The following is a 57,671-nucleotide window of genomic DNA, read 5'->3' on the forward strand; positions in this document are numbered from 1 at the left end:
GTGCTCTTGGTGCGGGCCCTGAACCACCAGTCCATCCCCATGCCGCAACGCTTGTCCCCCGAACCCTGGCCAACGACCCCGCCATACCATCCCGAAAGAAACGAACGTCATGACGCTCCCTCGGCCCGTGAATAAAAAAACCTACCCCCAAAAGGGGGGGCACCCGGTCAACGGGTTACACCTGCCCTCGGCAAGGCTGCCTGATGCAGCCCCCTACCGCAGCGGGGCGGGCCACGCCGTGGTTGGCGCAGGATGGCCCATCCCTGGGTTCCCGCGTGCGCGGGAACGACATGGCGGGCCGTCCCCCCGGTCAGGCGCGTCATCCCCATGTCATGCCCGCGCACGTGGGCATCCAGCGGGCCATGGTGGTGCAACCCTTTGACGGGGGCACCCGCCAGGGGTGCCCGTACACCGAGTCCGGCCCCCGGCCCTGTAGGGGCACCCCTGGCGGGTGCCCTGGCGGGGGGCATACGGGGGCACCCGCCAGGGGTGCCCGTACACCGAGTCCGGCCCCCGGCCCTGTAGGGGCACCCCTTGCGGGTGCCCTGGCGGGGGGCATACGGGGGCACCCGCCAGGGGTGCCCGTACACCGAGTCCGGCCCCCGGCCCTGTAGGGGCACCCCTTGCGGGTGCCCTGGCGGGGGGCATACACGGAAGATGCAATCGCCCTGAAAGACGCGCAGATCCTTGTGGTATAGTATGCTCACTGCGCACTCCTAGGCCAACAACTCGACCACCACTACGGGCTTCCTAGCCCCAGCAATACCCTTAAGGAGCCACGTCTATGACCATCTTACGCTCGGCCATGGCCCTGGTGATCACGCTCACCCTCGCGCTCGTGGCCTGCGGCCAGCCGTCCAGTCCGTCCGCCCCAGCCACGCCAGCGGCATCTGCCGAGCCGACGACTGCCCCCGCCGCGCCAACCGACACCCCAGAGGCAGTGGGCGTGCTGCCGGCAGCCCTGCTGTTCATCAGCGACGAGAATGACATCGCTCGGCTCGAGGTGGACGGGACGACCAGCGTGACGGTGGCCGACGAACAGGCGCTGATCATCGACTTTGTCGTCGCTCCCACCAGCGATGTGCTGGCCTACCTCACCATCGCCGACGGAATCGACACGACCCTCATCCGCATGAGCGCCGACGGCAGCGGCCGCACAGAACTCGCACGCGGCGTGATCCGCGGGGTGAGCATTGCGGACGACGGTAGCGTGCAGGCCGGGATGTTGTTCGATACCACGGACGCTACTGGCGGTGCTCTTCGGCCCGGCGTGTGGAGCTTTCCCGCCGATGGCAGCGACCCGATGCTGCTGGTCGCCGCCAGCGACCCGCTGAGCGACACCACACCGGGCACCCATTACCAGCCGCTGGCCTGGTCACCGGATGCGAGCCAGTTGCTGCTGCGCAGTACGATGAACATGGGAGCCGACGGCCCCAGCGGTGACATTGGCGCGACCGGCCTGGCGCTGTACGATGCGGGCAGCGGGCAGACCCGCGACCTGCTGCCCCTGGGCGTAGAGCCGCTCTGCGTCGTGCCAGTCTGGGGCCGGGATGGCACCAGCGTCCTGTGCGCCAATGGTGCTGCAATCGGTCCGCCTACCCCGCCGCTCTGGCGGTTGGAGCTAGCACGTGGTGAGCAGCAGACACTCATCCCGACCGGCGAATCGGTCGATCAGGCCCTGAGCCCACGCGAACTGGCCGACGGTATCTACGTCCTCGTCGCCGAAAGTGCTGCTGAGATCGTGCCACAGTTCATGCCGCAGCGGTTGGCCCCGGACAGCACGGTGACCGCCCTACTGCCACGACCAATCGAGGGCAGCTACGATGGGGCGCTGTGGGCGCCCGACGGCAGCGGGATGATCATTGGGCAGCCAGCATCCGGGGCCAACCGAACGATCATCTGGCAGCCGCTCGGCATCAATGGGGAGGGCGAGTCAGTTGAGCTCCTAAGCGGCAGTATCGGGAAGTTTGCGTGGGCCAACCCGTAGCTGAGGCGCCCTCAGAACCTCAACTCCCTGCGCAAGGCCTTGCGCCCCAGCGCAGCCACCCCAGCACCGGCAAGGGCAACACAACCAAAGAGCAGCAGAGCAGATCCGCTGCTCGCCTCGGGCAGTTGCCCGACAAGCACCAGGTTCAGCGTAACCCCCATCGTTGGAGCACCACGGGTAATGACCGGCACGATCTGATTGGTGGTATAGCGTACCTGACCACCGACCGTAATATTTGACTGAACCGTATACTGTGCATTGGGGTCAATACGTGCCGGGTCATAGCCAATCGTGTAGCGGAAAGGCGGCTGGGCATTATTGCTGGTAAAACGCTGTTCCGCAATAACCTGGGGCATAACGCCAGGGCGCACTTCGGCAATCTGCACCGTCACCACCGCATTCGGCGGCAACGCACTGCGATCACGATAGGTAAGCGTGCCCGACACGACACCCTGCCCCTGCGCCTGCGCAAGGCCAGGCAGCAGCAGCAGGGCGACCATAGAGAAGAGCCCGAGCAGGGCAATAACAAATTTCATAACACTCTCCCAGCTAGGTTCCCATCAGGCGCGCCAGTTCATCCTCGACCACCTGTTCATCAAGCTTCTTGAAGAGCGGGGCTGGCTGACGTAGGGGCTGACCCACCGGCAACGACGACGGCTCCCAGCGCCCAATCCAGGACTCATAGTCACCGGTGAGCACCCGATGGGACGTGCCATGCTCTTCGGTGTACTCGCGGAACTCAAGCGGCCCCGCGATAAAGCCATCGTAGCCCAGGTACTCGTGGAGCCGCTGACTGCTAAAAGGCAGGAAAGGCGTAAAGAGCAACTTGAGTTGATCAACACAATGCAACGCAACATACCAGATCGTAGCGGCCCGCGCCCGATCTTGCTTGATCACCTTCCACGGTTCCTGTTCACTCAAATAGGTATTGACCAGGGACGCCAGACGCATCGCCTCACTGATCGCGCTCTTGAAACGAGCCTGTTCAATTGCCTCACCACAGGTAGCAAAGCCACCTTCGACCGTCGCGATCAGCGCGTGATCTCCTTCCGTCAGCGTCTCGGGGGCAGGGACGGAACCAAAATTCTTATAGACATTGGTCAACGTTCGGTTGACGAGATTGCCCCAGGTCGCGACGAGTTCATCGTTATTCCGGCGCACAAACTCGGACCAGGTAAAATCGGTATCTTGATTTTCGGGGCCAGCGATCGCCAGAAAATAGCGCAGCGCATCGGGATCATAGCGACTCAAGACATCATTGACATAGATAACGACACCGCGACTACTGCTAAACTTCTTGCCCTCCATCGTCAGAAATTCGCTACTGACAATATTGTGGGGCAACTGGAGTGGCACCTCGGCAAAGGCCCCGGCGGCACTGCCGGCATAAAACCCATCGCTAAAATAGCCCATCAATTGCGAGGGCCAGATCACCGAGTGAAAGACGATATTATCTTTGCCCATGAAATAGTAGTGACGGGCGCGGCGATTCTGCCACCAGTCACGCCATGCATCAGGCGTGCCACGGTTCTTCGCCCATTCGATACTTGCCGAGAGATAGCCAATCACCGCATCAAACCAGACATAGATCTTTTTGTCGTCGCGGCCAGCATACTCGGGCAACGGGATCGGCACCCCCCAATCGAGATCACGCGTGATTGGTCGTGGCTTCAGCTCTTTGATAAAATTGAGCGAAAAACTCCGTACATTGGGACGCCAGTGGGTCTGGCGGGTGATCCATTTTTGCAGACGATCGGCAAAGACCGGCAAATCGAGGAAAAACTGCTCAGTCTCTTTAAAAACCGGGGGTTGACCATCGATCTTCGAACGAGGGTTGATCAAATCAATGGGATCAAGCTGATGACCGCAGTTATCGCACTGATCGCCACGAGCCTCGTGATAACCACAGATCGGGCAGGTTCCCTCGATATAGCGATCAGGCAAGGTACGGCCGGTAGAGGCCGAAAAGGCCCCAAGCGTCTCTTGGCGGAGGATATAGCCCTTTTCATAGAGGGTCTTGAAGATATCCTGGGTCACCCGATAATGGTTGAGCGTTGTCGTCCGCGTAAAGGTGTCGTAACTCAAACCCAGATGATAGAGGTCATCGCCGATGATCTGGCTATAGCGATCAGCGATCGCCTGGGGCGTCACACCTTCTTTATCAGCAGCAAGCGTAATCGGGGTACCGTGTTCATCGGTACCAGAGACCATCAACACATAATTGCCCTTGAGCCGATGATAGCGGGCAAAAATATCGGACGGAACCCCAAACCCTGCAACGTGACCAATATGGCGTGGGCCATTGGCATAGGGCCAGGCCACAGCAACCAGAATATGCTCACCCATTCACTACCTCCAAACAACACATTGTGCACTTTTTTGAGCGAGAACTGCGCACAAATGCTCGTTCAATTATACCATGCTTGCAGAAGAGCGCCCATTGTCATATCATGGTACACAAGAGCCTAGGATAGGCGATTTGACGAAGGGACATTAGAACACTCATGCAAAACCTGCTCAGTGGATTACAGACACCAGTGGTCATTGGCGTGATCGTGGTGGTTGTGCTTGTACTTGTTGCAGTGCTAATCCTGATGCGACGCAGGCGTACAGCCGCAGCACCTGATGAACAGGTAGCCTCACCCGAGCTCGAGCCGCCGGTTGATTATACAGCCGTGCCACTTGATGAAGAACCAAAGGGTTGGCGTGATCGCTTTGCGCGTCTTTCGCCAGCCGGTAAAATCCTCTTGCTGCTCGTGCCCCTTCTCGTGATCCTTGGTCTGCTGGCCCTGATTTTGCTGCTCTTACCTGGCGGCTCCCAAACAGCGCTGCCGCCCACGCCGGTGCCAGTCACCCTGGTGGTGCGGAGTGCCTCAGTGGTACGCGCCGAACCCCTGACCGTCGTGGTTGTGGGCGAAACGACGGGCATTGAGGATGGCACGCTCGTTCAGGCCGAAATGCGTGAGGATGGCGCGGCGTTTGACTGGTTCAATCCTGAGCAGGCCAGCGGAGCCATCCGGCGCAATCGGGTCGAATTGACGATCCAGCGTGCGCCCGAGGCACCGCAACCCGTCGAGGGACGCAGCTATACCGTCGTTCTGCTCACCGCTGACAGCCTCGTCAGCGAACCAGGTGAGTTGCTGACCCCTGAGATTAGCGGGATTGCCGACAGTTTCTTTGGACGTACGGTTGCTACCCCACCAACACCAGTGCCCACCGCGACACCGGTACCAACGGCCACACCCGAGGCTGGCGCAACCCCTGAACCTGAACCTGAACCCGAACCAACGCCAGAGCCTGAACTACCAACAGGGGTTCCGGTGGGGGTCACCAATGGTGGCAATGTGCGGCGCTTGCCCGCGCTCGCCGATAATGTCATTGGGGGCGTCAATGCCGGCGAAGAGGTACAACTGCTCGAACGCACGCCCAACGGTGCGTGGTATCGCGTACGAACCGAACGCGATGAGGTTGGCTGGGTATCAGCTACACTGATCAATGTACCACCTGGCACCGATGTGCCGGTCGCCACGGTTGTCTCGGTCTTTGTTGATGGTGCGGTCTATGCCGAGGCGAATACGTCAAGCGCTGTGGTGGATCAGGTCAGTCGCAACGAGGTGGTGGCGCTCACGCGGAAGACAACCGACGGCGCTTGGTATGAGGTGACCACCCTACGTGATGTCTCGGGCTGGGTGGCGGCCAATCTGCTGGGCATTCCTGATGAGGTAGCAGCGGCGGTGCCAGTTGCTGAATAGGATGTACGACCCGAGCACACTGCTGCAAGAGGCGCCGCTGCTCTTCCTCGATCTCGAAACAACCGGCCTCAGCCTCGGGGCCGGTCATCGGGTCTGCGAAGTGGCCCTGTTGCGCGAGGTGGGCGGTCAAGAAGAGGCGCGTTTTGCGTGCCTGATTGATCCGGGCCGCCCGCTTGACCCTGGATCCGCAGCGGTGAATGGGCTGAATGATGCTGAATTAGCCGAGGCAGCCTCATTCGCCAGTGTGGTATCCCAAATCGAAGCTTTTGCCCAGGGCGCGATCCTGGTAGCGCATAACCTCGCCTTTGATCGCGCCTTCCTGAGCTTCGAGATGGCCCAACTCGGGCGGCCAGCCTTTGATGGGCCAGGGATCGACACCCTCCCCCTGGCGCGCCGCCTCTTGCGCCGCCCTTCGTATGGGCTCAAAGCCCTGACCACCGCCTTGCAGCTACCAATGCCGACCCATCGGGCCATGGACGATGTCATTGCCCTGCGTGCGCTCTTTCACCACCTCCGTGGCTTGATGGAGGCCGAGGGTATCACCACTTTGAGTGATACGTTCCGGCTCGAACGTGGCTTGCGGCCCGAAACCCCCGAGCCTGAAGTACCCCCAGTGATCGCGCAAGCCCTCGCCGAGCAACGCCCGCTCCGCATTGTCTACCGCTCGATGAGCACCCCCGAGCCAACGGCGCGCACGGTGCGTCCCATCTACCTGAGCCAGGAGACGAATGGGCTCTATTTGCGGGCTTTTTGTGAGTTGCGACAAAATGTGCGCACGTTTGCCATCACCAAAATTGAAGCCGCCGAGCTGCTTGATTGACAGCGCCCAAGGGGTAAGGTATACTTTCAGGCGAGTGACCCTGTAGCTCAATTGGATAGAGCGTCAGCCTCCGGAGCTGAAGGTTGTTGGTTCGAGCCCAATCAGGGTCGCCAATGTGTCGATGCAAAAAAGGCCAGCGTACGCTGGCCTTTTTTGCATCGACACATTCAATTCTAGCCGAAACGGCCCGAGATATACTGCTCGGTGCGTTCGTCTTTGGGGCTCTGGAAGATCTGCTCGGTGGGGCCATATTCGACGATCTGGCCGGCCCGGTCTTCTTTGTCCATCAAGAAAAAGACCGTATTATCTGAGGCACGAGCGGCCTGCTGCATGTTATGGGTCACAATGACAATCGAGTAGCGCTGGCGCAACTCGAACATCAATTCCTCGATCTTCAGGGTCGAGATTGGGTCAAGCGCCGAGCAGGGCTCGTCCATCAGGATCACCTCGGGCTCGACGGCGAGGGCGCGCGCAATGCAGAGGCGTTGCTGCTGCCCACCCGAAATCGCCAGGCCACTCTTCTTCAGATCATCCTTGACTTCATCCCAAAGGACAGCCCCACGCAGTGCCCGCTCGACCAGTTCGTCCATTTCCGCTTTCGAGCCCTTCCAGCCATTGACCCGCGGACCATAGGCGATATTATCGTAGATCGACTTGGGGAACGGATTAGCCTTCTGGAAGACCATGCCAATGCTGCGGCGCACCTGGACGGCGTCAATGTCGGGGTCATAGAGATTCTGCCCACGATAGAGCACCTCGCCCTCGGTGCGTGCCCCGGCGATCAGATCGTTCATCCGGTTGAGCGAGCGCAACACCGTGCTCTTCCCGCACCCTGACGGACCAATGAGCGCCGTAATTTTGTTGCGCTCCATGCCAAAGCTGCAATTTTTGACAGCGCGGAAGGCGCTGTAATAGATATCGACATTACGAACCTCAAGTGCATATTTGCTGTCAGCAGTGTACTGTGGGTCAATCGCCTTCATCGCCATAGTTATGACACCCTCCTGGAGCGCAGATAATTTCTGAGTAGAATTGCCGTGGCATTCAGCGAGAGCAGCAGAATCAGCAACGTAATAATCGCTGCCGCCGCAATCGCCCGAAACTCATCCTGGGGCCGCGAGGTCCAGTTATAGATCTGGATCGGCAACACGGTAAACTTCGAGAAGATACTGGTCGGATCGGTAACAATGAAGGTTGAGGCTCCCACGACAATCAAGGGGGCCGTTTCACCAATCGCCCGCGAAATCGCGAGGATCGTGCCGGTCAGAATACCGGGGAGAGCATTGGGCAACACAATCTTCCAGATCGTCTGCCACTTGGTCGCCCCGAGACCGAGGCTCGCCTGGCGCAGCGTGCTTGGCACAGCCTTGATCGCCTCTTGCGAACTGATGATCACAACCGGAAGCACCAGCAGCGACATCGTCAGGGCTGCCGAAATGATCGTGCGCCCGTTGGCCGTTGTCCCTTCATTGGCCCCAAAAAAACTACCGCTCGTAAAGGCCTCGAGCGCACGGACAAAGATCGCTAACCCGAGCATGCCATAGATAATCGATGGCACCCCAGAAAGATTATAGATATTGGTACTGATAATACTGGTACTACGCTCGATGACGCGGTTGAAGAAGCGACCAACAGGTTTGCGCTCATCAAAGATCTTATCGCTTTGATACTCCTCAAGGTAGATCGCCGCACCGAGACCAAGGGGAAACGAGATCAGAATAGTCAGCACCAGCAACCAGAGTGTCCCGAGTAGGGCGGTGCGCACCCCGGCAAAGATCGGGTTGCTCGACATCGGATTCACGATGAAATCCCAACGCAACCAACTCTTGAACTCCAACTCGGCGCGGGGGAAATCCTGGGCCAACTGTGCTTCAATCTCAGCCCGGTTGAAGAGGTAGTCATACAGACTAAACGTCGCTACAACCTCGGGCTTGATAATTTCGAACAGGATAACCTCGATCAGGTTTTCGGCATCGCGCTCAGCAAGCGGCTGTTCGCGATTGAGATTGCCAAGCACCCGCGAGCGCAGATTTTCCTCGAGAATAGCGACCAGTTCAGGTTGCGCCAACTCTTCCAATTCCCGTCCACCGGTCAATGCCTCAACCTCAACGGCCTCTTGCACCGCAATGCCGCCAAAGGCATCATTGACAATATTCCAGGCCAGCAGCAGCAGAACGAGCAGGCCCACAAAGACACTGAAGAGCAGGCTAGCCTGCCAGAGTTTGCCGCGTTGCTGACGCGAGGCAACATTTTGCTTGACCTCTTCACCTTGCGGCAGGCGTCCAGTTGACGCAGACAGCGGAGTCAATGGTTCAGCACTCATTATTCGTAAACCTCCCGGAAGCGCCGCACGATCATACGGCTGACAATGTTCAAGGTCAGCGTCATAAAGAAGAGCACCAGGCCAATGGCAAAGATGCTATTGTAGTCAATCGTCTGGTAGCTCAGGTCGCCACCTGAAATACGGGCAATATGGCCGGTCATTGTCTCAGCCGGGAGAAAGGGATTGAAGGTAAACTGGGGGCTTGCGCCAGCCGCAAGGGCGACGACCATCGTCTCGCCAATCGCCCGCGACATTGCCACAATGCTCGCTGCGACAATGCCTGAGAAAGCGGCGGGCACAACCACCCGAATGGCCGTCTCCCACTTGGTTGCCCCAAGACCAAGACTCGCCTGACGCAGGCCACTCGGCACGGCACTGAGCGCATCTTCACTCAGCGTTGCGATAATCGGCGTAATGAGAATGCCAACAACTAGACCGGCCGACATGACATTGTAAATCTGGACAACATCACGCCCAAAGATTTCGCGGAGCCAGGGGGTAACAAAGGTGAGCGCAAAGAAGCCATAGACCACGGTAGGAATACCAGCCAGCAACTCGATGACCGGCTTGAGGAAGGCCCGCACACGCTCAGAGGCATATTCGGCCATATAGATCGCCATCGCTAGGCCCAGCGGAATAGCGACAAGTAGCGCAATAATTGTAACCATCATGGTCGAATTGACGAGGGGTAAAATGCCAAATTCACCAATGACCGGCTGCCAGACCGTGTTGGTAAAAAATTCAACCAGACTCACTTCGTCGCTCGCAAAGAAGCGCAGCGACTCCTGGCCCAGGACATACACAATGCCAATGGTTGTAAAGATCGAGATAAAACCACATGCATAGAGTATCGTTTGAATAATTGTTTCACCAATGCGCGGGCGTTTACGCAGGTCGATCTGTTTCACCGACGCTCCGGCAAGTGCCGCTCGCGGATCCGAGTTGACGCGGATCTGATCCGCCATGCAATCCTCCTTGGTAAGCCGATTACTGCTGCTGAGAAGCTGTCTGAAATGCCTTCGTACGAACTGTATTATAAACCGGGTTGCCTATCTTTTGTTTTATATCAATTCAAACTGATGTATTCTTAAGCCCTGAAATTACATGGAGGGGCGAGTAGCCCCTCCATACCCGTTACGTTTGGTATCCTCGACAAAGGTCACATCTGGACAAACTACTAGTTCGCCTCAAGCCAGTTCGTCTTGGCAGCGTTGATTGCACGGACACTGGCGGGGAAGTAGCCAACATCAACGACCTCATCACCAACGAAGGTGAGGTAGTAGTTGATAAAGGCGGCCACCTGAGGCTTCTCGGCCATGATGTTGGCCGCCGAGAAGATGAAGAGCGGACGGGCCAGCGGATAGCTGCCATCCTCGGTGCTCTCGGCGGTCGGCTCCACCCCTTCAATATCAAGAATATTCAGCCGGCTGGCGTTCTCTTCGTAGTAGGCATAGCCAAAGAAGCCAATCGCATACGGGCTACCCAGGATGCCCTGCACCAGCACGTTATCATCCTCGCTCAACTGCGTATTGCTGGCACTCAACATCACTGCCGGGTCTTCATCAAAGACTTCTTCCACAAAGTAGTCAAAGGTGCCACTATCGGTACCCGGAATGAAGCGCTGGATGGGCTCGTTCGGCCAACTGGAGTTCACGTCTGACCAGTTGGTTGCCGTCCCGAAGATCTCGGCCAGTTCCTCGATCGTGGCATTGGTGATGAAATCGTTCTCGGTCGAGACGACCACGGCCAGCGCATCGGTACCAACGCGGAACTCGAGGGCCGGGCGGCCACTCGTCTCACAGGCAGCCAGTTCAGTGTCACGGATCGGCCGCGAGGCATTGGCAATATCGCTTTCGGCTGCGGTGCAGAAGCGCTCGTAGCCCGCACCCGACCCAATGCTATCAATCGTAATCTGGCCGGTGAAGCCATCTTCGATGAACAACTCGGCCATCCGCTCGGTTAGCGGGAAGACCGTCGACGAACCGGCGATGATGATGTCGCCACTGAAAGCTGACGGATCAACTTCGGGCAGCGCGATTGGCTCAACTTCGCCACCAGTTGCCTGAAGCCAACGGTTCTTGGCGGCATTAATGGCGTTCACGCTCGCGGGGAAGTAGCCAACATCAACGACCTCATCACCAACGAAGGTGAGGTAGTAGTTGATAAAGGCGGCCACCTGAGGCTTCTCGGCCATGATGTTGGCCGCCGAGAAGATGAAGAGCGGACGGGCCAGCGGATAGCTGCCATCCTCGGTGCTCTCGGCGGTCGGCTCCACCCCTTCAATATCAAGAATATTCAGCCGGCTGGCGTTCTCTTCGTAGTAGGCATAGCCAAAGAAGCCAATCGCATACGGGCTACCCAGGATGCCCTGCACCAGCACGTTATCATCCTCGCTCAACTGCGTATTGCTGGCACTCAACATCACTGCCGGGTCTTCATCAAAGACTTCTTCCACAAAGTAGTCAAAGGTGCCACTATCGGTACCCGGAATGAAGCGCTGGATGGGCTCGTTCGGCCAACTGGAGTTCACGTCTGACCAGTTGGTTGCCGTCCCGAAGATCTCGGCCAGTTCCTCGATCGTGGCATTGGTGATGAAATCGTTCTCGGTCGAGACGACCACGGCCAGCGCATCGGTACCAACGCGGAACTCGAGGGCCGGGCGGCCACTCGTCTCACAGGCAGCCAGTTCAGTGTCACGGATCGGCCGCGAGGCATTGGCAATATCGCTTTCGGCTGCGGTGCAGAAGCGCTCGTAGCCCGCACCCGACCCAATGCTATCAATCGTAATCTGGCCGGTGAAGCCATCTTCGATGAACAACTCGGCCATCCGCTCGGTTAGCGGGAAGACCGTCGACGAACCGGCGATGATAATGTCGCCACTGTAGTCGGCCGGATTCACTTCGGGCAACTGAACAACATCACCTGTTGCTGGTGGGGTCGTCGGCTCGGGGGCAACCGTTGGCTCGGGTTCGGCGGTTGCCTCGGGGGCAGCCGTTGGTTCGGGTACCGCTGTCGCGGCGGGGGCATCTGTCGCCTGCGCAACTGGGGCGTCGGTGGGGGTTGCCGCAGGGGCACCACCGCACGCAACCAGAATCGGTAGCAGCAGGGCCAGCAGCATAAAAAGCGGCATAAGGCGTCTGAAATTCGGGGCCATACTTCTCAATCCTCCTGATTGAACGAGACACACAAGTGGAGCACAGGTTGCACGTCACACCAAAAACCAGGATGAGCGAGCTTCATCCTAGTAAACACGTCCTGGTGGGTTCATATAGCTTGATCCTGCAAACCGTGACACCAGGGCTATTCTACGCTGCCTCTGTTAAGGCGCCAGAGAGATTTTATTAAGAGGATGTTAAGAATTTGGTAAGTGAAGCGTGCGGTTCAGTGGATGTCCTTTAACTCTTCGCCAGACAACAATTGTTGCAGGAACGGTTATAATGCAACCGCGTGCATGATCGCCACGCATCGGTTCTGGCTTTTGAGGAAAGCGTATGCACTCTTCTTCTGCGCGTTCGGCGATGATGGAGCCAATCGCGATTATCGGTTTGGCTTCGTTCTTCCCCCAGGCGCATGATGTGACCACCTATTGGGATAATATTCTGCGCGAACGTGATAGCATCACGGATGTGCCTCCCTCGCGTTGGAAGTTGGAGGATTATTACGATCCCGACCCGACAGTTCCCGATAAGACCTATTCGCGCCGGGGTGGTTTTTTACCTGACCTTGATTTTGACCCTCTCGAATTTGGCCTTCCACCCAACATTCTCGAAGTGACGGATGTCTCGCAATTGCTTGCCCTGGTTGCCGCACGTCAGGCGTTTGACGATGCGGGCTATGGTGAGGGCTGCGGCTACGATTTCGGGCGTACCGGGGTGGTGCTTGGCATTGGCGGTGGGCAAAAATTAATGACGCCGCTGATCTCGCGCCTGCAATACCCCGTCTGGGAACGAGCCTTGCGCAGTTGCGGGCTGGGCGATGAGATCATCAACGAGGCGGTTGAGAAGATCAAACTGGCCTATATCCGCTGGGAAGAGAATTCGTTCCCAGGGATGCTCGGTAATGTAATCGCCGGGCGGATCGCCAATCGTTTTGATCTGGGTGGCATCAATTGTGTCACCGATGCGGCCTGTGCGTCATCACTCAGTGCGTTGCAGATGGCGATCAGTGAACTGAGTTCGCATCGTTGCGATATGATGCTGACCGGTGGGGTGGATACCGATAATTCGCCTTTTATGTACCTCTGTTTTAGCAAAACACCGGCCTTCTCGCGTAGCAACATGGTTCGTCCCTTTGATGTTGCGTCAGACGGAATGATGGTTGGCGAGGGTATCGGTATGCTGGTGCTCAAACGCCTCTCAGATGCCGAGCGCGACGGCGACCGCATCTATGCGCTGATCCGTGGCATTGGGTCGTCAAGCGATGGCCGGTACCGCAGCATTTATGCACCCAGGGCTGAAGGTCAGGTACGGGCGTTGCGCCGTGCGTACGAACTGGCCGAGGTTGATCCTGCGACCGTCGGGCTGATCGAGGCCCACGGCACAGGCACCGTTGCTGGCGATCTGTGCGAAGTGACGGCCTTGCGCGAGGTCTTTGGGAGCGCCAACGCTGGCCAGGAGCAGATCGCCCTCGGCAGCGTCAAGTCGCAGATCGGCCATACCAAAGCGGCCGCTGGGGCGGCGGGGATGATCAAGGCCACGCTCGCGTTGCACCACAAGGTTCTGCCCCCAACGATCAATGTGACCCAACCCAATCCAAAGTTCGGCCTTGATGGCTCGCCACTTTATGTCAACACCCGTCCACGACCATGGCTGCGCAGGCCCGATGGCTCGCCGCGCCGCGCCGGGGTAAGCGCCTTTGGCTTTGGGGGCACCAATTTCCATGTCGTGCTGGAAGAGTACGAAGCCGAGCAGCAGCAGCCCTATCGTATCCACCAGACCGCCCGCGAAATCCTGATCAGTGCAGCCACCCCGGTCGAACTACGCACCACCTGCACGAGCCTCGCCGAGGCCCTCGCTGGCGCAGACGCGCCCCGGGTTTTTGCTGAACTCGCTGAAGCAAGCCAAGCCGTCGTTGTGCCCCCAGCGCATGCCCGTCTCGGCTTTGTCGCCGCGCATCCTGGCGAAGCGTGCGAGCAACTCCAACGGATCATGCCGCTTTTGCGTGCTCAACCCGAGGCCGAACGCCTGCAGCATCCACGCGGGGTCTGGTACCAACGTGCCGGGATCGCGACCGAGGGACGGATCGTAGCGCTCTTTCCAGGGCAAGGTTCGCAGTACCGCGAGATGGGGCGCGAGGTCATGCTCAACTTTCCGCCGTTGCGCACGCTCCTTGGTGAGGCGAATGCAGCGGGAGGCGCGGTACGCCCGTCGCTGGCCGAGATTCTTTTTCCTTCCCCGGTCTTTACCCCTCAGGAAGAGGCACGCCAGGAGGCACAACTGCAACAGACAGCCTACGCCCAACCAGCCCTTGGTGCCCTGAGTGCCGGGTTGTTTCGGCTGCTGAGCGCGGCTGGCTTGCGGCCCGCGTTTGCGGCGGGGCATAGCTTTGGCGAACTGACCGCTCTCTGGGCGGCGGGGGTCCTTGACGATGCGGCGTTCTTCAAGCTGATGTATGCCCGTGGACGCGCCATGGCACCGCCTGATGATCCCGCGTTTGATGCCGGCACGATGCTGGCCGTGACCGCTGATGTGACTGTTGTGCAGAACTTGATGGCACAGGTGCCCGAGGTGATGATCGCCAATCTCAACGCAGCGAACCAGGTTGTGCTAGCTGGCCCTCATGCGGCGATCGCCCAGATGCATCAACTTGCCCAGGCCGCAGGATACACCAGCACGCTCTTGCCCGTCGCGGCAGCCTTTCATACCCCCCGGGTACGTCACGCGCACGGACCATTCAGCCAGGCCATTCGCCAAACGACCTTCAACCCACCCCAGATCCCGGTCTACGCAAATGCCACAGCGCAGCCCTACCCCAGTCAGCCCGAGGCAATGCAGACGATGCTCGCCGACCAGTTGCTGCAACCGGTCTACTTCTTACAGCAGATCGAGCAGATCTACGCGGCTGGGGGTACCATCTTTGTGGAATGTGGCCCACGCAGCATCCTCACCAATCTCGTCAAAACGATCCTGCATGATCGTCCTCATGTTGCCATTGCGCTGAACCCGCAGCGCAAACACGACAGCGACCGTCAGTTACGCGAGGCCGTCGTGCAACTGCGCGTCCTTGGCGTGCCCATGCGGGGAATTGACGGGTATCAACGGTCACCAGCACCAACGCCCGTCGGTAAACGCAAAGGTCTACGGGTGCGGCTGAGTGGTGCGAGCTATGTCAGCGACGCGACACGCACCGCGTTTGAGAATGCCGTTGCCCACGTCACGCCCGTCGCAATAGAGACGGCCAGCACAACAAAGCACCCGCAACAGATCGATCAAATTGAATCAGACAATGCTAACGGGATACGCATGCAAACAGATAGACAGATGAGCCCTCAGTCACTTTCACAGAACGGTTCGCACGAACAAAGCACCTTTGCGCCTGGAGAACTTGTGGCGCGCTTGCTGAACCATCAACGCGATCTGCTCCAGGTTCATCAGCAATTTCTCAACTATCAATGGGATTACACCCGGCTCTTGCTCCAGGCACCTGAGCAGAAGACCCCACAGAGCCAGGAAGATCTCGCGGCGCTCCATGCGATGCAGCGGGAAACCCTGCGCATCCACGAGGAATTCCTGGCCCAACAGGCGAACTATGCCAGCGGGTTGCTAAGCCAGATTCAGTACGTCAGCGTCAATGTGCCCCCTGCCCCGGCCCTTCCCCACGCGGGGACGCCGCCTCCCGCCCCGGCTTTTGCGCCGCCCCCTGCCCCGGCCCTTCCCCACGCGGGGACGCCGCCTCCCGCCCCGGCTTTTGTGCCGCCGGTACCGCCCGTGATGCCACCAACGGCGGTTCCGCCACCTGAGGCCCAGAAGGCGGCAAGTCCAGCCCCGACGCTTAGCCCAGAACTCATCGAGGGGTTGCTGACGGTGGTCAGTGAAAAGACCGGCTATCCCTACGAGACCCTCGAACTCACCATGGATATGGAGTCCGATCTCGGCATTGACTCGATCAAGCGCGTTGATATTCTCGGCACCATGCAGAGCCGGTTTGCCCTGCCGCGCCTGGCCCCGGAAGAATTGGCCGAGTTGCGCACCCTCGGGCAGGTGGTTGAGCACCTGCATCAGACGGTGAACGGGACTGCGTCGCCGCCTCCCGCCCCGGCCTTTGCGCCGCCGGTACCGCCCGTGATGCCACCAACGGCGGTTCCGCCACCTGAGGCCCAGAAGTCGGCAAGTCCAGCCCCGACGCTTAGCCCAGAACTCATCGAGGGGTTGTTGACCGTGGTTAGTGAAAAGACCGGGTATCCCTACGAGACCCTCGAACTCACCATGGATATGGAGTCCGATCTCGGCATTGACTCGATCAAGCGCGTTGATATTCTCGGCACCATGCAGAGCCGGTTTGCCCTGCCGCGCCTGGCCCCGGAAGAATTGGCCGAGTTGCGCACCCTCGGGCAGGTGGTTGAGCACCTGCATCAGACGGTGAACGGGACTGCGTCGCCGCCCTCCGCCCCGGCCCTTGGGAGTGTGGTGGCTGCGCCTGCGCCGGTGCCGACGGTGCCCTCTGCGCCGCCACGGCTTGTGCCGTTGCCGATGCCTGATATGCTCGAGATTGCCCCGGTTGATGGATGGAGTTGCGTGATCACTGATGATGGCAGCAGTGTGCCGGGTATGCTTGCGCAGGCCCTGGCCGAACGCGGATGGCAACCGGTGATCCTGCGACTGCCAACGGCAATTGTCGGAACACATGCGCCACTGCCACGTGGCATTGCGCGGGTAGTGCTGAGCGATATGAGTGAAGCCCACTTGAACCAAACCCTGCATGCACTGGCCGAGAGTTACGGGCCAATCTGCGGTCTGATCCACCTGCACCCGCTGGCCGAGCAACCACTGGCACCCGGAAATCTCTTTAGTGCGATCGAGCATCAGCTTGTGCGCCACGTCTTTCTGGCCGCCGGGCAACTCAAAACCTCGTTGGTCGCAGCAGGTCAGGCGAGCCGGGCCTTCTTTGTGACGCTGACGAGGCTTGATGGCGAGCTTGGTACCAGTATGCGCCAGCCGATCAGTCCGGTCGGTGGTGGTCTCTTTGGGCTGGTCAAGAGCCTGCGCCAGGAGTGGCCGACGGTCTTTTGTCGTGCGGTGGATGTGCATCCGGCCTACGAAGCCGAACAGATCGTTGGCCTCGTGCTCGGCGAAATGCATGATCCCGATCAGCGTCTTGTTGAGGTTGGGTATGGGTATCAAGGCCGGGTCACCCTTGGAGCCGATCTTCCCATAGGTGATGTGTAATGATTGACACAGTAACAAATGTGCCAATTGATGCAACAACAACCTTTCTGGTGAGCGGTGGGGCACGGGGCATTACGGCGGCATGTGTCATCGGGATGGCCCAGCATTTTCGGTGCCAGTTTGTGTTGCTTGGGCGTACGACGCTCACGCCGGTGCCCGGCTGGGTTGAGCCGGGGATGGACGACGCGACGCTCAAGCAACGCATTGCAGGGACGTTCACCGCGCAGGGCGAACGTGCCGTGCCAGCGGCGATCCAGCGGGTCTGGCGGGAGATCAGAGCATGCGAAGAGATCGAGGCGACGTTGCAGGCCATCCGTGCAGCAGGCAGCACGGCGTACTATGTGAGCGCCGATGTCACTGATCCCCAGAGTATCCAAGCGGCGCTGCACCAGGCGGGCATAAGCCCTACGACCATCACCGGACTCATCCACGGGGCCGGCGCACTCGCCGATAAACGCATTGAACAGAAGACCGGGGCCGACTTTGATGCGGTCTATGGCCCCAAAATCACGGGGTTGCAGAGTCTGCTCACCGTTCTGCCACCAGGCCAGTTGCGCTACCTGGTGCTCTTCTCTTCGGGAGCGGGCTTCTTTGGCAACCTTGGCCAGACCGATTATGCGCTCGCGAACGAGATTCTCAATAAGGCGGCCTACCAGCTTCAACAGGACTATCCGGCTTGTCGGGTGCTGTCGCTCAACTGGGGTCCGTGGGACGGCGGCATGGTCACCCCGGCGATCAAGGCGCTCTTTGCGCAACGGCAGATCGCGGTGATTCCGGTTGATGGCGGCGTCGCGGTACTTGTTGAGCAACTGGCGCAACCAGTGTCGCCGGTGCAACTGCTGGTGGGCAGCCCGATGTTGCCGGCACCAGCGCCGCTTGAACAAACGCTGCGTACCTATCGCTTGCACAGACAGTTGACCGAAGCGGCGAATCCCTTTCTGCGCGACCATATGATCGGCCTGCACGCCGTGCTGCCAGCCACAGCTGCGGCAAGTTGGATGAGCGATGGCTGTGCGCAACTCTACCCCGGCTACCAGTTGCGCCGGTGTGATGCCTTCCAGGTGTTGAAAGGCATTATCTTTGATGAGCAACTCGCCCCGGCGTATCAACTTGAGTTGCGTGAAACCTTCAAGGATGAAACCGAGGGTGTGTTGCGACTGGATGCCGTCATCTCAAGCAAGACAAGCGCAGGGAAACCGCGGTTTCACTATCGTGCGACCATCGAACTTGGACGAAAACAGCTTGCCCCCCCGGCACCGGGAGTGGTTGGGCCTGGCGAAGATACGTGCATCGACAGCGCACAGCTCTATCGCGATGGCACGCTCTTTCACGGGCCACTGTTGCAGAGCATCCAATGCGTCGTGCCGCAAAACGATGACCGGCTCGTGCTGCGGTGCCAGTTACCTGCGGTGAGTCTGGCGGCGCAGGGCCAGTTTCGCGCCGAGACCTTCAACGCCTACGTCGCGGACGCCCTTTTGCAAGCCGGGTTGGTCTGGATTCGTCAGCGCCACCAGACTGCCAGTCTGCCGCTCGGCTGGGCCAGCCTTGCGCACTACCGACCGCTTGCCTTTGACCAGCCGATCGCGCTAACGCTGACACCCTGTGCGAGCAACGAATTGCGCCTGAGTGCTGACATCACCGCCTTTGATGCCGCTGGGCAGGTGCTGCTTGCGATGCACGGGGCCGAATTTGCCGTGAGTCATCAACTCGACCGCCTCTTTGCCTTGCGCAACGCGTAGCGGTCTGTGTTGCCAAGGTGGAGTGAGGATCTAACGTGGAATCTGTTGCGATCATTGGTTTGGGCGGTCTCTTTCCAGGGGCACACGCGCCCGAAGCGTTCTGGCGCACATTGGCAGCGGGGGTGGATGGGACATCGCTGCTGACCGCAACAGAACTCGGGGTTGACCCAGCCTTTTTCGTTGACCCTACCCGCCACCATGCCGATGGGTTCGCGTATGCGCGGGGTGGCTTCGTGCGCGATTTCAGTTTTGACCCGCACGGCTTTGCGCTGCCCGCAGCGATGCTGCAGGGGCTTGATCCGCTCTACACCTGGTCACTCGAGGTGGCCCGGCAAGCGTTACGCGATAGTGGCTACCTGGGTGACGAGGCAGGGCTCGCCCGGTGTGGCGTGATCCTGGGCAACCTCTCGTTCCCGACGCGCTCGTCGCACCGGCTAATCGCGCCGCTCTACACCAGTGCGGTCGCCGACATGCTGCGTGATGCGCTCGGGGGGAGACCGGTGAAACTGGACGAACTGCCGCCGTTGTCCGAGGGCAGCGCGTCCAACCCACTGAACGGGCGCATCGCGGGGCAACCGGCCAGTCTGATCGCCAGGGCCTGTGGGCTTGGCAGCGTTCACTATGCGCTTGATGCCGCGTGCGCATCATCGCTCTATGCGCTCAAATTTGCCTGCGACTGCCTGGCGTCGGGCAAAGCCGACCTGATGCTGGCCGGGGCGGTGAGTTGCGCCGATCCGCTCTTTGTGCATACGGGCTTCTCGATCTTCCAGGCCTATCCGCCCGAAGGCGGAACGAGTCGCCCGCTTGACCGCGCCTCGAAGGGCCTGACCTCAGGTGAAGGCGCGGGCATGGTGGTGCTCAAACGACACGCCGATGCCGTGCGCGACGGCGACCGGATCTACGGGATTATTCGGGGCATTGGGCTTTCGAACGACGGGGCCGGCAAACATCTCCTTGTGCCCAATCCCAAAGGGCAGCACCTCGCCTTTGAGCGAGCCTACGCCTCGGCGGGTGTCTCACCAGCAACTATTCGTTATGTCGAGTGCCACGCGACTGGCACCCCGGTCGGCGACATTGTTGAACTCAACAGTATGGAGCGCTTTTTCGGGGCCTATGGTGCGGCGCCCTGGCTTGGCTCGGTCAAATCAAATTTTGGGCACCTGTTGACCGCCGCCGGCATGGCGGGCTTGCTCAAGGTTGTGTTGAGCATGGCGCACAATCAACTACCGCCGACCATCGGCATCAACGAGCCGCTTGTTTCGCAGGGAGGCACGGTTGGCGGGGCAGGCATTGTGCGCGGCCTGACACCATGGCCAGAGCAACCCGGGCCGCGGCGGGCGGGCATCAGTGCGTTTGGGTTTGGCGGTACGAATGCCCACCTCATTCTGGAAGGCCATGGCGAGACCGTTGCCAACGCCGCCTACCTCACCCCCGCCGCTGGGCAAGGGTTGAGGACAGCGACCGACAAAAGCCAGGCAACGCAGATGCCCCTGGCAATCATTGGCATGGATGTCTGCCTCGGGCCGTACGAAGATCTTAGCGCCTTTGAGCAGGGCACATATGCGGGCGAAGCAGCGAAATATCCGCTGCCACCAGAGCGTTGGCACGCGCACGAGACGAATCCGGCCCTGGCGAGCCACTTCGGCCTGCCTGGAGGTACGGCACCAGACGGCGCGTACCTGCAGGGCTTTACGTTTGACTTTTTGCGGGCCAAGATTCCGCCCGACGCGACGGATCAACCGCTGGCGCAGCAACTCTTGCTGCTGCGCGTCGCCGATGGTGCGTTACGCGATGCAAAGATCGAACGTGGCGCACATGTCGCGGTGATTGTTGCAATGGAAGCCGAGCCTGCCATCCATCAATTGCGCGGGCGTCAGGATCTCACCTGGCAATTGCCACGGCTCTGCGCACAGTTGGGTCTGCACCTAACCCCAGAAGAAGAGGCAGAACTCACAACCAGCCTGAAGGACGCCCTGCATCCACGCGCCCAGGTCAATCAGTATATCAGCTTCATCGGCAACATCATGGCCTGTCGGGTCGCCGCACTCTGGGATCTCACCGGGCCGGCCTTCACCCTTTCGGCTGACGAGAGTTCGGCGACACGAGCGCTCGAAACGGCGCAAACCTTGCTTGCCGACGGTGACCTTGAAGCAGTTGTGGTTGCGGCAGTGGATCTGGCGGGAGGAATTGAACGGATCTTGCTCGATCCGCTCCGCGCTACCGAGACGCTGCATCCGGGCGAAGGCGCAGGTGCCGTGGTGCTCAAACGTGCCGAGGCCGATGGGCCTGTGCCTGCCTATGCCACCATTGAGGCGATTGCAGTCAGTTCATCTGCCGGGCGCACCCGCTCGGTCTTGCCGCACGAGCCTGATCGCCAGGCGCTTGAGACGGCCGCTCGGCTAGCGCTTAAGACCGCCCAGGTCACCCCGGCAAGCATTGGCTACCTGGATGGGCACCAGTTTACGGCGCGTGAACTCGACGGCTTAAGCACGGTCTACCAAGGATCAAGGCCTGTCCACGACGCTTTATGTGCGCTTGGTTCAACCCAGGCCCAGGTAGGGCAGACGGGCGCGGTGAGTGGCATGGTCGCCTTGATCCGCACGGCACTCGCGTTGCACGGACGCTATGTGCCGGCGGTGACGACGGGGGCCAGCGTACCCTCAGCCGAGCAACTGGCGAACACCCCCTTCTATCTACCTGAAGCCTCGCGCCCCTGGCTCACCGGGCCTGGAGAACGACGGCGCGCTGCGATCAACAATCGCGGGAGTGACGGGTGCGCTAGCCATCTGGTGCTCGCCGAGGCAACCCAGAGCACACGTGAGCGCGAGCTTTCAACCATTGCTCGACGCACCCGCATCTGGCTTGTGCCCCTGGTCGGCGATCATCAGACTGACCTGCACGAAGCCCTGGCGGCGCTGAAAAGCACCCTTGAAGCAGGCACGGCGCTGGAGGCGATCGCGGAGCAGGCTTTGCACACCAGTCAGGCGCGTCCCGAGGCCCGTTACAGTGTGGGCCTGCTGGCCCGCACGACCAACGAATTGCTGCGCGAAGTGGGGTTTGCCGAACGTGGTGTTGCCGAAGCGTTTGCGACCGGGCAAACCTGGGAAACGCCGCTTGGCAGCTATTTCACCCCCCAGCCGCTCGGCCCGCACGCCGAGGTTGCCTTTGTCTACCCGGGGGCCTTCAGCGCCTACCCAGGGCTCGGGCGCGATCTGTTGCAACTCTTCCCGGGGTTGCACGAACGCCTCGGCGCACTGGTGCGTGATGTACCCGAACTGATTGGCGCGACACGCCTCTACCCGCGCTACCGGGGCCTCCCTGGACAAAACGAGCTCGATCAGGCCAAGGCCGGGTTGCGCAGCGATCCCCCCGGCATGGTGCAGACAAGCCTGGCCTTTACGCTGCTCTTTACGACGGTGTTGCGTGAGTATTTCAAGCTCCGCCCTGCCGCAGCCTTTGGCTACAGCATGGGCGAAGCGAGCATGCTCTGGGCGATGGGAGCATGGCAAGCCAGCGATGCAGCGCTGGCGAAACTCCGCCAATTGCCGCTCTTTACGCGACGACTGGCGGGACGCCACGAGGCCGTACGCGCCTATTTTGGCCTTGATCCGGCGGGTGATGAGCCATGCTGGAGCATCTACACCGCCCGTGTCAACGCAACCCAGGCGCAAGCGCGGCTCCGTGGCGAGCAGCGCGCCTTCTTGACCCATATCAACACCCCTGACGAAGTGGTCATTGCCGGCGAGCCAGCAACGGTTCGGGCGATCATTGCTGACCTGGGCTGTGAAGCATTTCAGGCGCCGTTCAACACGGCGATCCACTGCTCGGCGATGCGCTCGGAGTATGATCTGCTGGTTGAACTGAATCACGTCACTACGGTACATGTGCCGGGGATTCGTTTTTACAGTGCGGCGACGATGCGCCCGACGGTGCTTGAGGCGAATGTGATTGCCCACAACATCGCCCAGGCGACCTGCGAGCCGGTGGATTTCCCGCGGCTGGTGCGGCAGGTGTACGCTGATGGGGCCAGGATCTTCATCGAGGCTGGGCCAGCCAATGCCTGTAGCCGCTGGATTGGCACGATCCTCACAGGGCAACCACACCTCGCCGTCGCGGTGAATCGGCAGGGCAGCGATGATGCAACGAATCTGTTGACCCTGCTTGCGCGTCTGCAGAGCCAGCGGGTTACGCTTGATCTGACGCCGTTGTTGCCGGGGAGGCGCGATGAAGTGGCTGGGCGTAGCCTGGTGAAGTGGATTGCGCTCGGGGGGAAGAGCATACGGGGAGTGGTGCCGGAGTTTTTTAACGCAGAGGCGCTGGGGCGCAGGGGCGCGGAGGAAGTTTTTAACGCAGAGGCGCAGGGGCGCGGAGGCGCGGAGGATGAGCACGTGAATGTAATTGAACGACATCAAGCGTGGTTGGCCGAGCGGCATGCGTTGCTGCGTGCGTATGGTGAGCGGTTGTCCCGGCAGCCGGATGCGACGCCGCCGCTCAGCGTCACGCCCTCGGGGAATGGGATTGTAGCCACAGAGGAGACCAAACCAGCGGTAGCGGTGATCTGGGACGAGGCGGCCTTGCTCGAATTTGCCGGCGGCTCGATTGCCAAGGTCTTTGGGCCAGCCTATGCCAGTATTGACCAGTATCATCGACGGGTACGGTTACCGTTGCCACCGTATCTGCTCGTCAGTCGCGTAACCCACCTCGAGGCCACGTGCGGATCTTTCCAACCATCAAAAATCACCACTGAATATGATATCCCAACCGATGCGTGGTACAGCGTCGATGGGCAAGCGCCAACGGCGGTGGCGGTCGAGTCGGGTCAATGCGACCTGTTGTTGATCAGCTACCTGGGCATTGATTTTGAGTGTCGCGGCGAGCGCGTCTACCGACTGCTCGACTGCACGCTGACCTTCCTTGATGACCTGCCCAAAGCAGGCGAGACGCTGCGCTACGATATTTCGATCAACTCGTTTGCGCGCAGTGGCGATACGCTGCTCTTCTTTTTCAGCTACGAATGTTTTGTCGGCACACGAATGGTGCTCAAGATGGACGGCGGCTGTGCCGGGTTCTTCACTGATAGCGAACTTGACCATGGGCGCGGGGTGGTCGACTCGAAAGAAGATCTCGAACAGCGCCGTCAGGCAGTCAAACAGATCTTTGTCCCTCCGTTGCAGAGCAGTCGCCGCTCGTTGAGCGAGGCCGATCTCGATCAGTTGATTGCGGGCCACCTGGAAGCCTGTTTTGGCCCGAGCTATGCCCAGGGCGGGCGCAATGCTTCGTTACGGCTACCGATACGCCAGATGTTGATGCTGAGTCGCATTGCCTCGCTTGACCCGCACGGCGGCGACTGGGGCCTCGGTCTCGTCATTGGCGAACAGGATCTCACCCCCGAAAGCTGGTTCTTCCCGTGCCATTTCTCGGATGATCAGGTGATGGCCGGCTCGCTGATGGCCGAAGGTTGTAGCCAGTTGCTCCAGATCTATATGCTCTTCCTGGGCCTGCAAACCTACACCTTTGACGCACGCTTCCAGCCGGTGCCCGAAGTGGCGCAGGTCGTGCGCTGCCGCGGTCAGGTAACACCAATCACCAGCACGCTGATCTATCGGATGGAGGTCACGGCGCTCGGGGTTGAGCCAGAGCCATATGCATATGCGAATATTGATGTGATTTTGGAAGGGCGCATTGTCGTCCGCTTCAAGGATCTAGCGCTGAAGCTTGCCGAAAAGAACCCCCGGCTCACGCCGCCGCGCAGCGCGGAACATCCGGCGCACGACAAACCAGTGGCCTACAACGAAACGCACCTGCAGAACTTCACCACCGGCTCGATGGTCGCCTGTTTCGGCCCTGATTACGCCATCTTCGAGGGACGACGCACCCCACGCAACCCCAATGGCGACTTGCAACTACTCAGCCGTATCGTGCAGCTCGAAGGGCAGCGCGGCGACCTACGCGACGGCGCGTCCCTGATCGGCGAGTATGACGTGCCGATCAATCCCTGGTTCTGCCATCGCAACAGCTACCCAAGCACGCCCTATTCCGTCTTGATGGAGATCGGGTTGCAACCGTGTGGCTTCCTCACGACAGCGCTCGGGTCAACCTTGTCCGACCCCGAGCAAGACTTCTACTTCCGTAACCTGGATGGCAGCGGGCATCTGTTACGCGAGGTAGACCTGCGGGGCAAACGGATCACCAGCCGGGCGACCTTACGCAAGTCGAATGCGATCGCCGGCATTATCATCCAGACCTTCGAGTTTGGCTTGAGTGTGGACGGCAGCGATTTTTATGTTGGCGACGCGGCCTTCGGCTTCTTCAGCAAAAGCGTGCTCGCCAACCAGACCGGACTTGACGGGGGCAAGACAACCCACCCATGGTATGTCACCAGTGGCAACGAAGCGAGTTGCACCGAACTGGATCTGCGCGGCGACCGCCACCCACTCTTTACCGCACCACCAGGACGACCGCACGAACGGCTGGCAGGTGGTCAACTGAATCTGCTCGACCGGGTGCTCGTGATGCCGGAAGGGGGCACGCACGGGGCGGGCTACATCTATGGTGAAAAACGGGTCGACCCAACGAGTTGGTTCTTCCCGTGTCACTTCTACACCGACCCGGTGATGCCCGGCTCGCTTGGCGTCGAAGCGATCAGCGAAGCCGTGCAAGCCTACGCGCTCTTTTATGGCCTAGGGCGCGAATTACCAGCGCCATATTTTGCGCCAGCCATCGATCAGCGCACCGTCTGGAAATATCGCGGCCAGATCATCCCCGCAACCGGCCTGATGACCCTGGAGGCGCACATCACCCGGATCGAACGGCGAGGCCCCGCGATCGTCATCGTCGCCAACGCGAGTCTCTGGCGGGATGGCCTGCGGATTTATGAAGTGAAGGATCTGGGGATTGCGATCAATGCAGCGACAGGAAATAAGCAATGACACCAGGAGTCGAAGCCCACGCGCTCAGGATCGAGCGCGATCAACCGTATGCGCGACCGCGTTGGAGTGGCCCGCCTCAGGCAGTGTATGTTGATGTTGCCGGGTGTCGTGCCGTTCTGTCTGAGCTTGCCCAGCCATGTTTTGTGGTGCGCATTGATGGTCAGATCGGACTGACGAACGCAGGTCAGGCTGGACAAGGTGGCGGGCCGGTTGAGGGTGAGTTGCTTGGCTGGCTGCCCCCGTCACTGCCTGAGCACCTCGGGGCCGCGGCGTTTCGGGCCACGCACGGGTTGCGTTATGCCTATATGGCCGGAGCAATGGCCAACGGTATCGCGTCAGCCGAACTCGTGCTTGCCCTCGGCAAGGCCGGCATGCTTGGCTCGTTTGGGGCAGCCGGGCTTGTGCCAAGTGTCATTGAGGCGACCATTGCCCGGATCCAGGCCGAACTGCCGCACGGCCCATATGCCTTCAACCTCATCCATAGCCCAAGCGAAGAGGCGCTGGAACGGCATGCCGTCGAACTCTACCTGCGGCACGGCGTACGGACGGTCGAAGCCTCGGCTTTTTTGAGCCTGACCTCACATATTGTCGCCTATCGAGTGGCCGGACTGCGACGCCAACCCGACGGCACCATCCACGCTGACAATCGCGTGATTGCCAAGATCTCGCGGCGCGAGGTCGCCGAACCCTTTATGCGCCCGGCCCCACCTGCCCTGCTGCAACCGCTCGTTGCCGCCGGGGTGATCACACCGCTCCAGGCGGAACTGGCTGCGCATATCCCAATGGCCGATGACATCACGGTCGAAGCCGACTCGGGCGGGCACACCGACAATCGCCCGCTCGTCTGTTTGCTGCCATCGATCCTGGCCCTGCGCGACGCGATCCAGGCCGAACAGGGCTACCCGGACATAGTACGGGTAGGCGCGGGCGGCGGCATTGGCACGCCCGAGGCGGCCCTGGGCGCATTGATGATGGGGGCGGCCTATCTTGTTACCGGCTCGATCAACCAGGCCTGCGTTGAAGCCGGGGCCTCGGCTCACACCCGCAAGTTGCTGGCCGAGGCAGGCATGGCCGATGTCACGATGGCCCCGGCTGCCGATATGTTCGAACTCGGCGTGAAACTACAGGTGCTGAAACGCGGCACCTTCTTCCCGATGCGCGCCCAGAAACTCTACGAACTCTACCAGAAATACGACTCGCTCGACGCGATCAGCGCCCCCGAGCGGGAACAACTCGAACGGCAGATCTTTCGCCAACCGATCGAGGCCATCTGGGAAGAGACCGAGCGCTTCTTTGCCGCCCGCGACCCGGCGCAACTGCAACGCGCTGCCGACAACCCACGCCGCAAAATGGCCCTGGTCTTCCGCTGGTACCTGGGCCTCTCGTCGCGCTGGTCGAATAGCGGGGAAGCAGGGCGTGAACTCGATTACCAGATCTGGTGTGGGCCGGCGATGGGGGCCTTCAACGACTGGGTGCGCGGCACCTATCTCGAACCTTATACCGCACGACGCGTCGCCGATGTTGGCGTCCAGATGATGACCGGGGCCGCCTACCTGGCGCGCCTACAACAACTCCAGGCCTATGGCATCGCGCTCCCCGGAGCATTGACTGGCTATCGTCCTGACCAGAGGGGCATCTTATGAACACACGCGAATGGTTACGCACCGAGGCGACCCTTTCGCTAGAACGGCTCTTGCCGCGAGTATTGGCTGAACTGGAAGCGGCACGCCACCACGACCCGACCGGCTATGTCCGCTTCGAGGCCCGGCTGAAACGAGAATGGCCGCGTCTCTTCGAACTGCTGCTTGATCTCTATGGACAGCAGTACGACTTTTTCTATCACCTCGAAGCGATTCTCTTGAGTACAGCCCGCGCCTGGGCGTCACGGCGACCGGCCTTGCGTGCGCTTGATGAAGCACGTGAAGCCGAGCCAACCTGGTTTCAGCAGCAGACCATGGTTGGCGCAGTGCTCTACATTGATCTCTTTGCCGGGACGCTGACTGGTCTGCGCGAGCGCCTGCCTTATCTGAAACAGCTTGGCATCACCTATCTTCACCTCATGCCCCTCTTTCTGGCCCCAGAAGGCAAGAATGATGGCGGCTATGCCGTGAGCAGCTACCGCACCGTGCAACCGGAACTAGGCACAATGGAGGAACTAGCCGAACTCGCCGACACCTTCCGCGAGCAAGGCATCAGCCTCGTCGTTGATTTCGTCTTTAACCACACCTCTGACGAGCACGAATGGGCCCAACGAGCGCGGGCCGGTGAAGCGCGCTACGAACAGTTTTACTTCATCTTCCCGGATCGCACGATCCCCGACCAGTATGACCTGACGCTCCGCGAGATCTTTCCGACGGTGCGGCGGGGCAATTTCACCTGGGACGAAGCGATGGGTCGCTGGATCTGGACAACCTTTAACAGCTTCCAGTGGGATCTCAACTATGCCAATCCCGAAGTCTTTCGGGTTATGGGTGAAGAATTGCTCTTTCTGGCGAATGTCGGGGTCGAAGTGCTGCGCCTTGATGCAGTCGCCTTTGTGTGGAAGCGGCTCGGCACCAACTGCGAAAATCAGCCCGAGGCCCACAAGATCATTCAGGCCTACAATGCGTTGACCCGCATCGCCTGCCCCGCCCTGCTCTTCAAATCAGAGGCGATTGTCCACCCCGACGAAGTGGTCAAATACATTGACCAGGGCGAGGCGCAACTCTCGTACAACCCGTTGCTGATGGCGCTCTGCTGGGAGGCGCTGGCGACGCGTGAGGTGCGGCTGCTGGCGCATTCACTGAGCACCCGCTGGCGCATTGCCGAAGGGTGCAGTTGGGTCAACTATCTGCGTGGGCACGATGATATTGGGTGGACATTTGATGATGACGATGCACGTGCGTTACAGATCGATCCGTGGGGGCATCGTCAGTTTCTCAACGCCTTCTACACCGGCGATCACCCGGCCTCGTTTGCCCGCGGGGTGCCTTTTCAGGCCAATCCCGCCACAGGGGACGCCCGCATCAGTGGAACGCTGGCGTCACTGGCGGGTCTCGAAGCAGCGATGCAGCAACGCGATCTGCGCCTGATCGACCTGGCCGTGCGGCGCATCCTGTTGCTGCACAGCATTATCTTGAGTGCAGGCGGGATGCCGTTGATCTACCTGGGCGACGAAGTAGCGACCCTCAACAACTATGACTACCTGTACGACCCGGCCCAGGCCGACGATAGCCGCTGGATCCACCGCGTCCGGTTCAACTGGGAAGAACACGCCCGCTGGCGCGACCCGGAACTCCCCGAGGGCAAGATCTTCCACGAGTTGCAACGACTTATTGCCCTACGCAAGAGCCAACCCGCCCTAGCCGGTATGCACCTGGAGGTCTTTGCCACGGGTAATGCCCATCTACTCGGCTACGTACGGCGGCACAAAGGGTCACGGCTCGTCATCATTGCCAATGTGAGTGAACTTCCGCAACAACTAGAGGCCAATTTGTTGCGCCTGCATGGCTCAGGCTACCGCTTCCGCGACCTGGTGAGTGGCAACGACATCGAGGCGAGCGGAACCCTGAGCGTGGAAGCGTATCAATTTTTCTGGCTAGAACGCTTGTGAGGCACAACCGAAGAGGGTGCGCAAGCCACAGAAAACCAACTTCGCGGCGGTTCAGTCACTTGCGCACCCTCTTCGGGACAAAAAGCCCCCAAAACGCAGGTAAATGTGGTATCCTTCCTGGCTATGCCAGAGCTGATCACCTCCCCGAGCGGCCTCCGTATCCTCATTGAACCGTTGCCGCATACCTATTCTGTATCGATTGGATGCTTTGTGGCCGCCGGTGCGCGCCACGAGCCTCCAGTACATAGTGGTGCGGCCCACTTTATTGAGCATATGCTCTTTAAGGGGACGCGCCGCTATCCGAACGCACGCATGATTTCCCAGGCCGTCGAGGGGGTAGGCGGGATGCTCAATGCCTCAACCGCATACGAGTCAACCGTCTACTATGCCAAAGTGGCGACCCTGCATATGCATCGGGCGCTTGACGTTCTGGGCGAAATGGTTCTTCGCCCACTCTTTGATCTCCAGGAACTGGAAAAAGAGCGCCGCGTCATCATCGAAGAGTTACGCGGTCTGCAGGATGCACCAGGCGACTGGGTTCACGAGTTGCTCCAGCAGACCATGTGGACAGGAAGCGCCCTAGGGCGTGATATTGCAGGCAGCGTCGAGACGGTGAGCATGCTCACCCGGGCTGATCTGACCGCCTTCTGGCAACGGCACTACAACCGTGCCAACATGGTCATCTCGGTGGCAGGCAATCTTCAGCGTGATACGGTCGTAGACGCGATCAATGCAGCCTTTGATGGCTTGCCATCGGGTTCGCACCTCCCTCCTCAGCCACGCCCGATCCCGCTGCCCGGCCCCCGTTTGACGCTGCTCAGTCGTGACTGCGAGCAAGGCAACTTCTGTCTCGGCCTCCCCGGTCTCGCCTATAACGATCCCGACCGCCGCGCCCTCCAGGTACTCGACTCGATTCTTGGCGGAGGCATGTCTTCCCGCCTCTTTCAGCTCCTCCGCGAAGAACACGGCCTCGCTTACCATGTCGGCTCATACCACAACGACCTCTCGGATAGCGGGACATGGGTGATGTATGGCAGCGTTGAGCCGGAAGCCTTGCGCGATGCCGTCGTGCTGGTGCTTGACACCCTGCGCGACCTGGTGCGCGGAGGCGTCACCCAACCTGAACTAGAAATGATCAAAGAGCAGGTGAAAGGCGGGTTGCTCCTGTCGCTCGAAGACACCTGGTCAGTCGCCTCGCGCAACGGGGCGCATTTGCTGCGTTACGGACACGTGATACCGGTTGAACAGGTCATTGCTGAAGTCGAACAGGTCACGCTCGATGATGTGCAACGCGTAGCCCAGCGGCTCCTCCGCAGCAACGGACTCCACCTGGCCGTCATTGGCCCGTATGCCGATGACGATGCGCTTGATCTCAAAGCAATGATCACTGAAGGAATTTAGCGGGCAAATCTATGGCTGATATCGCAATTGTTGGTGCAGGGGTAGCAGGCTTAGCCGCAGGGCACGTTTTGCAACAGGCCGGGCATAGTGTAACTATCTTTGAGAAGAGTCGCGGCCCCGGTGGACGGGTCACCTCACGCACTGTCGGCCTCTTTCGGATTGACCACGGAGCCCAGGTGGTCAAGGCACCAACGGCTGAACTGTTGAGTCTGGTGCAAGCCGTTGGGGGAGCCGAAGATCTGACAGCCCCGGTCTGGACGTTCGACGCCCAGGGACGGGTCAATCCCGGCGATCCCGCAATGAACGCCGAGCCCAAATGGGTCTGGCCGGGCGGCAATAGCACGCTCGCCAAATATCTTGCCCGCGGGCTCGCCTTACGCACCGAGGTGACGATCGCCTCTTTGCGCCGGGTGGGCGAGGGGTACGATCTGGTGGACAGCTCGGGCGGGGCTTTTGGCCCATACCAGACGGTGCTCTTGACGCCACCAGCGCCACAAGCAGCCCATATTCTGGCAACAAGCGCCATCGAGGCCGCAGTCAAACGTGAACTCATTGAAGCCCTGGCCCCTGCCAGTTATCGGATGTGCCTTTCAATCGCCCTGGCCTACCCGCAACACCCTCAAAAACCCTGGTACGCCCTGATCAATACCGATCGGCAGCATGCCATTGCCTGGCTTGCGTGCGAGCATAGCAAACCTGGACGCGCCCCGGCACCACACGGCCTGATCCTGGCCCAGATGGGCCCAACCTGGAGTGCAGCCTACTGGGATGCCCTGATGAAAGGGCAGTATGGTGAAGAGGAAGAACTGCCAACCCCATTGGCTCAGGTTCACGCGATGGTCTGCGGCTTAATCGGCACCAACCTGGGGTCTCCCTTGTGGGTCGATATCCACCGTTGGCGCTACGCGCTTGCCAGCACACCCTACCTGGCGGCAGCCAGCGAAGGGCGGGCAGGCATCTATGTGGCGGGCGATGGCGAACAAGGCCTGGGGCGGGTTCACCTCGCAATTGAAAGCGGCTGGCGGGCGGCACAGCGGATCATGAGCAGGATGTAGGCGAGGCTGCGACACCCGCTCAAGGCCCTGGCGCAGCGGCCGCTTCGGTGCTGATCTGACGCAACTTGAGATTGACCGGGCGACGGAGCGTGGTAGCCAGTTCTTCGGCGAGCGCCTGGGCCGACGGAGGCGAGCCGCTTCCCTCGATGGTGGCATAGATCCGATCCCCACTGATGCTGACCGCGATCACCTCATACGTCGTACCCTCCAACCAGTCCCTGACGGTACTCGTAGCGTTATTGGTGGTCAGACGCCGATCAAGAGCCTCGTAGCTTGTAATAGTCAGGGGCAGGCTAATGATCAAAATGCCAACCGCAAAGACCAGAAAGCCCTTGCGCCGCAACTGGATCTGATTGGGAGCGGCGGCCAGTTTTCCGAGGCCAACCATCCAGAGAACAACCCCACCAGCGAGCAAAATCGCCAGACAGTTGGTCAGAAAGAGCACAAGCGCGCCCAAAGCGGCGTTCAACTCACCCTGCTGGAGGGCGATTCCGACGACGCAGAGCGGTGGTACAAGCGAGATCGCGATGGCGACCCCACCAATCGAGTCGGCGATCTCATCGCGTGAAATAATGAAAGCCCCTGCCGCCCCTGAGCCCAGGGCGGTGAGCAGAGCATAGAGATCGGGCTGAATGCGCGATGTGATCTCACTATTGCTTGCAAAGGCAATGCCACCGTCGGGAACAAACGTCGCGAGCAAAAAAGCCGTGAAGATCACGCTACACACGCCCAGAATGACCAAGCCAGATGACGCGAGGGCGCGCGGCAATGAGCCCATCACCACGGCAGCGGTAGTTGCCATAATTGGCCCCATCAGCGGGGCCACGATCATCGCACCGATGACGGTTGCGGTCGAAGAGGAGAGCAGACCGTAGGTCGCGATCAGGGTCGCCAGGAGCAGCAACACGAAAAAGTTGAACAACCGTCGCTGGCGCAAAGGCCCCTCGACAAAGAGTTTGCTTTCAAACGTACTCAGATACGCCGGGTCGAAACCAAAGCCACTTGCTTGCCTGGTGGCAGAGGGTGAAGCCATTGTTCACATCCTTCGTTCGATAGGATTCCTAGACGATTTGTGTCTGAAGGATGGTATTATACCAATTCTCATTGCGCTAGCAACGCACGTCACAACCCTTCCAGGGCTACGCTGAACCTGTCCCTTCCCCGTATCCAAAAGCCTGTCAATACGGTACATAGGCAAGGCGCAACACCCTGCGCTCGCTGCATCGGAAAGAGACTATGGATCAGTATCGGCTACGCATGAAAGAATTGCCCCAAACGGATCAGCCCCGCGAGCGGCTGGCGCAACTGGGGCCGACGGCGCTGAGTGACGCCGAACTCTTGGCGATCTTGTTGCGCGTCGGCATCCCCGGCTTCAACGTCCTGCAACTTGCGCAGCAAACCCTGGTGGAATGCGAAGGCTGGCCGGGTCTGTTGCGCATAGAATATAACGATCTCTGCCAACGGCGCGGATTTGGTGCCGCCAAAGCCGCCACCGTCAAAGCCTCGCTCGAAATCGGACGACGCCTCTTGCTCACCGGGCCAGACACCCGCTTCCAGATCAAATCACCCGCCGACGCCGCCTCGCTCTTGATGCTCGAAATGAGCCACCTCGACCAGGAGCACCTACGCGCCGTCTTGCTCGACACCAAAAATCGGGTGCAACAGATCACCACGATCTACATTGGCTCGGTGAACAGTGCCATGATCCGTGTCGGCGAAGTCTTCAAAGAAGCCATCCGGCGCAACAGCGCCGCACTCATTCTTGCGCACAATCATCCGTCCGGCGACCCTTCACCCTCCCCCGAAGACATCCTCGTTACGCGGCAGATCGTCGAAGCCGGCAAACTCCTTGACTGCGAAGTCCTGGACCATCTGGTCATCGGACGCGGGCGTTATGTCAGCATGCGCGAGCGAGGGTTAGGGTTTCCCACGTGAGTGTCGGGTCTCGCGTAACTTGAGAAGAGAATGGAATCTCACGTAACGTGAGAAAGCTGAACGCTTACCCACCCACACCCGTGCCAGCTACGCATCCTCGCTTTTGACGCAAAGGCGCAAAAGCGCAAAGGGTAGTGACCCAGAGAGCGCAATGCTTCGACGTACCGCAAAAACACCAGGCATAGCGTGTCCCGCCCGTCCTCGTCCATACGCAGAGAAGGTGATCGTCGCAACATCGTGCGTGAGCAGTCCTCGACCTTCCTGCGCTGCCCATGCAAGCACCGTCGGGTCATCTCCTCCCGACAAACCAGCATCTTGCACGCGAACGATCAGTTGCTGACGCGGCGCCAGGAGGATCGCGCACGTGAGGGATCATCAGCCGTATGTCTTGGATCCCTCAGCCATCCTCACCCTGATTGAGGGCGAGCCAGGTGCCGAACGAGTCGAAGCCGTGCGGCGAACGGCATCGGTGATCATCCCGTGGATGTGGTCACGCGAGGTGGCCTACCTTACCCAACACGAACGCAGGGTTGCAGAGGCGGAACGGCGCGACGCGCGCATCAAAGCGTGACCGGTCACACATCTTTGGGAGTTGGCGGAGGCGCTGTGACTGACGGCGGCGCGGCTGAAAGCGACCTATCGTTTGGCGCTCGCTGAGACGCTCATTGCGGCGTGTGCGCTGCGGCAACAAGCAATCCTGGTGCACAAAGATCCGCCATACGAAGCGCTTGTTGGGCAGGTCGCGTTGGAGCACGTACCGGACAAATCAGGGTCGTACGTGCGCTACGCCTGAGAGCGCCACCCAACGCCTAGCCTTCAGCTGCGCCGCTGACGGGCGTGTGAGGCGAGACGGGCGGCGGCACGAACCGGCTGCCAGCAAACAGTGTACGACTGCCTTCGGTAGGACACCAGGAACTTGTACCCGTCTTCAAGCTCAGTGGCCTGCGCGAACCCGACCCACGCCGATAAGCCGTGGCAGTTTGCGTGTAGATCGCGCCCAGGTTAGGGACGCGCCAGCGGCGTCAGATGCAAGGCTTGGTTGGGCTGCTTTAGTGCCTGCCAGATAATGACCGGCAACAAATAACGCTAGAACGACAGAAATGGCGTGTCATCAATTCAAGACAATGTCTTCTATCGAATTTAGAGGTGGATAGTTAAGAACTTGAACGGATATTTTATCGGCAATAAATCTCGTGGCTTTAAATTTAGTATTTTCATATAGTAATCGCATCGTAAAGAATGGAATGCCAAAGATTATTAATGCGATAACACCAAATATCGGATTGTCTTCGGAGATATTGAAGTTGCTTTGAATTACCGGCAATAATGGCGTGTATAGAATCACCACCAATGACACCAAAAAGACAAATCCAAGAATAACAATGAATGAAAAATACAGGGCGTCTGCGATATCCCGCAGCATTTTCAAGCGTTTCCTTTTGGCAAATTGAATCGACCATCCTTTTCCTGTTAAACGATTTGTGTTAAAATCAAAGAATTCTTCTGTCAAAAAGAAGACCGTGATGTGATTCCCGTGCTTATGCACAGAATTTATATGCTCTAGAGTAATTTTAAAATTGACAATCTGGTCGTTATCAGATTTTTCTGGCACCATAGTGAATTCCGTGTTTTCCGAAATAGCTTTGACGAATCCGAAAATTCCGACACTACTTTCATCACCGCCTTTAATAGGCACAGAAAAAGTCACAGGCTCGACAATATCCTGGGTTCCCGAGTTGTAAATAACAACTTTCTTCTGTACTAAATTACGAATTGGATGGGCTATGCTATTGTCCGTGTATTGTATGACGATCTTTCCCTGCTGTGAGGGATGAATATCTAACAATTGTAGTGTTTCAAGTTCTTGTATGACAATCCTTGACGGTCTTTCGCGTCGAATATATGTGCTTATCCAGCCAATTAGTGCGCCAATGGCAACAATCCATCCTACTCCCGCTTCAGAAAACAGCCAATCCATTGTAACGCCTTTATGTTGAGACGGCCCTCCAAGTTACATACTATTTTACACGAATCTTGTAGCCTTGTTAAGGAAAGTTTCGATGAAAGGCAGCCCAACGAGCTAAGGATTCATGTGGCGCGAAGCCGCCACATCATCCTCGTTGAGCGAAGTCGACGCGCTCAAGGTGCAGGATCCGTATGGGATTTCCGGTGGGGGTCTGGTCTTCGGAGGCCGTGAGGACATCCCCCTGGCGCAGGCGTAAGCCCAGCGTGCACATGATGATCCATGGATAGTTTGAGCGGCATGGGGGTGAGCGCGGTGCTGTGCGGCGTGCGATCACGGGAGCAGGCGGAGTCATGCGGCGCAGTTCCTCAACGCGTTCCCGCCGACGGGCGATAGCCTGATCGCGTTCCTCTTGATGATCCCACTCCGAGTCAGCGCGCGCGCCGGTAGTGCATGGCGACCGCGCCGCTGCGGAGTGGCTTCGCCGAGATCAACTCGAGCCGTCGCGTGCTGGGCAGCCCACTCTCGTACAGGGTCGGGCCGTGGCCGGCGATCCTGGGGTGGACGAGTACCTGGTACTCGTCGATGAGATCCAGCCGGTCCAGCTCGGTCGCGAGCTTGCTGCTACCGAGGAGCACGCCGTTCGGGGTCGCGTCCTTGAGCGTCTGTACGCCCGTGCGCAGGTTGCCGGCGATGTGGTGGCTGTTAGTCCAGGGGAAGTCCTTTCGCGTCGAGGACACCACGTACTTCGGCTTGGCCTCCAGCTTGACCGCCCACTCGCGCAGCGCCGGCGGTGCCTCCGCGTCGCCGCGGGCGACCGCTGGCCAGTAGCTCTCCATCAGTTCGTAGGTGACACGGCCCCACAGCATCGCCCCGCCCTCGTCCATGAGGCGGGTGAAGAAGGCATGTGTCTCGTCGTCGGCGATTCCTTCCTGGTGGTCGACGCAGCCGTCCAGGGTGACGTTGATACTGAAGGTCAAGAGTCCCATGGTGTCCTCCGTTCGCGATACGCGATGAGCCGCTCGCCGTCTGGCGCCAAGAGCACGAGTCCAATTCGCGAGGTGCTCACACTGTGCCGCCGAACGACCAGCGTTCAGCCGTCGGCTAGGAGTACAACATTCATAGATCAGTATAGCGTTTTCTCCGCTTCTGGCTGCGAAAATCGCCCCGATCCAGCCGGTCGGCTGGAACGCGATGTTAGCCTGCCACGCCCCAGGTTTTACGGGATGAATAATCGCGTTACTCCGGCGTATGCATCCAAATCCAACGCGATTTCCACCAGGCGCGTGGCACAATGTTCGCGATACGCTTGTTCGTCAAGGCGATCCAGACTCCCAATCGTAATCACCGGGAGTGTGGTGGACGTACGCTCCTCACGAATCGTTTGCTCCAGCGAGTCCGGCCCTTTCATACTCCGATTGTTGGTCAACAAGAGCATCCGCTGCGCTTGCACAAAGCGCCAGACGGTTCGATCATCACTATCGAAGGGCAGCCCAACCTCACCAAAGGTCACCAACCGGAGGGGAACGAGCGCAAGCCATCCTTCCACGGCCAGTGCGCCCCAGAGCAAGATGGCTTGCCCTTCCATATTATGGTCAACCAACACCGTGATCATTGCTGGTTGAGTTTCGCTTTGGCTGCCGCCAACTTGGCCCGTATGGCAGCCTGTTCCGGTTTGGGGGGCAGTGCAGCGATAGCAGCCAGGCGCTCGCGATTCTGTTCCTCCCAATAGTGCCGAACCTCTTCCGCGTCGCGGAGCACCTGCTGGTACTCGGCTTCAACCTCAGATTGATTGGTGGCGATATAGTCCAATGCGTCGGTTATTTGCTGATCAGTGAGGTTCAGCCGGTCACGGATCAATTTAGCTGGCCATCCCGCATGGACATAATCCAGAATACTATATAAGGTAATCCGTGTGCCGGCAATTGAGAGACCACGGCTCGTCCGCACCACGGTTGTGTGATCACGCATCGCTGTATTCGTCATAGCTTTCCTCCGCGACGACGATATCACTACGGCTATTGTACCATAGAGTGATAGTCGTGGCAGCGAACGTCTGTGCGATCGAGACGCTTCTCCAGGTGGCGGCGTTTGATAGGCCACCCAACGATCCCGCTGAGCCACGCCGCTGGTGGGTCGAAGATCACGACGAGCATGGGGACGCTGGCGGCGGCGTGAGTTGAGCCCAGGTTGGAGGCCGCGCCAACGGCGTCAAGTGCATACGGTGTTGGGCGGCTGGTTGGGGAAAGAGCATCGGCTTTTGGGCGTACTAATGGACGACGGGCCTGCATCTGCGTGCGCCGGCGCGGACGGGCGCGCACGCGCAGACGCTGCGCTTCCCAACGCGGCTGGCGCTTGGGTTGCAGCCTGGGCGTTACCAGTTGAGAGCGTCCGGCTCGTCCTTTATGACAGATTGAGCTGTATCTTGATGACCCGCTCGACCGCGTGCAGATCGGCTTTGGAGAGCATCCCAAGCTGATTGGTCAGCCGCTGTTTCCTCACCGTCGTCAGTTGATCCGCCATCGCTTTCTGCTGCACCCCATTGATGGTCACATACGCTTCGCTGGGATATAAGCGGTCGACTTTCGTCGAGAGCGGCACGACTTGCAGGCGATTGAGAAGCCGATTGGCAATATCGTTGCTCACGATAACCGCGGGGCGCTCTTTTTGGATCTCGCCACCGACCGAGGGGTCAAAATTGACCCACCATACCTCACCGCGTTTCATGCGCGTGGTCTCCGATCAGCGCCTCACTCCATTCCAGGGCTTCGGTCTCGCGTTCCTCGTCAGCCGCCATCGCGGCATAGCCCGCCTCAAGCTCGGTGATGGTTACATGCGGTCGGACGAGCGCTTCGATAAACTGGCTAATCTTGCGTCGTCCGATGACCTTATGGAGCCCTTCGTACACATCTTCATCAAGGGTAATGGTCAATTTTCTTTGCATGATGCCCTCCGCGCAATGAGTATACGTGTAGTACACGTAGTATACGACGTGCGCATGGTACGCGCAAGTCTGCTACAGGCATTATTGCTAACCGACCACCGCGAAAATCGCTATCCTCAGCGGCTTTACGCATGAGGATAGGCCAACGACCTGCCGTTCAGCCGCCCGCCGCAGGGAAAGAGATGAGAGATCGTCACCATGTGACAGCATAGGAAAGAGCCACAAAAACACCAGGCATAGCTTGTCCCGCCCGTACTCGTTCATACGCGTAGCAGGTGATCGTCGCAACATCGTGCGTGAGCAGTCCTCGACCTTCCTGCGCTGCCCATGCAAGCACCGTCGGGTCATCTGCTCCCGACAAACCAGCATCTTGCACGCGAACGATATCCAGGCTGGGAGCGCGACGAAGCAAACCACGAACAATGTTGTTATTGAAATGCTCGTCAGCAGCCAAACATAGCATCGCATGATGACCTTTGTTGATCTCGACGCGCGAGTAACCGGTCGCGAATGCCAACAGGGTCAAACTGCGCCTCGTTGTGCGCTCGCAAGAGCGCTGCTCGTTGCTGACGCTCTGCGAGATAGGCGTCTACGTCCGCTCGGTGCTGCAGGAAGTACCCAATGACCCAAGACACATCGGCAAGGTGGAGTGACGGATACTGCTGCACGATTTCTTCTGCCGTAGCTCCCTCTCGAAACGCAGCAACAACGGTGTCGAGCGTGACGCGTGTGCCACCTAGCCACGATCCTGGTCGGTGCGAGGCCACTTCTTCGCAGTCTAAACCCTGCCCTCATGTGTCTAGGATACGACATGCCGTACCATTCAAGCTGATCAAATAGTATGCATCAGAGGAGCTTTTGTACACTTAGATTTATCTCTAAGAAATAAGTACAAATGAATTTGTTACCGAAAACGAACCGATTTCCTCATCAGGTACACACCGCTGTCCACCGGAAATCCCTATGCACGCCGCACCGAAGAGGCCTCGTCCCAATGCGGTTCAAATCAGGATCGGCGTACGTTCCCCACGCTCGTCGAGCGTGGTTGCCCGCACCGCTGGCAGCGGGTGCGGGCGGTCGATGACGGGCGGTGGTTGCACGGGGTCGTGGGCTGCGGGGATGGGAAAACGCAATGCTTGCGCTTCCGCCCAGACCGTCGGCGTCAACGCTTCGGCTACGCTGGGCAAAGGTGCAGGGTGTGACGAAAAGTCTTGCACGCACGCCAGACAGACAGCTTCCCGGAAGCTTTGCAAGCTATTTGGCATAGGTTGCTGGTCAGCTTGAGCGAGGGGTTAGGCATCACTCGGCACCGGAGTTGTAGTGGGTTGAATGAGATCCCACTGGTTCCCGTGCAAGTCCGCGAAGACTGCGACAGTGCCGTAGCTCTCCGTCTTTGGCTCTCGCACGAAGACGACACCCTTCGCCTTGTAGGTTTTGAAGTCGTGCCAAAAGTCGTCCGTGTACAGAAAGAAGAAGACTCTTCCGCCCGTCTGATCGCCGACGCGCGTGGCCTGGTGTTCATTGGAGGCTTGAGCGAGCAGGAGATGGCACTCCTTTGCGCCCGGCGGTGCGACCACTACCCATCGCTTGTTTTGGGCTGGCTGGTAGGTGTCTTCAACAAGCGTGAAGCCCAGCTTTTGTACGTAGAAGTCAATGGCTTCGTCGTAGTCCCGGACCACGAGCGACACCAAGCCAAGGTACTGAGGCATATGTGTTTAGCGTGACCGCAGCCGCGGTTGTTTGTGTGATGCCTAACACGAATTAGACAGCGATTCAGCGGACTAGATGAGCCTTACCCGTTCTATACCGCGATTATACCATCTAAATCTGCTCTGTATAGTGCTACGCCGCACGGTTGCCGCCTAGCCATCATCCTGGTCGGTGCGAGGCCCACTACTGTTCAAAGAAGCTCACGCGAAGGCATCGCCTGTCACGACCGCAGCAGGTGTGGGTTGAGGTTAAGGCTGGGGCGGGGTGGCATCGGGGCCGCTGACCAGACGGTACTGGCTGGTGTCAGGATTCCAGCGCAGGCCAAAGCCCTGTGTGTAACCCATGCCATCACCGTCGAGCGGGATGGCCGCCAGCGGGGTAGCCTCGTCGAGCGGCGTGGCGATGAAAAAAGCCGCTGGACGACCGCTGACTCCCCCGAGCGGAGCCAGCACCAGGTCCTCCGAACGAACCTCGGTCAGGCTAAGCGTCGCCAGGATGCGCAGGCTGCCATCCTGCGCCTGAATGATCATCGCCTCCTGGGCAACCCGGGAGTAGGCATCGTAGCCTGGGCGATCAAACGTCGCCTGATCGGGCACGATGGTCGAAGGTAACACATAGACCTTCTCGTTCAGGCCGTCACCGTTGAAATCGCCCTCGTGAGCGACCTGCCACGCTGGGCCAGGCCAGTTCGGCTGGACTCCAGGGGTGGTCAATTCAACCAGTTCGATGTCAGCTTGAAGCGTGGGCACGGTCGTTGCGGTGCTTTGAGAAACGGTCGTCGGTGTCCCGGTAGGCAGGCGAGAAGGCGTGCGTTGTGCGGGCTGCGGGGTCGGCGAGATGCCCACCTGGGTGCAGGCGGTCAACAAAACCATAGCGATGAGCCCCAGTGCAATGAGGGGCATCCAGAGGTGGATTGTATCTTTCAAATAAGCTCACGCGAAGCCGCGAAGTCGCGAAGGGTTACGCTCACCTACGCGAAAAACGTTGCGCCTTTGGTCCTTTGCGTCAAAACAACCGCCTTCTTTGCAAGATACTGGTACTAAGACAACTGCGCAAGCGCATCCACGCCGCCCTGACGATAGGCGAGCCACGGCAGGGATGGGGGGATGCGTTGCTGTTGTTCGGCCAGGGCAGCCTGCCAAATGGCACGCTGTTCGACGACAACCTGAGCATCCTCGGCCTCGGTGCGGAGGCTCCGGCGCAACGTCACCAGCGCCACAAGCCAGCCTTCATCGTACTTGACACCGCCGGTCACCCGGCCATCGCGTTGCAGTTGGCAGACATTTGCCCCACCGGTCGCAAGTACGAGGCGTTGTTCAGCGACCTGAATCGCAGTCTCAAGCTGAGTACGCAGCATAGCAAGCTCCAATGGTAGGCCTTTTTAGCATTCTTGATCCCCAGTTTAGCATACTCTGGTCGACCAAAAAAGGCCAGCGCAGCGGGTACGTGTTCTTGAAAACCATGACACCAACAGTCGTCCCTCCCTATAGTGCGCTATGGGCATGGTATACTTGACCCAAGACAAGACGAGGAGCAACCTCATGCCACGGCGTTTCAATGTTGCCGGGCCGTGCAAGCCCGAACTGCACTATATGCTGCCCGCCGCAGCGCGCGTCCCGCTGGCGCGGCGCCTGGTGGCTGATTTCAATTATTTTGTCATCCACGCCCCGCGTCAGACGGGGAAGACCACGTCGATGATCGCGCTGGCGCAGGAATTGACGGCGTCTGGGGCCTACGTCGCCGCGCTTGTCTCGGTCGAAGTGGGGGCGGCCTTTAACCACGACCCCGGCGCGGCGGAATTCGCCATCCTGAACAACTGGCGGCTGGCCCTCAACGCCCAGATGCCGCTCGATCTTCAGCCCCCGGCCTGGCCAGATGCGGAACCGGGAACGCGCATTGGGGCAGCATTGCAGGCATGGGCGCAGACAGCACCACGTCCGCTGGTGATCTTTATCGACGAGATCGACGCCCTGCAGAACGAGACCTTGATCTCGGTGCTGCGCCAACTCCGTGCTGGCCACAACTGGCGTCCAACCGGGTTCCCCGCAGCGCTGGCGTTGATCGGGATGCGCGATGTGCGCGATTACAAGGTCGCGTCAGGCGGCAGCGAGCGCCTCAACACCGCCAGCCCCTTCAATGTGAAGACGCGCTCGATGACGCTGAGCAGCTTTACCCGCGACGAGGTGGCGCTGCTCTATCAGCAGCACACCGACGACACCGGGCAGGTCTTCCCGTCCGCCGTCATTGACTACGCCTTCGCGCTGACCCAGGGCCAGCCCTGGCTGGTCAACGACCTCGCCAAGACCGTTGTCGAGGACATCCTGAAGGACGAACCACAACCGGTCACGGTTGCCCACCTCGACGCCGCCAAGGAGGTGATGATCCAACGCCAGGACACCCACCTCGATAGCCTGGCGGAACGGCTGCGCGAACCGCGGGTGCGCCGCGTGATCGAGCCGATCCTCGTCGGTGGGTCGATCAGCGATGTGCCGCACGATGACATCCGCTTCGTGGTTGACCTGGGCCTGTGTCGCTTCGACGGCCCCGGCGGGTTGGTCATCGCCAATCCGATCTATCATGAGGTGCTGCCACGTGTGCTGGCGGGCGGGGCACGCGACTCACTGCCTCACATCGCCCCGGCGTGGCTGAAGCCGGATGGTAGCCTCGACCCCGACAAGCTGCTCGACGCGTTCCTGGCCTTCTGGCGCCAACACGGCCAACCGCTGCTCGGCAGCGTCCACTATCACGAGATTGCCCCGCACCTGGTACTCATGCCCTTCCTGCACCGCGTCGTCAACGGCAACGGATCGCTCGACCGCGAGTACGCCATCGGCACGCGACGCATGGACCTCTGCCTGCGCTACGGCGGCCCGCAGCCCGTCACGATGGGCATGGAACTCAAGGTCTGGCGCGACGGCGAGCCCGACCCCCGCGACGAAGGACTGGCGCAACTCGACAAATACCTAGCCGGGCTGGGCCTCGATGGCGGCTGGCTCGTCATCTTCGACCGCCGCAGCGGCGTGCCACCCATCGCCCAGCGCACCACGGTGGAGGCGGCCACCTCGCCGCAAGGACGCACGATCGCCGTCGTCCGGGCATAAGCGCCAACGCCAAGGCTAAACAATTATGGGTAGGCTGAGGCACCCAAACAGCAAAGCTGTTTGGGTGCCTCAGCCTACCCATAATTCTTCAATATTTCCTACTTGCGCGTTCAAAGACTTTACGGTACAGTAAAGACAAAGCTCGTGCAAGTTGTGTGCATGAGCCGTGTGCAGTGCAACACGCTGTGTGTTGATAACCCTCGACTGAGGAGGCTTGATGGCTACGCCCCAACGCCAGAAAGAGAAGTTAAACGGGATCTGGATCTCGGATGTGGCAATCCGCCAACCAGTTTTTATCACGATGGTGATGCTGGCTATTCTGACCTTCGGTATTCTTTCGTTCCGTACAACGCCGGTTAACCTGCTACCCGATATTGATGTGCCTGTCTTTGTGGTGTCGGTAAACTATCCCGGTGCCGGCCCCGAGAGTGTCGCCGATCAGGTGATTCGCCCGATTGAAGATGCGGTCAATACGCTGGCCGGTCTTCGTGACTTGACCTCTAATTCCAGTGAGGGTTTTGGTTTTCTTGTGCTGGAGTTTGAGGCCGGTACGGATATTAATGAGATTGATCAGAATGTCCGTGAAAAGGTCAATGCGATTTTACCGTCGTTGCCACGCGATGTGCGCCAGCCGGTCTTTGAACGCTTTGATCCGAATCAAGCGCCGATTATGTCAATCGCCGTCGCGGCGACCGGCGGTCAATCGCCGCTTGCGTTGCGCTCTCAGCTCGACAATGAGATTGTGCCGCTCTTGCAGCGTGTCCCCGGCGTGGGCAATGTTGCGGTGAGCGGTGGTGAGGTGCGCCAGATCAATGTCCTCATGGATCTCGCTCGCCTCCAGGCGTTTGGCATTCTTCCGTCCCAAATTACCCGCTCGCTCCAGCAGGCCAACGCCAACCTTGGCCTCGGTACCATCGAGCAGGGCGATCAGTCGGTTAGTCTCCGTGCGCCGTCATTGCTGCAAACCCCCGAGGATATCGCGCGGATCCAGATTACTGGCACCAATTTCCGCATTGGCGATGTCGCTACGGTGGAAGATGGCGTTGCTGAGGTGACGCGCTTTTCACGCCTCGATGGCGATGATGCGATTATCCTTAGTGTCCGTAAGCAATCGGGTAGCAATACGGTGACTGTTGCCGAAAATGTTCGGGCAGCCGTTGAGGATCTTTTTCGTACGCGCTCGGATCTTGTCTATACGATTCCACAAGATGATTCCCAGGCGGTGACGGCGTCGGTTATTTCCTCGCTCGAAGAATTGATCTTTGCTTCGATTGCCGCGTTCCTCGTGGTCTGGTTCTTTTTCCGCAATCTCCGCAGTACGATCATTACAATGATTGGTCTGCCGGTGATTCTCATCGGTACCTTTATCTTTATGCCCTTCTTTGGGCTGACGATTAACCTCATCACGCTGCTTGCCCTCTCGTTGTGTGTGGGCCTTGTGATTGACGATGCGATTGTCGTCCGCGAAAATATTTTCCGCCGTATGGAACGCGGTGAGACCGCCCGCATCGCGTCGTCCAAAGGTACGTCGGAGGTGAGCCTCTCGGTGCTGGCGATGACGTTGACCATCGTCGCGGTCTTTGTGCCCGTGACCTTCGCCGAAGGTACCGCCGGCATTGTCTTCCAGTCCTTTGGCGTCGTCATTGCCGTGGCGATTCTGCTCTCGCTCGTCGAGGCGTTCACGCTCGCCCCGATGATGTCGTCAAATGTCTTCCCTAATGCCAAAATGAAGCCGCACGATACCCACGGTTCCCGCCGCGAGGCGTTGCCGGGGCTCGATATTGATCGCCTTCAGCAAGAGAACGATGATCGCGATAGCAGCTTGCTCCAGGAGGCAAAAGAAGATCCGGGGCGCATGGGCGCAGCCTATGGCAAATTGCTTGGCTGGACGCTGGCGAGTACGCGCAATCGCATGCTCGTTGTGGCCACGTCGATCGGGGTGTTGCTGCTCAGTGTGGTGGTGGCCGGTGGCCTCAAGTTTACCTTCTTCCCCGAACAGGATCCCCACGAGTTTCTGATGGGCTTCGAGGCCCGGCCCGGTACGACTCTGGCCGAGACGAATCGCCTCGCCCAGCAGGCCGAGCAGGTCTTGCTTGCCGATCCTGCGGTCTCTACGGTCATCTCCAATGTCGGTTTTTCGGGCAATCCGGAACGAACCGAGTTTTTTGTGAAGCTGGTCGATCGGACACCGACGATTCCGGTGCAGGAACGCCTGCGTGAGCAACTCGGCTTTTTGCCGCGCCTCTCGTTTGCGCTGCCCAGTTTCCAGCCCACTAGTACCGGCGTCGCTGGCCGCGAGTTCCTGGTCAGCCTCCAGACACCCCGTTCGGTGAATGAGATTGCGCCGGTTGTGGCCGCCGTCGAGAACGAGTTCCGTCAGATGGAAGGCCTGGTGGATATTGATACCAATTTCCAGACGGGGAAGCCCGAGTTGCAGTTCATCGCTGACCCCGGACGCATTGGCGAGCTTGGGGTGACCAACGATGATATTGCGACTTCGGTGCGCGCCTTGATCAATGGCGAGCGTGCGACGGTGCTCCGTCAGGATGGGCAAGATTATGATGTGGTGGTGCGTCTGCGGGAAGAAGACCGGACAGGCGTTGAGTCGCTCGGGGCGATCAGTCTGCCTACCCGCAGCGGCACCGTTCCCCTCAGTTCACTCGGCACAATCGAGGTTTCGAGCAGCCCGGTGACGATCCGTCGGTTCAACCGACTCAACCAGGTGTTGATCGGGGCTAATCTCGAAGGCCGCAATCTTACCGATGTCCAGAACGAGATGAACGCGCGCCTGGATGCGCTCGGCATTCCCAATGATGTTGTGGTTAGCTACGTCGGCTTGCTGCAGCAAACCACTGAGGGTTTTGACTCCCTCTTGCTCGCGATGGCGCTCTCGGTGCTCTTTGTCTATATGGTATTGGCATCGCAATTTGGTTCGTTTACGCAGCCGCTAGTGATTATGATGGCCATGCCCTTCAGTTTCATCGGAGCGTTCCTGGCGCTCCGCATTATTGGGATTGACCTCGATATCACCGGGATGATCGGCCTGATCTTGCTGCTTGGTCTTGTGGTCAAGAACTCGATCCTGCTGGTCGATTTTACCAACCAACTTCGCGCACTTGGCCTCAATAAACACGATTCGCTGCGGCTCGCCGGGGCCATTCGTCTGCGCCCGATCCTGATGACCGCCATCTCGCTGATCGCCGGCGCCCTGCCGACCGCGATGGGCATCCACGTCTTTGGTACCGGGCAAGGCACTGAGTTCCGGAGTGGCCTCGCCTGGGTCATCATCGGCGGGATGACCACCTCAACGATCCTGACCCTGCTGGTCGTGCCGACGGTGTATAGTCTGATCGAAGGGATGACCTCGCGCTTCAACAACTGGTTTATCCGCAAGTTTCCCAGCGCAGGTCAACCCGAAGTCCAGCCCGAACCACCGGTCGCCACCGGGGCAACCGCCATTACGCCGACCCCACCGGCATCAGCAACGATGCCAACGCAGACGGAATCATCAGCCGATTAATGCGCACGTAGGGGCGAAACACCCGCCCCTGTGCCATCCCAAAGCGGTACCATGATCACGGGCGGGTGCTTCGCCCGTCGCTAACGCACGATATTAGCGCTAACAACGTACATATATTAAGGAGTGTCTTTCGTGTTACGCAAACTTGTCTTGAGTGGGATGGCAGCCGCGCTGCTCGCTGGCTGTGCCACCACGGCACAGCCCGAAAGCGCAGTTACGCCTGTGCCGACGATAGCTCTGCCCGCGTCTTCGACGGGCAGCAGCCCTGCCCAACCAGATGCCGAGGGGGTGCTCGCCGCCCCGACCGCCGCCCCGCTGCTCGCGCTCGGCGTGACTGCGTCGGGCGAAATCGCCCCGAAACGGAGCGCGTCGCTCCTCTTCCGTGTGCCCGGTACCGTGGCCGAGGTGATGGTCGAAGAGGGCATGAGTGTCCGTGAAGGCCAGGAACTGATCCGGCTTGATGTCGCCGAGCTTGAACTGGCCTTGCGCCAGGCCGAAGCTGGGCTGGCTCAGGCCCAGGCTGGCTACGAGCGCCTCGTTGAAGGGGCTAGCCCTGAAGAGGTGGCCGCTGCCCGCGCCCAGGTTGCCCAGGCCCAGGCCGGGTTGCGCCAGACCACCGGGAGTGTCACTGCCGAAGATATTGCCGCTGCCGAGGCTGCCCTTGCCAGTGCGCTCGCACGCCAGGCCGAAGTAGCCGCTGGCCCACGCACCCCCGATCTCCAGCAGGCCGAAGCAGGCGTTGCTCAGGCCCGCGCTAATCTTGAAGTGCAACGGACAAATCTCTCGGCAGCCAAGACCAATGCACAACTCCAGCTCGATATCGCCGCCAATGGTCTGCGTGACGCCCAACAAGCCTATTCAGATATCTACTGGCGCAATCGCGAAACTGAGTTGCAGCTGAGCAAGTTTGGCCGGGAAATTCCGCAAGAGGCGCTGGACGCCGAGGAGCAGACGCTGCGGGCGGTGCAGAACGCCGAGACGCGTTTTGGTCAGGCCCAACTCGCCTACGATCAAGCGGTTCAAAATGAAGTCGAAGGCATCCGTGCCGCCGAAGCCGGCGTTGCCAACGCCGAAGCAAGCCGGCAACGGCTGCTCGATGGGGCCACCGCCGAGCAGCGCGCCGCCGTTGATGCCCAGGTTGCGCAGGCCCGTGCGTCACTCGACCGCTTGCGCGGCGACCAGCGCGCTGGCTCGCTCGACGCCGCCCGCGCAGGCATCGCCGTAGCCCAGGCCAATCTCGCCCGCGCCACCAGCGATCCGACTGCGGCCACCCTGGCTGGCTCGCTCGCCCAGGTTGAACAGGCCCGCACCGCGGTTGAGTCAGCCCGCCTCAACCTCAATAAGGCGGTGCTCCGCGCCCCCTTCGATGGCATCATCGCGATCGTCAACGTCGAAATCGGTGATAGCGTCGGTGCTGGCGCTGTGCCGGTGGTGCAAATCGTTGATGTCAGTGAATTGCGCGTCGAAGTCAATATCAGCGATACCGATGTCGCCCGCGTCCGCGAGGGTATGCCCGCAACCGTCACGCTCGACGCGATCCCAGGGCAAACCTTTACCGGCAACGTCAGCTTCATTGCCCCGACCGCAACCGTCGTCGGCAACGTCCGCACCTTCGCTGTCCGCATCACCCTCGACGAACAGGCAGGGCTACGCGCCGGCATGAGCGCCCGCGTAACCATTCAACTTGATGGCTAAGGAGCGCCTTCCGGCTGGGGATTTGGGGGCCTGCGGCCCCCAAGAATCTCGCTTGTGCTGGCGCAAGCATGGGTTTTAGGGCGACAGCCCCATTATTGAGAAAGTCTATGAGTCAAACCCTACGCGAACGTCGTAAAGCATTGCTCCGTGATGAAATCCTCGCCGCTACGCACCAGTTGATGGCCGAGCGGGGCTATGCTGCCTTCTCGATGGAAGAACTCGCGGCACGCGTCGGCGTCTCCAAGCCGACGCTCTACAATCAGTTCCCCACCAAAGAGGATCTCGTGGCGACGATGGCAATGCAGTTGATGGAGCGCACCTTTGCCCAGGTCGAGGCGGCGAGCGAGGCTTCCCCGTTGCAACGCCTCCTCACCTTTCTCCATACCAGTGTGCGCCTGCAAATCGAGCATCGTACCTGCGCGATGCAACTCTGGCTGCCCGAGATCATTGATCTGCTGGAACGCCACCCACGCTCGCAAGACTATCTGGCCCGCATTGATGCCCGCCTGGTCGCCACGATCGAAGAGGCCATTGCGGTCGGCGAAATTGACCCCTCGGTTGATGTCGCCAGCGTCGTCCGCATCTTCAATGCGCTCAATATCTCACCCAGTATCGGCTGGATCAGCGTCAGCGGCGAACCAGACCCCGAACGCCTCGCCGATACAGTTGTCGCCGTCTTTCGCCAGGGTCTCGCCCCGCAGGGAACCTGATGTTCATTCGTCAGGGATTTCAAGTGTGCTCAAAAAACGATCAGCTTTGCTGATCGTTTTTTTGAGCACAAATTACTGAAAGTGACTCAACATCGCTGAAGCATCGGTCACATCCGCTGCGGTAAGCGGTGTAGCAAACCGAGCAAAGGCCTTGAGCAACAGGTGCGCCTGATCAGGCGTCGGGAGAGCGCTCGCCAGCACGAGCATTGCGCGAACCAGCGCCACATAGGCGCGCCCAAAGCCATCAGCAGGTGCGGCTTGCTCGAGCTCACCCAGATCGGCCAATAGATGGTGACGCGCCACCGCCCAGACAATCACATCAGGCCGATCGGCCACGAGCTGCAAGATGTGCTCGGCTCGTTGCACCAGCAGAGTCGCTTGCTCTGTCAGCGGCGAAGGCGCACGCCGTTCGTGCGGCAATGCCGTTGAGAGAGCGGCAGCAGACAGCGCAACACCACGCACCGCCAAGTCAAGGCGCGACGGATCAGCGATGCTCGCTTCTGCAGACGGCACAGCCGCAGCTTCGGGAGAAGAGCCCGCCCCGGTGTCTGGCGACCATGCAGGGTCAACAAGTTGGCACAGGCGCGCTAGACCAGCCTGTAACAACATTACAATTTCATTACCATATTGCACCCAGGCCCCGACCTGCATGCGAAAAGGGTCAGGGATATCGCGCGCCCGACCGGCCAGTTCACCCAGACTCACTGTCACCGCATCAGGAAAGCGCATCCGCACCACACGGGCAATACCGCTATCAATCGCCAGCAATACCCGTGCCTGCGCCACCAGTTCAGGCGTGAGCGAACGCGCACAATGAGTATCCAGATCAAACCCGAGGATCATCATCGCCGAGCGCGCCTCTGGCTCAGCCGGATAGCCATCGTGCCCCACAATCCCCGTCGAGGCCACGTCCCACGGCAAGCCCTGCTCGCCAAGCAAACGCCGCAACATCGCCGCCGCCATCGGCGCACGACCGGTATCTGCCGCACCCACAATCAGAATATCTGGCTTTGCCATGCCATGTATCATACCACAACTGCCCCCTCGCCTCCGCCGAAGCATCGCAGGCTACGCCTCAAGCTCACCTCGCCTCCGCCGAAGCCTCGCAGGGTTACGCCTCAAGCTCACCCTGGTTGAGACGGGCAGTGTGGGCTCGATCTCAACCAAAATTTGATCATTTTGTCAGTTTGTGATATGTTTATCAGGCCGCTTGACCACGAACGTCACGGCACATCTCTTCACAGCGAAGCGACGAGCCAAGTTTGCTCGTGCTTCCCAGAGCTTCAAAAAGGCTCTCCACATGGCCGTTTGCCCTGTTTGCAACCGGCCTGATCCAGGAACGATCACGGGGTTCGCCCCACCATTACTGACCCAGGAGGTTCACATTTGTTGAGTCTACGTGCGACTCTGCCCGGCAAGTTTGCCTTCGGCTCGCGTCAACGCATGCTCGCTTGCATCCTACTGCTGGTTCTGCTCACAGTTTCCACCCTGAGCCCGTCACCCGCTCAGGCCGCTCGAAGTCTGGTTCTGCCAACTCCGGCTGGCGAATCCTGGCGCATTATTCAAGGTTATGCTTGCGGTACCCACAATAGCTGGGATCGCTATTCACTTGATCTTATTCAGGTCAATGGACCTACCTATGGCGCACCGATCCGCGCCGCCGCGAATGGCACCGTCTGGCATTGGGAAGCCCGCAGTGGAACGCTTATTCTCCATCACGGGAATCAGTTCTTCACGATGTATACCCATCTCCAAAGTGCGGTGACGACCTCCCGCGGTGTCTTCTTTGAAGCCGGTCAGACCCTTGGGTACGCCGGCGACCGCGGTTCACCCGGTGTTCCCCATCTGCATTTCACCGCTTTTACGGCGAATCGTGATGGCTGGAGTGGCAAACAGTCGATCCCACTCAAATTCGCTGAAGGCTATGACCTTCCCGAAATTGGTGGGTGCAACCAGCACGGCGGCAAAGTAATGACCGCCATGGCGCTGCAACCGCCCGAGGTCGTCTTCAGTTCAGAGCTTCAACCCGACACCTGGACAAACCAGGATCTGCGGGTCGGGTTTACGATCAACTGGGGCGGCGGTGGCCTCAGCCAGGCCTGGAACCAGGAGCCTGCCGCTGATCGCCCGATGTTCCCGTCGGTGATTGATGGCTATGCCCAACTATCCGATAAGGGCGAAGGCAAACATACGCTCTATGTGCGCGCCTGGGGGCCCGATGGCAAGCAGACCCTGGCAAGCTATGGGCCGGTTGGCTTTGACCAGACACCACCCTCGGCACCAGTAGCGATTCCAGCCATGACGGTAAAACCGGGGGTCGTGGTCGTGCCATGGCAGCCCGCTGAAGATAGGCTCTCAGGCGTACAAGGCTACCGTGTTTACATTGGCCCTGATCCTGAAGGTACGTCACGCTGGTTTACGCCTGACCCGGTCGTCAAGACCGAGCCGCTCAATCCTGGCGAGTACCTCGTACGGGTGCAGAGCCTCGATCATGCCGGGAATAGTAGCCCCTGGACAACCATCGGCACAATCACCGTCACCGGTGAGTAGTTGGGTGCGTCTCGCGCAGCCTGTCAGCACGACTGACAGGCTGCGCCGTTTAGTAGCACCGGCTTCCAGCCGGTGGGGCTTCCTGACAGGCTGGAAGCCGGTGCTATCTTCGCTGCGAACGGTCAAGCTCGTTTGAAACATGCCTAGGCATGGATACGCTTCTCCATAGCTAAAGGTAGAATATGCATATGCAAGGTCAACCCCGCATCCTCATTGCAACGATCAGTTTGCTCTGCCTCCTCGGGTTCACCTGGCCGTCCCTGACTACCCAGGCCATGGTCGTCACGCAGGTGCCTGCCTCAACCGATACGTTGCACTGGGAACTCCACCCTGGCATGCCCAGTCCCCGTGGCTATCTTGCGGCTGCGACGCTATCAGATGGACGGGTAGTGGCGCTTGGGGGCTGGACGCCTGCTGGTCCCACAGCCGTTGTTGAAGCCTATCATCCCCATACGGCGACTTGGCAAACCCTTGCTCCACTGGCGACGGGACGCAATAGCCTTGCGGCGGTAACCCTGGATGGCACCATTTATGCGCTGGGTGGCTACAGCATTGGGGTCAGTTCGCTCGTCGAAGCCTATGATGCAACCAGTGATGCATGGCAAAGCGTCGCGCCATTGCCCACGGCCCGCGCATTGCTTGGTGCTGCGGCGATACAAGGGAAGATTTATGCCATTGGCGGACGGGATGCGCTTGACCAGGAGCTATCAGTTGTCGAGGTGTATAACCCAGCGACCGATGCGTGGCATGAACGCGCACCCATGCCGACGCCACGCTGGGGGAGCGCGGTCGCGGTTGGAGCAGATGGCTGGATCTACGTTTTTGGTGGTACGCGTCGCAGTGGGACGGCCCTGGACGTTGTTGAGGCATATGATCCACAGACCGACACCTGGCACACAAAAACGCCTATGCCGACTCGCCGTGAGGGTGCCGCAGCCGTGACCGGGCCGGATGGCACGATCTTCGTTCTCGGGGGCTATGCCTTTGCGAGCGGTTGGCTCGCCAGTGTCGAAGGGTATGATCCCACAACCGACACCTGGACAACTGGCCCTTCCCTGTCAGTCGCACGCGGTTATCTCAGCACAGCCAGAGGCTCCGTCGGCACTTTCTATGCATTGGGTGGGGTGCGTGGCAATGGGATGGACTATCTGGCAACCATGGAGGGAGCAGCGCTGCCCGTCCCTCATCAATTCTATGTACCACTGTTGATGCGCTGATGGTGGTAGAATAGCTGGCATGACATATTCTCAGGCAACTGACGTTGAGGCAAACGTGCTCTTCATCGCCGTACCCGAGGATCTCCCTGTGGTGCAGGGGTTGGTCAGTCGCCTTCAGATTGATGGGTTCGCCATCACGCTGGTGAGCCAACTGCCTGATCTCGGTGCTTCGCCACGCATCTGGCGTGAGACGCTGGCACAAGCAAGGGCCGTGGTCTTCTGCCTCTCGCGACGTAGCATGCCCAATGACCAGCCACCCTCACTTGTGAGCAGTCTGACCGAGTTGCTCAACCTTACGCCCGCCCCTCACCGCTTTGTCGTAACGCTCAAGTTAACCAGTTGCACGCTCCCGGCAAGTCTCAGGGCCACATCAACACTTGATCTCTTCAGCGCACGCAGCTACGAGCGCTTCCGTGACCTGCTCCACAATCACCTTGCCACGACGCCTGACCCACGCGCTGTTACCGCATCCGAGCCAGTAGCACCAGTTGCCGCCCCACATCCAGCCCTTGTCCCCGAGGGCAGCTTTGCCCTCGATGAACTTGAGGCGCATGGCTTGCTCCGACGGCTTGGACGCGGTGTGCCACGTGCGCTCTTCCTGATCGATCAAGCGCACGCCCTGGTCATCTCAGGTGGTGGCCCGGTTTTGCTCGCACTCGGCGATGGAACACCGCGCTGGGCGATTGATCATCCCACCCATTGTGCCAGTCTCAGCCCAAGCGGTCAGTTGCTGGCCCTCGCTGCCGGAACCAGAATTATGCTCTGGGAACTCGCAAACGGGCAGTTGCACAGCATCTGTACTGGTCATACCGGGATGATCCAGAGTCTGGCCTTTGCCCCTGATGAACGGCTGATCGCCTCGGGGGGGCGCGATCGTCGGGTGCGGCTCTGGCGGCTCAGCGCAGGCCAACCGGTGGTGCTCGCAACCTTGCCCGAGCATAGCGATACCGTGACTGCCCTGGCTTTCAACGCCGATGGCACGCTGCTGGCAACCGGCAGCGCCGATCAGAGTGTCCGCATCTGGCGCACCTTCGACCGGGTGCTGATCCAAACGCTGGCCGGGCACGGTGGTACGGTCGAAGCGCTGGCCTTTAGCCCCGATAACACGCTGCTCGCCGCAGGTTCACGTGGCCGCCGCGTCCGCCTCTGGGAAACCGCAACCTGGAAGCTCCGCGTGACCCTCGAAGGCCACGAAGGTGCCGTTGAGACGCTCGCCTTCGCGCCAGCAGGCGACATGCTCGCCACAGGGGCAACCGATGGAACCTTGCGCCTCTGGCAGACCACCACCGGGGCATTGCTCAGGATTGTTGGTCAGCATCAAAACCCGCTGACTAGTACGACCTTTAGCCCCGATGGCAGCATGATCGCGAGCCTCGGCGAAGATAATCGCTTGCATGTCTGGCAGACAGCCAATCATACGCCTGTCACCAGTCTGCGCCCCCTGAGTGGCCGCGTCACCAGCCTGACGCTGAACGCCGAAGGCACGCTGCTTGCCCTTGGAAGCAGTGAAGGGTCTGTGACCATCCACGAATTGACCGCCGAAGGCGGCACGCGCATTCGTCAGCAGGATCATGTCGGGCCGATCATCAGCGCCGCCTTTTACGAACCGGATCATCTCATTACCGCCGCTAGTGATCGCACGATTCGTGCCTGTACGACCACGACGGGAGCGTCGCGCATTTTGTGGCAGACTCACGGCAGCAATCGCGTTGCGTGCCTTGCGTCCAATGGGCACCTTCTCGCCTGCACCGACGGTACCGGCACGGTGCAACTCTGGCGCATCACTCCCGCCGAAACGGCATCAGGAGGTCAGTTCTGGCGCGTCTTACGTGGTCTCCAAGGGCGGCCACGCCTGATCCGGTTCGATGCCCAAAGTCAGGCCATTCTCGTTGCCACTGACGAAAGCGCCATCCAGATCTGGCACCTCAATGATCTCGAAGCAGAACGAGAACCATTCAGCCAGCATCTCCCCTGCCAGGGCAAAGAAATTCGCAGCCTGGGCTCCAGTCTCGATGGACGCATCCTCGCCATCGGCAGCAGCGAAGGCACGATCCAGCTCTGGCACCGGCAAGAACACCGCACCCTCGGGATGCTCGAAGGGATCGAAAGCGCGGTGACCAGTCTGACCTTTGCCGGAGGAGACCACACCCTGGTGGCCGGCGATGCCGAGGGACGCCTCCACTTCTGGCGCATCACCCAGCGCAACTGGCGGCCCCGACGTACGAATCTTATTCATGCCCATGCAGGAGCAATCGAGCACCTGCTTTATAATGTACACCAGCAACAGCTTCTTAGCGGGTCACGCGATGGCACCGTACGCATCTGGAAAGCATAAGCCTGCGATGAACGAACCAGCCTTTCAAGACTACTATCCTGATGAATTGAGCCACTGTTATGGCTGTGGCCGCCTCAACGAAGATGGTCTCCAACTCAAGAGCCACTGGGACGGCGACGAGTCGGTGGCTTTTTTTACGCCGCGACCTGAACACACCGCCATCCCTGGGTACGTCTATGGCGGCTTGCTCGCGTCCTTGATCGACTGTCACGGCACTGGCACGGCAGCCGCCGCAGGCTACCAGGCCGCCGGGCGACCAATGGGCAGTCAACCGCCCCTCCGTTACGTCACTGCCTCCCTCCACGTTGACTACCTCCGCCCAACGCCACTCGGCAACCCACTCGAAATCCGCGGACGCGTCAAAGAGGTCAAAGGGCGCAAAGTGATCATCGAAGCCTGGATCATCGCCGACAACGCCATCTGCGTACGCGGCGAAGTCGTCGCGGTTCAGTTGCCGGAAACAATGCGTTTCGGCAGCTAAATAGTTCAAGGCTTGCGCGCCACGATCAAGCCGAAATGCCCACGCAGTGAAACGACCCGGCCATCCTCCACCGTCAGGGCAAACTGTTCACGGAAACGAGCCGGGGCTGCCAGCAACCAGCGCTCAAGCGCCTCGCGCTCGGCAACAGGCATGCCAATCCGTACCGTCCACTCGGCAAACTGATATGGTTCACGGGGGTCATCTTCCTGATGTACCACCTCAAGCCCGGCCGTGGTACAAAATGAGTGCCAGGCGCGATACGAATAGGCCCGGACGTGGCTGGGATCACGCCAGCGCTCGAAGCGATCCATAAACGCATCGAGCTCAGGATCTTCCAGACCGATATGATCAGAAATGAGCAACCGCCCCCCAACGCGTAACGCCTGCGCCGCCCCGGTCACAAAAGCCTGTACATCAGCAAAATGATGGGCCGCCACACGGCAACAGACCAGATCGAGCGACGCAGGCGCACACGGCAAATGCTCAGCCTCGCAACGCAGATAACTCACCTCGTCAAAACCCTGTGCCACCAGATGGTCACGCGCCGCATGCAGCATCGCCAGGGTCAAATCCGACGCAATCACCTGACGGACAAACGGCGCAAGTGCAAGCGCCATATGTCCCCCGCCGGTCGCCACATCAAGGACAACTTCGTCACCCGTCAGGGCGGCCAGTTCAACCAGACGCGCCAGATCACCCCCCAACGCGTGCGTGCGACTGGTCACATACGCCTGGGCAGCTGGGGCAAATTGAGCCTGCACCAGTGCCTTGAGATCCTCGTGTTGCGCACCCCTCTTGTCAACCATAGATCGCCTTCCTTGCAAAAATACCAATCCATACGGGCTTGATCCTATCCGGTCTCGTGTTACAATATGAAGAGACAAGAGCAACTGTAACACGCTTTGTGAACCTGTACTTGCTACGCAACAGGTATCTTGCTTGGGCTGGCAATAGGCCAGCCTAACTAGCCTGTTGCCAGCCCAAGCAACCAGGTTTGGGGAAGCAGCCCCCAGCACCAGCCCGGAAGCGAGAAGAAAGAAGCCTACCTGAAAAGAAAAGCCGCATGAACGACGAATATCAGTATCCACCAGCAAAACCCAAGCGCACATCACGTCAAACGTGGGATCCACAACGCATTCGCGCCCTGCGCGAGCATATGGGCATGACGCAACAACAAATGGCTGATGAATTGGAAGTGCGTCAACAAACGATCAGCGAATGGGAAACGGGCATTCACAAACCTCATCGCTCAACGCAAAAGACCCTCTCCCTCGTTGCGGAACGCGCAGGCTTTGTCTATGGTGAGCACCCTGTGTTCACCGAAACGAGCGTGGCTCCTGCACAAGAAGCCGACCCGTCAACAACCACGTCAGGCCCATCAAGCGCCGAGGGCTTTGCCCCTCAAGACCCATAAGGACGCTGCACCTGCTCCTGCCACATCCGAACATAGTCACTGCTTCCCGAGGGGAGGCCTCGTCCGAACCTCTCGCTGCGCCGAGGGTTCGGCTACTTTGCCCCCTCCTGGCCC

General features: G+C 59.8%; 43 protein-coding genes and 1 tRNA gene. 23 read left to right on the forward strand and 21 right to left on the reverse strand.

Annotated features, from left to right (window positions below; all coding sequences use genetic code 11):
• The first annotated feature begins 784 nt into the window (after positions 1 to 784).
• Positions 785 to 1,987 (forward strand): TolB-like translocation protein, encoded by a 1,203-nt coding sequence (locus tag A9Q02_RS12040; RefSeq protein ID WP_097653339.1) that lies wholly within the window; start codon positions 785 to 787, stop codon positions 1,985 to 1,987.
• A gap of 11 nt (positions 1,988 to 1,998) precedes the next feature.
• On the opposite strand, the gene A9Q02_RS12045 is transcribed toward A9Q02_RS12040, so the two are convergent.
• On the reverse strand, positions 1,999 to 2,523 hold the full coding sequence (locus tag A9Q02_RS12045; RefSeq protein WP_097653340.1) for a YbaY family lipoprotein: 525 nt from the start codon (positions 2,521 to 2,523) through the stop codon (positions 1,999 to 2,001).
• Positions 2,524 to 2,536: 13 nt separating this feature from the next.
• Positions 2,537 to 4,333 (reverse strand): methionine--tRNA ligase, encoded by a 1,797-nt coding sequence (gene metG, locus A9Q02_RS12050; protein WP_097653341.1) that lies wholly within the window; start codon positions 4,331 to 4,333, stop codon positions 2,537 to 2,539.
• A 158-nt stretch (positions 4,334 to 4,491) separates the two neighbouring features.
• Here metG and A9Q02_RS12055 point away from each other — a divergent pair, with 158 nt between their 5' ends.
• The 3 genes from A9Q02_RS12055 to A9Q02_RS12065 all read left to right on the forward strand — a co-directional run bounded on the left by A9Q02_RS12055 (position 4,492) and on the right by A9Q02_RS12065 (position 6,672).
• The gene (locus A9Q02_RS12055; RefSeq protein WP_097653342.1) at positions 4,492 to 5,739 is read left to right on the forward strand and encodes an SH3 domain-containing protein; all 1,248 of its coding nucleotides are present in this window, start codon (positions 4,492 to 4,494) and stop codon (positions 5,737 to 5,739) included.
• 1 nt (position 5,740) lies between these two features.
• Positions 5,741 to 6,559, forward strand: coding sequence for an exonuclease domain-containing protein (locus A9Q02_RS12060; RefSeq protein ID WP_097653343.1), 819 nt, complete (start codon positions 5,741 to 5,743; stop codon positions 6,557 to 6,559).
• 36 nt (positions 6,560 to 6,595) lie between these two features.
• Positions 6,596 to 6,672 (forward strand) — tRNA-Arg (locus tag A9Q02_RS12065).
• A gap of 60 nt (positions 6,673 to 6,732) precedes the next feature.
• Here the strand turns inward: A9Q02_RS12065 and pstB are convergent.
• From pstB to A9Q02_RS12085, 4 genes are all read right to left on the reverse strand, one after another.
• A complete protein-coding gene (gene pstB, locus A9Q02_RS12070) occupies positions 6,733 to 7,548 on the reverse strand; it encodes a phosphate ABC transporter ATP-binding protein PstB (protein ID WP_425430795.1) in 816 nt (271 codons plus the stop codon).
• Between the two features lie 2 nt (positions 7,549 to 7,550).
• Entirely contained in the window at positions 7,551 to 8,882 is a 1,332-nt protein-coding gene (gene pstA, locus A9Q02_RS12075) for a phosphate ABC transporter permease PstA (protein ID WP_097653344.1), read from the reverse strand.
• Positions 8,882 to 9,847, reverse strand: a complete 966-nt coding sequence (gene pstC, locus A9Q02_RS12080) for a phosphate ABC transporter permease subunit PstC (RefSeq protein ID WP_097653345.1) — start codon at positions 9,845 to 9,847, stop codon at positions 8,882 to 8,884. Before pstC ends, pstA begins: the two co-directional genes overlap by 1 nt.
• A gap of 212 nt (positions 9,848 to 10,059) precedes the next feature.
• Positions 10,060 to 12,036 carry a PstS family phosphate ABC transporter substrate-binding protein gene (locus tag A9Q02_RS12085; protein ID WP_097653346.1) on the reverse strand — a complete coding sequence of 659 codons (1,977 nt, stop codon included), beginning with the start codon at positions 12,034 to 12,036 and terminating at the stop codon, positions 10,060 to 10,062.
• A 337-nt stretch (positions 12,037 to 12,373) separates the two neighbouring features.
• On the opposite strand from A9Q02_RS12085, the gene A9Q02_RS12090 reads away from it, so the two are divergent.
• The 7 genes from A9Q02_RS12090 to A9Q02_RS12120 all read left to right on the forward strand — a co-directional run bounded on the left by A9Q02_RS12090 (position 12,374) and on the right by A9Q02_RS12120 (position 31,982).
• Positions 12,374 to 17,266 carry a type I polyketide synthase gene (locus A9Q02_RS12090; RefSeq protein ID WP_097653347.1) on the forward strand — a complete coding sequence of 1,631 codons (4,893 nt, stop codon included), beginning with the start codon at positions 12,374 to 12,376 and terminating at the stop codon, positions 17,264 to 17,266.
• Entirely contained in the window at positions 17,266 to 19,005 is a 1,740-nt protein-coding gene (locus A9Q02_RS12095; protein ID WP_097653348.1) for an SDR family NAD(P)-dependent oxidoreductase, read from the forward strand. Before A9Q02_RS12090 ends, A9Q02_RS12095 begins: the two co-directional genes overlap by 1 nt.
• 35 nt (positions 19,006 to 19,040) lie before the next feature.
• Complete coding sequence (locus A9Q02_RS12100) at positions 19,041 to 25,934, forward strand: PfaB family protein (protein WP_097653349.1); 6,894 nt, start codon at positions 19,041 to 19,043, stop codon at positions 25,932 to 25,934.
• Positions 25,931 to 27,577: a PfaD family polyunsaturated fatty acid/polyketide biosynthesis protein gene (locus tag A9Q02_RS12105; protein WP_097653350.1), complete on the forward strand. Its 1,647-nt coding sequence runs from the start codon at positions 25,931 to 25,933 to the stop codon at positions 27,575 to 27,577. The genes A9Q02_RS12100 and A9Q02_RS12105 overlap by 4 nt, the downstream gene beginning before the upstream one ends.
• Positions 27,574 to 29,526 carry an amylosucrase gene (locus A9Q02_RS12110; protein ID WP_097653351.1) on the forward strand — a complete coding sequence of 651 codons (1,953 nt, stop codon included), beginning with the start codon at positions 27,574 to 27,576 and terminating at the stop codon, positions 29,524 to 29,526. The genes A9Q02_RS12105 and A9Q02_RS12110 overlap by 4 nt, the downstream gene beginning before the upstream one ends.
• A gap of 123 nt (positions 29,527 to 29,649) precedes the next feature.
• A complete protein-coding gene (locus A9Q02_RS12115) occupies positions 29,650 to 30,927 on the forward strand; it encodes a M16 family metallopeptidase (protein WP_097653352.1) in 1,278 nt (425 codons plus the stop codon).
• Positions 30,928 to 30,938: 11 nt separating this feature from the next.
• A complete protein-coding gene (locus A9Q02_RS12120) occupies positions 30,939 to 31,982 on the forward strand; it encodes an NAD(P)/FAD-dependent oxidoreductase (protein WP_097653353.1) in 1,044 nt (347 codons plus the stop codon).
• Positions 31,983 to 32,001: 19 nt separating this feature from the next.
• On the opposite strand, the gene A9Q02_RS12125 is transcribed toward A9Q02_RS12120, so the two are convergent.
• The gene (locus A9Q02_RS12125; RefSeq protein ID WP_097653354.1) at positions 32,002 to 33,015 is read right to left on the reverse strand and encodes a DUF389 domain-containing protein; all 1,014 of its coding nucleotides are present in this window, start codon (positions 33,013 to 33,015) and stop codon (positions 32,002 to 32,004) included.
• Between the two features lie 203 nt (positions 33,016 to 33,218).
• On the opposite strand from A9Q02_RS12125, the gene radC reads away from it, so the two are divergent.
• Together radC and A9Q02_RS12140 are read left to right on the forward strand one after the other, a co-directional pair.
• Positions 33,219 to 33,917, forward strand: a complete 699-nt coding sequence (gene radC / locus A9Q02_RS12130; protein ID WP_097653355.1) for a RadC family protein — start codon at positions 33,219 to 33,221, stop codon at positions 33,915 to 33,917.
• A 364-nt stretch (positions 33,918 to 34,281) separates the two neighbouring features.
• Positions 34,282 to 34,488, forward strand: coding sequence for a PIN domain-containing protein (locus tag A9Q02_RS12140; protein WP_097653357.1), 207 nt, complete (start codon positions 34,282 to 34,284; stop codon positions 34,486 to 34,488).
• Positions 34,489 to 35,028: 540 nt separating this feature from the next.
• Here the strand turns inward: A9Q02_RS12140 and A9Q02_RS12145 are convergent.
• From A9Q02_RS12145 to A9Q02_RS12160, 4 genes are all read right to left on the reverse strand, one after another.
• A complete protein-coding gene (locus A9Q02_RS12145) occupies positions 35,029 to 35,895 on the reverse strand; it encodes a hypothetical protein (protein WP_097653358.1) in 867 nt (288 codons plus the stop codon).
• Positions 35,896 to 36,311: 416 nt separating this feature from the next.
• Positions 36,312 to 36,869: a dihydrofolate reductase family protein gene (locus A9Q02_RS12150; RefSeq protein WP_097653359.1), complete on the reverse strand. Its 558-nt coding sequence runs from the start codon at positions 36,867 to 36,869 to the stop codon at positions 36,312 to 36,314.
• Positions 36,870 to 37,099: 230 nt separating this feature from the next.
• Positions 37,100 to 37,495 carry a hypothetical protein gene (locus A9Q02_RS12155; RefSeq protein ID WP_216361504.1) on the reverse strand — a complete coding sequence of 132 codons (396 nt, stop codon included), beginning with the start codon at positions 37,493 to 37,495 and terminating at the stop codon, positions 37,100 to 37,102.
• Positions 37,492 to 37,866, reverse strand: a complete 375-nt coding sequence (locus A9Q02_RS12160; protein WP_097653360.1) for a DUF433 domain-containing protein — start codon at positions 37,864 to 37,866, stop codon at positions 37,492 to 37,494. Before A9Q02_RS12160 ends, A9Q02_RS12155 begins: the two co-directional genes overlap by 4 nt.
• A gap of 56 nt (positions 37,867 to 37,922) precedes the next feature.
• Between A9Q02_RS12160 and A9Q02_RS24250 the strand changes: the two genes are divergently transcribed.
• Positions 37,923 to 38,063, forward strand: a complete 141-nt coding sequence (locus tag A9Q02_RS24250) for a hypothetical protein (protein WP_172450914.1) — start codon at positions 37,923 to 37,925, stop codon at positions 38,061 to 38,063.
• 220 nt (positions 38,064 to 38,283) lie between these two features.
• Here the strand turns inward: A9Q02_RS24250 and A9Q02_RS12165 are convergent, their stop codons facing one another.
• The 8 genes from A9Q02_RS12165 to A9Q02_RS12200 form a co-directional block, all read right to left on the reverse strand.
• Positions 38,284 to 38,607 (reverse strand): type II toxin-antitoxin system PemK/MazF family toxin, encoded by a 324-nt coding sequence (locus A9Q02_RS12165; RefSeq protein ID WP_097653361.1) that lies wholly within the window; start codon positions 38,605 to 38,607, stop codon positions 38,284 to 38,286.
• The gene (locus A9Q02_RS12170) at positions 38,594 to 38,824 is read right to left on the reverse strand and encodes an addiction module antitoxin (RefSeq protein ID WP_097653362.1); all 231 of its coding nucleotides are present in this window, start codon (positions 38,822 to 38,824) and stop codon (positions 38,594 to 38,596) included. The genes A9Q02_RS12165 and A9Q02_RS12170 overlap by 14 nt, the downstream gene beginning before the upstream one ends.
• A gap of 193 nt (positions 38,825 to 39,017) precedes the next feature.
• Positions 39,018 to 39,350, reverse strand: a complete 333-nt coding sequence (locus tag A9Q02_RS12175) for a DUF5615 family PIN-like protein (RefSeq protein ID WP_216361505.1) — start codon at positions 39,348 to 39,350, stop codon at positions 39,018 to 39,020.
• The gene (locus A9Q02_RS25190; protein ID WP_097653363.1) at positions 39,268 to 39,591 is read right to left on the reverse strand and encodes a DUF433 domain-containing protein; all 324 of its coding nucleotides are present in this window, start codon (positions 39,589 to 39,591) and stop codon (positions 39,268 to 39,270) included. The genes A9Q02_RS12175 and A9Q02_RS25190 overlap by 83 nt, the downstream gene beginning before the upstream one ends.
• Positions 39,592 to 39,825: 234 nt before the next feature.
• Positions 39,826 to 40,089, reverse strand: coding sequence for a hypothetical protein (locus tag A9Q02_RS12185; RefSeq protein WP_097653364.1), 264 nt, complete (start codon positions 40,087 to 40,089; stop codon positions 39,826 to 39,828).
• A 27-nt stretch (positions 40,090 to 40,116) separates the two neighbouring features.
• Positions 40,117 to 40,533: a VOC family protein gene (locus A9Q02_RS12190; RefSeq protein WP_097653365.1), complete on the reverse strand. Its 417-nt coding sequence runs from the start codon at positions 40,531 to 40,533 to the stop codon at positions 40,117 to 40,119.
• Positions 40,534 to 40,782: 249 nt separating this feature from the next.
• A complete protein-coding gene (locus A9Q02_RS12195) occupies positions 40,783 to 41,460 on the reverse strand; it encodes a hypothetical protein (protein WP_141508863.1) in 678 nt (225 codons plus the stop codon).
• Positions 41,461 to 41,573: 113 nt separating this feature from the next.
• Positions 41,574 to 41,891 (reverse strand): hypothetical protein, encoded by a 318-nt coding sequence (locus tag A9Q02_RS12200; RefSeq protein WP_097653367.1) that lies wholly within the window; start codon positions 41,889 to 41,891, stop codon positions 41,574 to 41,576.
• A gap of 184 nt (positions 41,892 to 42,075) precedes the next feature.
• On the opposite strand from A9Q02_RS12200, the gene A9Q02_RS12205 reads away from it, so the two are divergent.
• From A9Q02_RS12205 to A9Q02_RS12220, 4 genes are all read left to right on the forward strand, one after another.
• Entirely contained in the window at positions 42,076 to 43,635 is a 1,560-nt protein-coding gene (locus A9Q02_RS12205; protein WP_097653368.1) for an ATP-binding protein, read from the forward strand.
• A gap of 217 nt (positions 43,636 to 43,852) precedes the next feature.
• Positions 43,853 to 47,155: an efflux RND transporter permease subunit gene (locus A9Q02_RS12210; protein ID WP_097653369.1), complete on the forward strand. Its 3,303-nt coding sequence runs from the start codon at positions 43,853 to 43,855 to the stop codon at positions 47,153 to 47,155.
• 132 nt (positions 47,156 to 47,287) lie between these two features.
• Positions 47,288 to 48,850, forward strand: coding sequence for an efflux RND transporter periplasmic adaptor subunit (locus A9Q02_RS12215; RefSeq protein ID WP_245860519.1), 1,563 nt, complete (start codon positions 47,288 to 47,290; stop codon positions 48,848 to 48,850).
• 107 nt (positions 48,851 to 48,957) lie between these two features.
• The gene (locus A9Q02_RS12220; RefSeq protein ID WP_097653370.1) at positions 48,958 to 49,560 is read left to right on the forward strand and encodes a TetR/AcrR family transcriptional regulator; all 603 of its coding nucleotides are present in this window, start codon (positions 48,958 to 48,960) and stop codon (positions 49,558 to 49,560) included.
• Positions 49,561 to 49,632: 72 nt separating this feature from the next.
• Here A9Q02_RS12220 and A9Q02_RS12225 read toward each other — a convergent pair whose 3' ends face one another.
• The gene (locus A9Q02_RS12225) at positions 49,633 to 50,577 is read right to left on the reverse strand and encodes an arsenate reductase/protein-tyrosine-phosphatase family protein (RefSeq protein ID WP_172450916.1); all 945 of its coding nucleotides are present in this window, start codon (positions 50,575 to 50,577) and stop codon (positions 49,633 to 49,635) included.
• 369 nt (positions 50,578 to 50,946) lie between these two features.
• Between A9Q02_RS12225 and A9Q02_RS12230 the strand changes: the two genes are divergently transcribed.
• The 4 genes from A9Q02_RS12230 (at position 50,947) to A9Q02_RS12245 (ending at position 56,143) form a co-directional block, all read left to right on the forward strand.
• Positions 50,947 to 52,110 carry a M23 family metallopeptidase gene (locus A9Q02_RS12230; RefSeq protein WP_245860520.1) on the forward strand — a complete coding sequence of 388 codons (1,164 nt, stop codon included), beginning with the start codon at positions 50,947 to 50,949 and terminating at the stop codon, positions 52,108 to 52,110.
• Positions 52,111 to 52,298: 188 nt separating this feature from the next.
• The gene (locus tag A9Q02_RS12235; protein WP_172450917.1) at positions 52,299 to 53,327 is read left to right on the forward strand and encodes a Kelch repeat-containing protein; all 1,029 of its coding nucleotides are present in this window, start codon (positions 52,299 to 52,301) and stop codon (positions 53,325 to 53,327) included.
• A 19-nt stretch (positions 53,328 to 53,346) separates the two neighbouring features.
• Positions 53,347 to 55,662 carry a WD40 repeat domain-containing protein gene (locus A9Q02_RS12240; RefSeq protein ID WP_097653373.1) on the forward strand — a complete coding sequence of 772 codons (2,316 nt, stop codon included), beginning with the start codon at positions 53,347 to 53,349 and terminating at the stop codon, positions 55,660 to 55,662.
• A gap of 7 nt (positions 55,663 to 55,669) precedes the next feature.
• Positions 55,670 to 56,143: a PaaI family thioesterase gene (locus A9Q02_RS12245; protein WP_097653374.1), complete on the forward strand. Its 474-nt coding sequence runs from the start codon at positions 55,670 to 55,672 to the stop codon at positions 56,141 to 56,143.
• Between the two features lie 5 nt (positions 56,144 to 56,148).
• On the opposite strand, the gene A9Q02_RS12250 is transcribed toward A9Q02_RS12245, so the two are convergent.
• Positions 56,149 to 56,949: a class I SAM-dependent methyltransferase gene (locus A9Q02_RS12250; protein WP_172450919.1), complete on the reverse strand. Its 801-nt coding sequence runs from the start codon at positions 56,947 to 56,949 to the stop codon at positions 56,149 to 56,151.
• Positions 56,950 to 57,137: 188 nt separating this feature from the next.
• Between A9Q02_RS12250 and A9Q02_RS12255 the strand changes: the two genes are divergently transcribed.
• Entirely contained in the window at positions 57,138 to 57,557 is a 420-nt protein-coding gene (locus A9Q02_RS12255; RefSeq protein WP_245860521.1) for a helix-turn-helix transcriptional regulator, read from the forward strand.
• The last annotated feature ends 114 nt before the right edge of the window (positions 57,558 to 57,671 follow it).

The organism is Candidatus Chloroploca asiatica, assembly GCF_002532075.1.
Taxonomy (GTDB): Bacteria; Chloroflexota; Chloroflexia; order Chloroflexales; family Chloroflexaceae; genus Chloroploca; species Chloroploca asiatica.

Coding starts and splice junctions, on each gene's coding strand:
- A9Q02_RS12040 (WP_097653339.1), top strand. CDS start 785: ATGACCATCTTACGCTCGGCCATGGCCCTGGTGATCACGCTCACCCTC.
- A9Q02_RS12190 (WP_097653365.1), bottom strand. CDS start 40,533: ATGCCTCAGTACCTTGGCTTGGTGTCGCTCGTGGTCCGGGACTACGAC.
- A9Q02_RS12090 (WP_097653347.1), top strand. CDS start 12,374: ATGCACTCTTCTTCTGCGCGTTCGGCGATGATGGAGCCAATCGCGATT.
- A9Q02_RS12045 (WP_097653340.1), bottom strand. CDS start 2,523: ATGAAATTTGTTATTGCCCTGCTCGGGCTCTTCTCTATGGTCGCCCTG.
- A9Q02_RS12095 (WP_097653348.1), top strand. CDS start 17,266: ATGATTGACACAGTAACAAATGTGCCAATTGATGCAACAACAACCTTT.
- radC (WP_097653355.1), top strand. CDS start 33,219: ATGGATCAGTATCGGCTACGCATGAAAGAATTGCCCCAAACGGATCAG.
- A9Q02_RS12120 (WP_097653353.1), top strand. CDS start 30,939: ATGGCTGATATCGCAATTGTTGGTGCAGGGGTAGCAGGCTTAGCCGCA.
- A9Q02_RS12225 (WP_172450916.1), bottom strand. CDS start 50,577: ATGGCAAAGCCAGATATTCTGATTGTGGGTGCGGCAGATACCGGTCGT.
- A9Q02_RS12200 (WP_097653367.1), bottom strand. CDS start 41,891: ATGCTGCGTACTCAGCTTGAGACTGCGATTCAGGTCGCTGAACAACGC.
- A9Q02_RS12055 (WP_097653342.1), top strand. CDS start 4,492: ATGCAAAACCTGCTCAGTGGATTACAGACACCAGTGGTCATTGGCGTG.
- A9Q02_RS12220 (WP_097653370.1), top strand. CDS start 48,958: ATGAGTCAAACCCTACGCGAACGTCGTAAAGCATTGCTCCGTGATGAA.
- A9Q02_RS12110 (WP_097653351.1), top strand. CDS start 27,574: ATGAACACACGCGAATGGTTACGCACCGAGGCGACCCTTTCGCTAGAA.
- A9Q02_RS12085 (WP_097653346.1), bottom strand. CDS start 12,036: ATGGCCCCGAATTTCAGACGCCTTATGCCGCTTTTTATGCTGCTGGCC.
- A9Q02_RS12245 (WP_097653374.1), top strand. CDS start 55,670: ATGAACGAACCAGCCTTTCAAGACTACTATCCTGATGAATTGAGCCAC.
- metG (WP_097653341.1), bottom strand. CDS start 4,333: ATGGGTGAGCATATTCTGGTTGCTGTGGCCTGGCCCTATGCCAATGGC.
- A9Q02_RS12125 (WP_097653354.1), bottom strand. CDS start 33,015: ATGGCTTCACCCTCTGCCACCAGGCAAGCAAGTGGCTTTGGTTTCGAC.
- A9Q02_RS12060 (WP_097653343.1), top strand. CDS start 5,741: ATGTACGACCCGAGCACACTGCTGCAAGAGGCGCCGCTGCTCTTCCTC.
- A9Q02_RS12105 (WP_097653350.1), top strand. CDS start 25,931: ATGACACCAGGAGTCGAAGCCCACGCGCTCAGGATCGAGCGCGATCAA.
- A9Q02_RS12170 (WP_097653362.1), bottom strand. CDS start 38,824: ATGCAAAGAAAATTGACCATTACCCTTGATGAAGATGTGTACGAAGGG.
- A9Q02_RS12210 (WP_097653369.1), top strand. CDS start 43,853: ATGGCTACGCCCCAACGCCAGAAAGAGAAGTTAAACGGGATCTGGATC.
- A9Q02_RS12185 (WP_097653364.1), bottom strand. CDS start 40,089: ATGCCAAATAGCTTGCAAAGCTTCCGGGAAGCTGTCTGTCTGGCGTGC.
- A9Q02_RS12205 (WP_097653368.1), top strand. CDS start 42,076: ATGCCACGGCGTTTCAATGTTGCCGGGCCGTGCAAGCCCGAACTGCAC.
- A9Q02_RS12155 (WP_216361504.1), bottom strand. CDS start 37,495: ATGATCACGGTGTTGGTTGACCATAATATGGAAGGGCAAGCCATCTTG.
- A9Q02_RS12150 (WP_097653359.1), bottom strand. CDS start 36,869: ATGGGACTCTTGACCTTCAGTATCAACGTCACCCTGGACGGCTGCGTC.
- A9Q02_RS12160 (WP_097653360.1), bottom strand. CDS start 37,866: ATGACGAATACAGCGATGCGTGATCACACAACCGTGGTGCGGACGAGC.
- A9Q02_RS12235 (WP_172450917.1), top strand. CDS start 52,299: ATGCAAGGTCAACCCCGCATCCTCATTGCAACGATCAGTTTGCTCTGC.
- pstA (WP_097653344.1), bottom strand. CDS start 8,882: ATGAGTGCTGAACCATTGACTCCGCTGTCTGCGTCAACTGGACGCCTG.
- A9Q02_RS12250 (WP_172450919.1), bottom strand. CDS start 56,949: ATGGTTGACAAGAGGGGTGCGCAACACGAGGATCTCAAGGCACTGGTG.
- pstC (WP_097653345.1), bottom strand. CDS start 9,847: ATGGCGGATCAGATCCGCGTCAACTCGGATCCGCGAGCGGCACTTGCC.
- pstB (WP_425430795.1), bottom strand. CDS start 7,548: ATGGCGATGAAGGCGATTGACCCACAGTACACTGCTGACAGCAAATAT.
- A9Q02_RS12145 (WP_097653358.1), bottom strand. CDS start 35,895: ATGGATTGGCTGTTTTCTGAAGCGGGAGTAGGATGGATTGTTGCCATT.
- A9Q02_RS12240 (WP_097653373.1), top strand. CDS start 53,347: ATGACATATTCTCAGGCAACTGACGTTGAGGCAAACGTGCTCTTCATC.
- A9Q02_RS12165 (WP_097653361.1), bottom strand. CDS start 38,607: ATGAAACGCGGTGAGGTATGGTGGGTCAATTTTGACCCCTCGGTCGGT.
- A9Q02_RS12115 (WP_097653352.1), top strand. CDS start 29,650: ATGCCAGAGCTGATCACCTCCCCGAGCGGCCTCCGTATCCTCATTGAA.